The sequence below is a fragment of the Acinetobacter sp. VT 511 genome, assembly GCF_001077515.1.
GTDB classification, from domain to species: Bacteria; Pseudomonadota; Gammaproteobacteria; order Pseudomonadales; family Moraxellaceae; genus Acinetobacter; species Acinetobacter schindleri.
In genome coordinates this window covers 1-54,944 of sequence record NZ_LFRE01000037.1, presented here as the reverse complement: position 1 = coordinate 54,944, position 54,944 = coordinate 1, and the positions used below count along the sequence as shown (strand labels likewise).

The window sequence follows — 54,944 nt, the reverse complement described above, 5'->3', positions numbered from 1 at the left end:
AGAGCACTACTTCACTACCAATGTTCGTTTGAGGAAGTTCAGTCAGATCAACTGTCAGCATATCCATACTGACCCGGCCAATCGTCTGGGTTCTGACGCCATCTACCAGCACTGGTGTACCGGTCTGGCTAATACGCTGATAACCATCCGCGTAACCACAAGCCACAACACCAATTCGCATCGCCTGCTCCGCAACAAAGTTGGACCCATAACCGACACTTTGCCCAGCCTGAATATCTTGAATGGCAATGATTTCACTGCGTAAGCTCATACTTGGTTGGAGATTCCAGTCTTGAATACTATGGCTTGGATAATCTGGTGAACTGCCATAGAGCATGATGCCGCTACGTACAATATCGGAATGCAAGCTTTGATGATGGCGTAGAATGGCCGCACTATTACTGAGAGAGGTTTTAGCCTCAAGCCCCTGAATGGTCTGGCTAAAAATCAGGTTTTGATGCTCAATGCCATCCAATCCAAAACGCTGGCCATCCGCATCGGAAAAATGGGTCATATGCGTCATTGAGCGCACATTTTCAAATTGGCTTAACTGTTGCCAAACATCTGCATATTCATGCGACTGAAAACCTAAACGATTCATGCCGCTGTTCATTTTCAAGAACACATCAAACTGTGCATCCGGTGCTATTTCCGCAAACTGTTTCAGCCATTGCACTTGATGCCGGGAATGAATAGCAAAGCTCATGTCATGCTTTGCACATGCAAATAAATCCGCTAGCGTAAAAACACCCTCGAGCAACAGCAGCGGTTTTTTGCATCCCAGTGCACGTAGCCGCTTACCTTCTTCAATATCCAGAAAAGCAAAACCGTCTGCAGACTGAAATGCCGCATAAACCCGTTCAATGCCATGACCATAGGCATTGGCTTTGACCACAGCATACACTTCAGCATTTGGAGCAGAAGCTTTAGCAATATTCAGATTATGCTGCAATGCATCTAAATGCACTACAGCTTGAATTGGACGTGGCATAGATTCTTCCTTGAAACAGTAATTTAAGCCGCGTGTGAATAGCGTCCGAGTGACAGCCCTTCCGTGCTAATCTCGGTTTTATGATCCAGCACAATATCGCTGATTAACTTGCCCGAACCACAGGCCATGGTCCAACCCAAAGTGCCATGTCCGGTATTCAGGAACAGGTTTTTAAAACGGGTTTTTCCAATAATTGGCGTACTGTCTGGTGTCATTGGACGTAACCCCGTCCAGAAGCTGGCTTCAGCCAAATTACCACCCGGGAACAATTCCTGAGTGACCATTTCCAAAGTGGCACGTCGATTATCTTTTAAGTTGTGGTTAAAGCCACTTAGCTCAGCCATACCACCCACGCGGATGCGCTGGTCAAAGCGAGTGATGGCAATCTTATAGGTCTCATCCAGCACCGTAGATTGCGGCGCAAAATTGGCATCAACGATTGGAATCGTGAGTGAATAGCCTTTTACTGGATAAACTGGTAAATCCAGATGCAACGGTTTCAAGAAATCACGTGAATAACTACCAAATGCCAGCACGTATTTGTCCGCAGTGAATACCTGACCATTGACGACAACACCTTTAATTTCATTGCCCTCAGTTAGCAGATGTTCCACATTCTGGTTAAACTTGAACTGTACTCCCAATTCTTTGGCAACATTGGCTAAGGCGTTGGTAAATAGATAGCAATCACCGGTTTCATCATTGGGTAAATGTAAGCCACCGACCAGTTTATCTTGAGCGTGTGCCAAGGCAGGTTCAACTTTTGCCAAATCAGCTCCCAGTAATAATTCATGCGGCACACCACACTCTTGCAATACAGCGATATCACGTTGCACCATATCCAACTGGGCTTCATTACGAAATACCTGTAAAGTACCTTTGGAACGATGCTCATAGCTGATCCCGGTTTCTTTACGCAATTCACGTAAACAGTCACGGCTATATTCAGCCACACGGGTCATACGTTCTTTATTAATGGCATAGCTGGCTGGATTACAGTTTTTCAGCATTTGCGCCATCCAGTTCAACTGCCACATGCTGCCATCTAAATTAATCGCCAAGGGTGCGTGATGCTGAAACATCCATTTCACTGCTTTGAATGGAATGCCAGGTGCTGCCCACGGTGTCGAGTAACCTGGAGAGATTTGGCCTGCATTACCAAAACTGGTTTCTTCAGCAGGGCCAGTCTGACGGTCAAGTACAGTAACTTCTGCACCCTGCTGTGCCAGATAATAGGCACTTGCCACACCAATTACACCACTACCTAAGACCAAAACACGCATTGCCTTACCCTCAAAATCCTTCTAGTTGATTTAACTAGTATATTTTTGGATCAATAGTGAATTTCACTGTTTTAAAGTAATATATTCAGTGAATCCACTAGATTTCTCGCGTGATTTTAAAAAATTAAGGGAATAATGAATGCGCAAATTTGACCGTATTGATCGCATGATTCTAGACATCCTGCAACGCGATGGCCGGATTGCCATTAGCGAGCTGGCAGCTCGGGTGAACCTATCCACCACCCCGTGCTCTGAGCGTGTGAAGCGACTGGAACGCGATGGCATTATCATGGGCTATTACGCCCGACTCAATCCAGAAAAGCTGGAACGCAATTTACTGGTCTTTCTTGAAATCAAACTTTCAGCCAAATCCGGTGATGTATTTGAACAGGTCGCACGAGACCTGAGTGAAATTCCTGAAGTACTGGAATGCCATTTGATTTCTGGAGATTTTGATTATCTGGTCAAAGCGCGCCTGAAAGAGATGAGTGCTTATCGCCGCCTGCTGGGCGATCTATTAAAGAAACTACCCTCTTCCGCCTCTTCACACAGTTATGTGGTGATGGAGGAAGTAAAAGAGACGCTATATCTGGATGTCGGTATTTAATACTCTAGTTATCCACAATAACAACAAAGCTCCCAAAAGGAGCTTTGCCATTAATCTGAAAAATCTGAAAGTTTAAAAATATTAATCAGGAATACGTAGCACCTGACCCGGGAAAATATCATCAGCATCTTTTAATAATGGACGATTGGCTTCAAAAATCTTGTTGTATTGATTGGCATCGCCATAAAATTCTTTAGAAATTTTTGACAAACTGTCGCCTGATTTTACCGTGTAAAATTTACTTTCTGGTTCAGGGCTGCTCACCGTAAGCTGGTCATCCACTTTGGCCACATGATCAATATTTCCTACCGCGAGAATAATTTTTTCACGATCGGTCTGATTTTGTACCTGCCCACGCACAGTTGCCAGATCAGAAGTAGAGTTATAGCTAATTGACAAACCTTTAATTGGCAACCCTAAACTTTTAACATGACCCAATAACTTGTTGGCAATTTCTTGTGCCGATGGCTCTGCCGGAGCTGCTTTAGGCGCAGCCGCAGGTGCTTGTTGTGCAGCAGGTGTCTGTTGCGGTTCTGCCGCTGCGGTATTTTTCTTACCAATACCTTTTACAAAATCAAAAATACCCATGGAAGACTCCCTTATTGTTGTCTGGATTTTTATCTCCCTATTGTTTATAGCGGAATTCACCTAAGCAGAAGTTAATCATTGGTAAGCTTCCTGTTAATGAATGTAAGTTACCATTAAGAAAAACACAGGCACAAAAAAACCACCTTGCGGTGGTCTTTAGGCTTAGCAGAGCTAAGAATCAACGATTAACCAAGTTTTTTAGAAACGTAGTCGATCGCAGATTGAACAGTTGTGATTTCGTTAGAATCTTCATCAGGAATTGTGATGTCGAAGTCATTTTCGAAAGACATTACCAGTTCAACTAGGTCTAGAGAGTCAGCACCCAAGTCATCCATGAAAGATGCTTCGTTTTTAATCTCTTCGATTTTGATACCAAGTTGTTCTGCAACCGCTTGCTTAACGCGTTGTTCGATATCGCTCACAGGAATTCTCCTCATTGCTTGTGGCGTTTTTAATGCCGTTAGTTTAATTGAATCTAAAAAATTTGGAAAGTTTATACTTAAGCCCCTTAGCTCATGTATAAACCACCATTCACGTGAATTACAGTACCTGTAATGTAACTTGCCTTGTCAGAAGCTAAGAAACTTACGGCATTTGCGATATCTTGTGGATCACCGAGACGGTTCAATGCCACTTGATCACTCATTTTCTTGCGAATTTCTTCACTTAACTGTTCAGTCATCTCAGTGGCAATAAAGCCTGGTGCCACAGAGTTTACCGTAATTTGACGGCTACCCATTTCTTTTGCAAGACTGCGGCTAAACGCTTCGATCCCTGCTTTGGCAGCAGAATAGTTCGCCTGACCCGGGTTAGCAAAATGCGCCACTACAGAACTGATGTTAATGATACGACCGAAACGTGCCTTGGTCATGCCTTTCAGGACACGCTTGGAAAGTCGATAAACGGCTTTCAGATGAACGTTCAGGATATCATCCCAGTCATCTTCTGACATACGCAGCAACAGGTTATCTTTGGTAATACCAGCATTGTTCACTAACGCAAGAACTGGACCATAGTTCTGTTCAATTTCAGTCACCAGTGCATCAATGGCTGCGCCATCACGCACATCAAGGACTTTACCTGCGCCATTTTCAGCAAACTGTGCAGATAATTTCTCAGCACCAGCTTCAGAAGTGGCAGTTCCTACTACAAAGTAGCCATCCTGAATGAGTTGTTGTGCAATTGCAGCACCAATGCCACGGCTTGCACCTGTCACCAAGGCAACTTTACGTTCCTGTGTCATGCAATTTTCCCTTCTGCCACCAATACGGTGTTTAATGCATCTTCCAGACGGGATTGAGTATCCAGTGGAAGTGCTTTTTCGATATTTGGTAAACGTTTTGCCATATTGGCAAGTACATTCCCCGGACCGCATTCCACGATATATGCAATACCTTCGTCTTGAAGGAACTGCAGGGTTTTGGTCCACTGTACAGATTCATACAATTGCGCAGTCAGTGCCTGACGTAATGCATTCACATCTGTTGCAATTTCTGCGCCCACATTTTGTATTACAGGAATACGTGGTAGCTCAATGGCAGTTTGTTCCAAAGCCGTAGCAAACTGTTCAGCGGCAGGTTTCATCAGTGAACAGTGGGATGGAACAGATACGGGCAATGCGATCGCTTTAGCGCCATTTTCTTTTGCCAGCTCAATCACCGCATCAACACGATCTTTGTTCCCTGCAACAACAACTTGACCTTTGGCATTGTAGTTGGCTGCTTCAACCGAACCTTCACCGGCTGCTGTTGCCTGTGCACAAAGTTCAACCACCTGAGCATCTTCCAGCCCTAGAATTGCCGCCATTGCACCGACACCTTGTGGGACTGCATCTTGCATCAGCTTACCGCGCAGGTTGACCAGTTTCACTGCATCACCCAGGCTTAACGCACCAGATGCAACCAGCGCACTGTATTCACCTAAAGAATGGCCAGCCAGATACTTTGGTGCAACACCACCCAGTTCCAGCCATACACGCCATAATGCAATCGATGCAGTCAGAAGGACCGGTTGAGTAAATTCAGTCTGATTCAGACCTTCACCACTTTGTGCAATCTGCCACAGATCGAAGCCTACTGCTTCAGATGCCTCGGCAAATGTGTCACCTACACTACTAAACTGCTCAGCCAGTTCAGCGAGCATGCCCGCCTTCTGCGATCCCTGACCTGGGAATACAAATGCAGTTTTGGTTGCCTGAGCTGCTTGCTCGAGTTGTTTAGCAGACATAATAAAATCCTTTCAATTAAGAGGCGCTAATCTTCACAGAATTGATGAAAATTAACAGCTAAATACCACCTAACTCATTGTGGAGCGCAATTTAGCACGTAATTTTGGCTGGGGTAATTGCCAAATACAACAAAAAGCCCGACTTTATTAAAGCGCCTAAAAGTGACAGACAAAAAAAAGGGAGCTTAACGCTCCCATTTTTTCTATCAAGCTTGACGCTTAATACATCATTAATTATTCAGCAGATGCTTTAGCGAATAATTGACGACCACGGTAGATACCATCTTTAGATACGTGGTGACGACGATGAGTTTCACCAGTAGCTTGGTCTACAGTTAATGCATTCTCAGTTAAAGCGTCATGTGAACGGCGCATGTCACGGCGAGAGCGACTTTTACGGTTTTGCTGAACGGCCATGATGGCTCCTTACAAATATCGAAAAAATGGATCAGAACAAATTCGATTGTCTTATACGTATAAGTATAACACAAAAATTAGTTAAGTTTACCCTTCAAAGCTGCCAAAACTTCAAACGGATTGTCCCGTTTTTCTTCAACAACTTCTTCTTGAGCGGGTTGGTGCTTATGCTCACAAACATCATGCTTAGGAGACAACGGCATCAACAATAACAATTCATCTTCTATGAGTGCCAGTAAATCAGCGGTGGCAGGTGCATCATATGAACCTTTCGTCGTTGCTTCACTTTCACCTAAGACGATGAAATCAGCATCCTCATCCAAGCGCTCTATCAGTGATTCGTCATCCACAAGGGCAAGATGAAAATCTGAAACGAGTTCAATCTCAACGGTTTCCAGACAACGCTGGCATTCCATTGGAACTTTCGTTTCAACATGGCCATCTAGCCACACAATGCGATGATAAGCATCCATTGATAGCTTACAGTCTATGTTAATCAATTGATCATCAATTGATCCAACAGCTTCACGAGCAATACGAACAAAGCGGGATAAAGGCAGTTGACCTGACCATTTAAAGCCCTGTTCAGCCCATTTAAACGGCTCAATCTGTGCCGGAAAGGTATTTGCTGACATAATTAAGGCGGCAATTCTACAAATTCATCAGAACTCTGTCAAAGATTAAGATACAATTTTGTACTTATTTTTAGACAGACCAATTGGGTAATTTCAGTCATGCATCTGTTGCAGCCGCAAACAGAAGTGAATGTTTCATCACTCGTTAGCACACTTTCAACTCTGGATTCTGACAGCTCACTACAGCAAGTGCAACGCTTACCGTGGGCGAATGTATCGTCAGAAGCAGAACAGGTTGATTGGCTCATCTTACACTTTAATCACTGGTTTTCCCACCTAAATGTCACATTAGTCCGTGGTGATTTTGAACCAGAATATTTCCCGGCTACTGAAGATACCCCTGCCCGCATTCAATTTGCGCATGGTTTTTTCAATAGTGCCCTGCATGAGATCAGCCACTGGACCATTGCAGGTGACAAGCGTCGTCTATTGCCAGATCTGGGCTACTGGTATGCGCCAGATGGCCGCACCCAGGAACAGCAAGCTTTATTTGAACAGGTAGAAGTCAAGCCCCAGGCGATTGAATGGATGTTTGCCAAAGCCTTTGGGCGTAAATTTCGCGTGTCTTTAGACAACCTGACCGGTGAAGGCGGCAATGGAAGCAGCTTTAAAGATAATGTCTATGCACAGGTACAGCGTTATTTTAGCGGTGAAGCCAAACTACCGCGTGATGCAAAACGTTTTATTGATTGTATCTGTGCCTGTACACGGAATGGCAAAAGTTTACAATCCGACGAATTTATTCGTGAAATGCTTGATTAAATTATACAAATTTATCGTTATTGAGATTGCATGTCCGTCGCAGGCAATCTCATAATAAAGTCAGCACAGGATCGGAGACAGAGTTTATGTTGCATTTACGCGTACACCCAGATAATCCCCAACCACGTTTGATCAGTCAGGCCGTGGAACGTATCCGTGCCGGCGATGTAATTGTTTATCCGACTGATGCCGCTTATGCAATTGGTTGCCAGATCGGAAATAAAAATGCCATGGAGCGCATTGCCCAGATTCGTGGTCTAGGCCCTAAGCACCAATATGCCATTTTCTGCTGTGACTTGTCGGACATTGCGACCTATGCCAAAGTGGACAATGCCGTATATCGTTTACTGAAAAATAATACGCCTGCTGTCACTACTTTTATTCTGCCAGCCACCAGTGAAGTACCTAAACGTTTAATGCATCCGAAGAAAAAAACCATCGGTTTACGTATCCCCAGCAATCCCGTGTGTAAGATGCTGCTTCAAGAACTGGGTGAACCCCTATTAACCTCAACCCTGATCCTGCCAGATCAGACTGATCCAATGGATGATCCATACGAGATTGAAATGCAGCTCGGCAAACGCATCGATGTATTTATTGATAGTGGCCTAGGTACATTAAGCACAACTTCTATCGTGGATTTATCGGGTGATCAGCCTGAAGTGATTCGCCGTGGTATCGGTGATGTAAGTGCTTTTGAATAATTAAAACGTTTTAATTCAGTTTCAGGAGGAAATAAAGTGAATCTGTTTTATCTCCTGCTAAACTTGAATGAACTTCCTGCCAATCATCTGATCTATGTCAAACGGCCTTGGACATTAGAATCTAAGGCAATTTCTATCGAAAAGAATTCTAAGCCTGTCTTAAGTCTGAATATCGACAATATTGAGTACCAGTATTTTCTTGAAGTTGCGATGACAAGAAAACTGCTGAACATTTATTCAACAAATAATCTCTGTCTAGCAGACACCTGCCAGCGAATAATTGAATATGCGTTAAAGCAGTAGGACCACAACATATTTATAACTGACGCAAAGTCATAAAATTCGGGCAATCTGCTAGTATCTGTTTATGCTCAAACACAGCCTTGCCAAATTTATTTTGAATGGTATAGCTGGATGAAACCTGATCTTCTTCAAGAACCGCTATATAGGCTTTTACCAAATCTGGCTCTTGACCTTGTAACTGGTCAACCTGCATACAACCAAGTTGTCATACATGGCTTTGGATTTCTGTCGGTAATTGATTATCCGTGAAAGTGGTGAGTTTCATATAGGTAATAATATTCGGATACTGATTCAGTATATCTCCAGAGATGGGCAGACCACTATTTTCCAGTCGCTGTTGAGTCTGTGCATCCATGTGTACCTGTTTTAGATTATCTCGTGCCTGCTGTTGAAACTTATGCTCCCAATACTTTTCAGTTCCGAAAAATAGTCCGGCAATCACTAAAAGGCCAACAACAACAAATTTTATATTCATATTTTTATCCGTAGGATTTTAACTTAAAGGTTGCGCAGCCTCTTCCGAAACCGATGCAGCAAGTGCAACCATGTCTACTGGGGTATTTTTTTGAGGTGGTGGGATATATTCTTCCCCAGCTTTTAATGCTCTCACTTGTAAAAAAACTTGGACAATCCAACAGCTTTTGCTGATGTTGCATCATGTCTGTACCAAATTTATTTTTGACATTCATATGAAAAACAATTTGATCTTCTTCAATCACATTTAAGACTGCAGTTCGAGACTTGTAATCAAAGTTTTGAAAAGCCTCAACAGAATCACAGGCTATGTTTTTCACATTCTGTTCACTCTTTACAGAAAGTTTTTTATTTTCATTTTCAAGCCAGCATGTATAAAAGCGAATATTTGGATACTGATCCAGAATCGTAAGCTCTACCTTTTCTCTTTGAAGTATGGGTTGATACTTCGCTTCTAAATCGGCAAATCTACCTGATTGAAGCTGCTGACGTGTTTGGTCTTCAAGTTGCATCATTTCATATTTGGGATAACCCCAAAATACCCCAAGCCAATCACGGCAATAAGTACCAGCATAATAGGCATATTGATCACCCGTCCTGTTTTTAGTTGTTTTATTCATCAGTATATTTTTCTGAGATATTAGAATACTTTTTGAACGATAGATATCTGTTTTTAAGGTTTATTTTTAAAACTTTTACTTTTTAATTACTGCTAAAGAATGATTTTTCCTGATCTAATTTTTAATATTTGTCATTGCTCATGATCGATCTTAAGGGTTGCAAACTCAACTGGAGCTTAACCTTATTTCTCTGAACCCTTAATTCAGAAAGGCATCCCTGTATTTGAGATGATCAAAAACCGAAGAATAGCCGTAAAAGCTACTGTTTTTTTGTATCTAACTCCATATCCAATTTATTTAGAGGTATTTTTCGAGTACACTAAGATCAACTTTTTACATGCTTTTTCTTTCGATGTGAGATCGAAGAATCAGCCTTCATGCCTTTGAAAATTCGCGTGGCCAACAACTGTATATGAATCAAAGCATCCATAATATGATGGAACCTACTCCACACATCCGTGTACTGGATGAATGGCAGGAGACGATTCCTGAGGATCTTTACATTCCTCCTTCAGCGTTTGAAATCCTGTTAGAGCATTTCGAAGGCCCGCTCGACTTTTTAATTTACCTGATCCAAAAAAATGGCTTTGACTTGCTGCAAGTCGACATTGCGCCGATTGCTGCCCAATACTTGTCCTATATGGATGCGATGAAGTCACTCAATATTGAGCTGACCGCAGACTATATGGTAATGGCGGCATTATTAGCGGACCTCAAATCCCGCTTACTTCTTCCAAAACCCAAAAGTATTTCTGCGACGGAACAAGATCCGAAACAGGAATTGATCGATCGTCTGGAAAATTATTTACGCATTAAACAGGCCGCAGAACGTCTGAACCAAATGAGTGTGCTTGAACGTGATACGTTTGAGACCAATGTCAGTCTGGGCGAGTTCATTCAACCGAATGAAGGCCACAATATCGATCTGCTGCGTGATGCCCTGCTGTGTATCTTTAACCGTCCTGAGCCGGTGATTCATCAGGTGCAACAGGAACCGGTTCTACTTGAAGAACGCATTGCCTATATTGAAAGCTGCCTGGAAACTGGTGAAGTGCTTTCTTTTGCAGATTTACTCAAACCAAGCCAAGGCCGGATGGGCATGGTCGTCACCTTTATGGCGGTTCTGGAACTGACACGTCAACAAAAAATTCAGATTATTGCTACAGGCGTTGAAGCCCCGCTCGCAATTCAGGGAGCACCTTTATGACCATTGACCATAGCTCAATCCTTACAGCGGAAGATAATCTGCATGATGTTCTAATGCAGCTGGAAGCGATTATCTTTGCGAGTGATTCAGCGGTGTCTCTGGGACGTCTAAAAGAAGCTTTTCAGGATCGATATACCAAGCAGGAATTACGTCAGTACCTACAGCAACTATCTATGCTGATGCATGGCCGCTCAATTGAACTGATTGAAACTGCTCAAGGTTTCCGTTTTCAAGTACGTGCGAAGTATCGTAATATTATTGCTCAGACATGGCCCGAGCGACCAGCGCGCTTGTCTCCTTCATTACTTGAAACTTTGGCCGTAATTGCCTATCACCAGCCGGTGACTCGGGCAGATATAGAACAAATTCGTGGTGTCACAAATAACAGTCAGATTTTGCGTTCGCTGTTTGACTGGAACTGGATTAAAGAATCTGGTTTTCGTGAACTCCCTGGAAGACCTGCGTTGTTAGTGACAACGCCACAATTTTTAAATGCGTTTGGCTTAACCAGTTTAGGCCAATTGCCTCCCCTGCAGGATGCCAAGGAAGCTTTTATGACCCTCGATGCAAATGCACCGAAGTCATAAATAGGTGAACTGTTGATAATTATTTCTAAGGTTATGCTGTCATGAGTGAAAAATTGCAAAAGGTGCTTGCACGTGTTGGTTTGGGTTCTCGCCGTTATATGGAAGAAGTCATTGCCGCTGGTCGTGTAAGTGTGAATGGGCAAGTTGCCCAAGTGGGTGAGCGTATCGAACCAGGTGATGAGCTTCGCATCGATGGTCGTAAAGTGCAGTTCCAGATTGAAGACGAAATCCGTCGTCGTGTACTGATTTACTATAAGCCAGAAGGTGAAATCTGTTCACGTAACGATCCTGAACAGCGTCCAACAGTATTTGACAACCTGCCATCAATTCAAGGCGATCGCTGGGTCATGGTCGGCCGTCTCGATATTAACTCGACCGGTCTGTTACTGTTCACAAATGACGGTGAACTGGCGAATCGTTTAATGCACCCATCCAATGAAATCGAACGTGAATATGCGGTTCGTGTCATGGGTGAAGTGACTCCACAACTGAAAAACAACATGCTCAAAGGCGTGGTGCTAGATGATGGTCCTGCGAAGTTTGAATCATTCTCTGAACTGGGTGGTGACGGGATTAACCGTTGGTATCAAGTTGTCGTGAAAGAAGGTCGTAACCGTGAGGTTCGTCGTATCTTTGAATCACAAGGCCTGAAAGTCAGCCGTTTATTACGTACCCGTTACGGTACCGTGATTCTGCCACGTGAACTTCGTACAGGTCGCTGGATCGAGCTGGATAAACAGGATATCGACAACCTGACCAAATCAGTTGAGCTGAAACCGCGTCAAGGTACCGGCTTATTCGGCATGGCGAAACGTCGTAACGAACGTATGCAGGAAAAACCAATGGCAGCGCGCCGTGGTGGTTACCTGCGTCAGCAACGCCGTGATACCGATGAGCAGCAGCCACAATACAACAACCGTGAACGTCGCGATGATCAGGGCTTTGGTCGTCGTGAAAACCAGAATGGTACTCAGTTTGTACGCCGTGACAATCGTCCTGAATCAGGTTTTGGCCGACGTGAAGAACGTGATGAAAACACATCACGTCGTCCTTATGGCGTGAACAAAGGCTTTAACAAGTTCTAAGCCTTAGCTAAGATAAAAACCAGGCAGTTGCCTGGTTTTTTTAGCTCTAAAAATAACAATATGAAAAGATCCTTCTACTGTCAAAGCTCATTACATCCCTTTCTATTCTTAACTTATATCTTGATAAGTTATCTGCTTTTTCAATTCAGCTATTATCTGCGAATCACTGATCAGGACTGGAACTTTAAGCTTGCAATACTAAGTCAGTGGTTCTCGGCTGTTTTTTATCAACCTGCTCAATATACTGATCACTACATCAGTATTATCACCTTGATCATAATGATGGCCTATTTAGCACTTTATGGACTCAGCAAGTTCAAGAAACTGGAGATAGATGCAGATCAAATTTATTGGTCTTTGGGTTATATGAAAATCGGTCAAATCTTTCCACTGAATGCCCGTACTAAAATTCAGTATATTTTAATTCCACCACACAACCCCGACATTCATCTATTTAAACTTAAAACTGATCAGCAAGAATTTAATATTAACATGAGTGAGTTTTCAGCTGAGGATCAAAAAACCATACACATGTTATTAAAATCCTTGAAAATTCGATGTTAAAAAATCCCGCTCAACTGGCGGGATTTTGCAAATCTTACATCTGGGACTGAATATAATTTTGCAGACCAATCAGCTCAATTAAACGTAGTTGCTTTTCAAGCCAGTAAGTATGATCCTCTTCTGTATCTGACATTTGCTGACGTAACATGTCACGCGTCACGTAGTCACCCTTCTCTTCACACAGTTTCACGCCTGTTGCCAGTTTTTGACGAACTTCATATTCCAGTTTCAGGTCAGCTTTCAGACAGCTCACCACATCTTCACCGATTTCTACCTCATCGCGGGTCATGTTCGGTGTACCTTCCAGGAACAGAACACGGCGAATAATCGCATCCGCATGCTGTGCTTCTTCCTGCATTTCATGATCAATACGTTCAAAGATTTTGGTCAGGCCCCAATCTTCGTACATACGAGAGTGGATCAGGTATTGGTCGCGAGCAGCCAGTTCGCCACCGATCAACATATTCAAATAATCTACGACTTCTGGATTACCACGCATTTTTATAACTCCCTACCTTTATGGAGTTATTATGGAGAAAATCATCTGGATTTGCAAAATAAAATTTACGTAAATATATGATTTTTAAATAATTAAAATGAGAAGTACTTTCATTTACAGTTTTAGTTGAATAAATTCCCATTTATAAAACAATACCTTGCACTCAGTACTCAGCTTAGATGAACAAGATCAAAGTACTTTTATAATGTATTGGTTTTTTGTAACTAGATTCAAAATCATTGTGGCCTATATTCATTGAACTGCATGCGTATCAAATCAGAAACGCTGAGTGCATCGGCATCAGGTTATCATATAAGCAAAATTGAGCTTATTCATTGCTATAAACAAGCCAAATCTTCGTCATGCACCGACAAGCTCACTCATCCTCAGCGAAAATAAGCTTAAGCTGAAGTCCAACGTGCATTTCTCCATGCTTGTTGTTGCTTTGAATCTAAAAAAGTCCAAGCGACAAAACGACTTTCTTTTTGCCCCTGCGTCATTTTAATGGTTTTCACATCTACTGCTCCGCTCTTACGCAATGCATTTAAAAGCACAGGCAATGTGGTTTTCTTAGAAACGAGTGTGCTAAACCAAAGACATTGCTCAGCAAACTGCATGCTCTCTTGTACCATTTGGCAGACAAAGCGTTCTTCACCACCGTCACACCAGAGTTCATTTTTTTGACCACCAAAGTTTAACACCACCTTTGTCCCATCAGCCGGCTTGCCGAGTTTTCTTAATTTTTGTGTTGCTGTGGCATTTGCTTCATCTTGCGAGGCATGAAATGGTGGGTTACACATCGTCAAATCAAAACGGTCTGTAGGTTTAATCACACCGTTGAAAATATTGCTTGAGTTCTTCTGCAATCGAATCTGAATCCCTTTATGTAGATTTGGATTCGCCTCGACAATAAATTGAGCACTTTTAACGGATGCAGAATGAATGTCTGAGCCGACAAATTTCCAACCATAGCTACGATGACCAATGATTGGATAAATACAGTTCGCACCAACCCCAATATCTAAGACTTGAACTGCAGGTCCTGTTGGAATCTGACCTTGATGATTGGCACTTAACAAGTCAGCCAGATAGTGAATATAGTCGGCTCTACCCGGAATAGGCGGACAGAGAAAATCTTGAGGAATATCCCAATATTGAATGTCATAAAAGTGCTTGAGCAATGCTTTATTGAGCATTTTCACAGCGTGTGGATCAGAAAAATCGACTGAAAGATCATTATATTTATTTAGGCTAACAAAAGGCGTAAGTTCCGGACAAGTCTTCATTAACTGAGGGAAATCGTAACGACTGCGATGCAGATTTCGTACATGTAATTCCGATTTTTGTTGCGGAAAAGTTTTCTTTGCTTGCGCCATGTGTATGCCAATCATCAACGGGAGAACAGAATCATCTGATGAGACAGGCTCAATACCTGTCAATAGATCAATATTGTACGTGAATTCAGTTCATAATGACGAGCCCAACCCAATCAAGCCATTAAAAAAGACATCCGAGGATGTCTTTTTTAATTCATGCTTAAGATCGATTAAGCAGGAAGTTAACCATGCTCTTTCATTAAGGCAATAAACTGTTCTTCATTTAATACTGGCACGCCGAGCTTTTCTGCCTTATCCAGCTTCGAACCAGCTTTCTCACCTGCAACCACACATTTGGTTTTACTCGACACACTGCCACTCACACGTGCGCCTAAAGCTTGCAGCAATTGAGTTGCTTCATCACGCCCCATAGAGCTTAAAGTTCCAGTTACCACCCAGCTTTCGCCATTCAAAGGCTGACGTGTTGGCGCAATTGGTGCATCCCAGTGAATACCCGCTGCCAATAGACGATCCAGTACTTCCAGGTTATGCGGTGCCTGGAAGAAATCCAGAATCCATTCAGCCGTAATATCACCGACATCTGGGGTTTTCTTTAGCGCATCAAGATCAGCACGACGTAAAGCATCCAGCGTCTGGAAAGTATTGGCCAGCATACGTGCTGTGGTTTCACCGACACCACGAATACCTAATGCATAAATGAAAGCAGCCAATGTCGTTTTCTTACTGTTTTCGATAGAATCAATCAAGTTCTGAACAGATTTCTCGCCCATTTTTTCAATCTGTAGCAGCTGATCACGATGTTCATGCAGGTGATAGATATCGGCCACATCTTTCAGCAGGTTCAGGTGTAATAGAGATTCTACCCAACGATCGCCCAAGCCTTCGATATCCATCGCCTTACGTGACACAAAGTGACGGATGGTTTCAATACGCTGTGCTGCACAATACAACTCACCTGAACAGCGTGCCAGTGCTTCACCTTCTGGCATCACTACAGGGGAACCACACACCGGACAGTTTTCTGGCAGATGTACTTCAACTGCATCAATCGGACGGAATTCTGGCCAGACTTTTTCAACTTTAGGAATGACGTCCCCACTACGGTAAACGCTGACCGTATCCCCGATCCGGACATCCAGACGGTGAATTTCCCCAATGTTATGCAAGGTCACATTGGAAACTGTTACGCCACCAACTGCGACGGGATTCAAGCGTGCGACAGGAGTCAAAGTCCCGGTACGACCCACCTGCCAGTCAATATTTTCAACTGTCGTCAGTGCTGCAACCGCAGGAAATTTATAAGCCGTTGCCCAGCGTGGTTCACGACTTAAAAAGCCTAATTGCTGCTGCTGTTTCAGGTCATTGACCTTGATCACCATGCCATCAATCTCAACACTGAGGTTTGGACGTTCCTTATTGATCTGCTCATAGACTTGCTGTACGTCTTCAATGCTATCGCAGATGAAATGGCGTTCACCCACGGCGAAACCAAAGTGCTGTAACCATTCCAGACTGGCTGACATCGTGGTCTGTCCATGATGCGGCACACACTGCGCAATACCATAGGCATAGAATGCGAGTGGACGTGAAGCAGCAATATTTGGGTCCAGCTGACGTAAACTACCTGCGGCGGCATTGCGTGGATTGGCAAAAGTCTTTTCACCTTTGGCCAAGTTCGCCGCATTCAGCTTTTCAAAACCGGATTTCGGCATCAAGACTTCACCGCGTACTTCCAGCAGGTCAGGCACCTTGCAGTGACCTTCACATAATAATTTTGGCAGGTTGCGGATAGTTTTTACATTCTGGGTAATGTCTTCCCCAGTTTCACCATCACCACGGGTTACACCACGTACCAATACACCATGTTCATACCACAGGGAAATGGCCAGACCGTCAAATTTCAGCTCGACATCATATTCAATTTTCTGGTTCGGCAAGCGTTCTTCAATACGACGGGCAAAGGCAAATAAATCTTCTTTATTAAATACGTTGCCTAAAGACAGCATCGGTACGGCATGCGTTACAGTCACGAATTTTGCTAAAGGCTGACCACCGACACGGTTAGTCGGTGTATCCGGCTGCACCAATGCTGGATATTGTTCTTCAAGGGCTTTGAGCTGATGAAAAAGCTGATCATATTCACTGTCCTCAATCGTCGGCTGATCCATCACATAATAGGCATGATTATGCTTGGCAATCAGTTGAATCAGCTGGCGCATTTGCGCAACGACAGTGGTTTCCTGGGTCATAGTTTCACCATAAAAAAGGGCGGAAAACCCGCCCTGTATATTCTTCAGTTTTGGCTATTATAAAAATCGAAATGTCCAGTTTCAATACAGAAACTTAGACTTCTGCTGGCTGCCCTGCACGGTAATCGATGGCCTGATGACGCCAGAACTCACGCAGCTGCGGTGTAAACTCCTGCTGGTTCTGATCATAGACAATACCGTCTACTTCACGGGCAATCAGACGTGAAATACTGTCCATGGTATCAAAAGCATTTTGTACATCACTGTGCGGCAGTGCCAGGAAGAATGCCAGACCTTTTACTTCTTCAGTTGACAAAGTTTCCAGATCAAAACCTTCCATACCTGTATCCGTGATCTGCAATACCGAGAATAGCAGTTTAGAACCATCTTCGCTGTAGCGATGGAAACAAGCCAGCTCACCATAGCGTAGGCCGTACTTCAGCAGAACTTTTAGCGTTTTTTCACCAGACAATACACGACCTTGTGGAATGACGCTCAGCGAAATAATCATTTCTGCATTCGCCAATGCACACTCATCATCCACGACTTTCTGTTCATGCAGATGCGCATCGAGAATACTGCTTTCATCTTCAAAGTCTGAAATTTCAGCTTTTTCAATATTACTGTTCAGACTAAATTCAGCAGGTTTGGCTTCCTCTGTAGCAGCATTTTCAGCCTTAACTTCTTCAGCAGATGATTCTTTTACTTCAGCTTTTGCGACTTCTGTTTCAACCTCTTGAACGATTGGCGTATCCAGCGGGCTTGCAGATTGTGCTACAGGCTTGGCTGTTTCCGTCAATGTCGGCTCTACTTTTGCTGCTTCTTTTGGTTCTGTTGCAGGTGCTGTGCTTTCAACAGTTTCCGCATTCAGGCTCGGTTCAACACGTTGCGCCTCTGCCTCCTGTGCTGACAGCTGGGCACGCACATGACGCGGAATAACCGGTGTCTGACTGTCCGGATCAATATGTAATTCCGAATCCAATGATGGTGCTGCATCAGCAGGTTTTTTCATGATCATTCGAATGCCCAAGAGCATAATCACGACTGCTACAACAATCCCGAGAATAGTAGTGATTTCCATTTTATGCCTCCGCAGCTAAGCCGTATTCTTTTGCCTGTTCCAAATTCACTGTAACCAGTTTTGATGTGCCCGGTTCAGGCATGGTCACACCCAAGAGGTCTGTTGCCATCATCATTGCAAGCTTATTATGTGTGATGTAAATAAATTGCACTTGTTCTGAAAGCTCTTTGACTAAATTACAAAAACGCCCCACGTTCGCATCATCCAATGGTGCATCGACTTCATCGAGCACACAGAATGGCGCTGGATTGAGACGGAAAATCGCAAACACCAAAGCCAATGCTGTTAATGCTTTTTCGCCACCAGACAATAAAGCCAATGAACTGTTACGCTTACCCGGTGGTCGTGCCATCAGTTTTACACCTGATTGCCATCCGTCTTCAAGACTTAAGCTCGCTTCGCCGCCATTAAATACTTTCGGGAACAGGTTTTGCAATTCAGCATTGACCTGATCAAAAGTATGCATAAACAGCTTGCGCGTTTCCTGATCGATGCTCTTCATGGCCGCCTGCAGCTGCTCGACGGTATTTTCCAGATCCTGAATCTGATGGCTCAACTCATTATAGCGTTTTGAAACCTCTTCATATTCTTCAGATGCTGCAAGATTCACCGCTCCGAGCTTGTCGAACTGCGATTGGGCTTTTTCCAGCTTGACCTGATGTACTTTGACTTCGATATTCAGACCAGTAATGACTTCACTATTCAATTCTTTTAGCTGCTCAGAATAGTGTTGCAGATCAGATTTAGCTGCCTGCCAGGCCAGGCGTTTCTGTTCCAGTGTATTCCGCAACATTTCATCCTGCTGCTGGAACTGATGACGCTGTTCAGTGAGCCGCTGTTGTTTATTTTGTACCTGATTCAGCTCGACCTGCCATTCCGACCAGGTTTTTTGCAGTTTCCCTGTCAATTCCACCTGCTGGTTAAACTGGCTTTCCAGATGCGGCAGTTCTAACTGTACCGGATCAATAAATTTCTTGGCCTGTTCAATCTGGCTAATAATTTGCTGGTATTGCTCTTTCAGGAATACCCGGTCTTTTTCTAGCAATTCGACTTGCTGTTTGGACTGAACCGATTGACGACGAGTAATTTCCAGTTCCTGCTGAGCATTGTGGGTTTGCTGCTGGCAATCTTCCAGTTGCGTAGTCAGTTCATCCAGCTGGAATTGCAAGGTCTTATAATTCGGTAAAGCCTGTTCCAGTTTTAGGTTTAATGCATGCAGATCAATTTCTAGATCATCTTTTTGCATTGCATCTTCTTCAAGCTGTTCATCTAGCTGCTGGAGCTGGTTCTGCAACTGCTGTTTCTGCACAGCAAAAGCCTGAGCGGCGCTTTGCACTTTGGCAATATTTAAGTCCAGCTGTTGCAGCTGCTTCTGTGCCTGTTGCTGTTGACTGGTGATTTGCTGTAGCTGAATTTGCAGCGCTGTCAGCTGTTCTTTTGATTCAGCCAAATGCTGTTCAGCTTGGCGGGATTGCTCTTCCAGCTTAGCTAGTTGTAGTTCAATTTCATCCAGACGAATCCGGTGGCTCAGTGCGCCTTGACCTGCCTGGCTAGCTTCATCAAACTCTAGTCCAATCACCCAGTCTGGACCGACATGATAAGCATCTAAACTAAGGATGGATTGACCCGACTGCAATTGGTTTTGTAGTTGTAGCGCTTGCTGAAGGGTTTCCACTACGGCGACCTGCTGCCATAAAGAATACTGTGGTTTTTCAATCCAGTCCGCCAGCGATTGAACATTTACTAGCTGGATTTTAGCAGGCGATTGCTGTGCTTTCAGTTGACGTGCTGTATTTTCCAGAAAATGATCTGAATCCGAAAGTACCTGAGCAGACAGCCATTTTGCCAGAAATTTCTCGATCAGGCTGGCATGGGCTTTGCCCTGCTCATTCAGTTTTAGCACATGCATCAGTTGCACGGCATCCGCTTTAGCTGCCGGATTAGCTTTCGTCAGAAGTTGGGAAAGGTTTTTCTTTTCTGCATTCAATACTTGCAATTCAGATTTCAAATGCATCTGTCGTTGCTGTTGTTCGCTATGTGCCTGTTTAACCTGTTCCAGCTGCTGGCTCAGCTCAGCATAATGGCTTTCTAGGCGAATCAGCTGTTGTTCAGTATCAGCTTTCTCCCGCTGATACTGTTCCAGCTCATCTTGCTGTGCTTGATTCTGAATCTGAGCTGATTGTTGCTGCAAGGTTTCTTTTTGCTGCTCGATACGAACAATATTTTTAGCTAATTGCTCGCTTTGTGCCAGCATCTGCATCTTGCGCTGCTGTTGCTGTTCGACTTGAGTTTTAATCTGAGCAAATTGGGTCGCGACTGAAGCCTGTTGAGATTTCAGTTCCTGCAAACCTTGTTGCTGATCCTGACTTAAACCTTCCTGTTGCTGTAACTGTGTGGTTTGATCTTCTAGTTGCTCTTGTAGGGTATCCAGTTGTAATTCAATCAACTGCAAACGTTCTTTGGTTTGAGCTTTCTGTTGTTCTAGTTGTACCAGGCTGGTTGAGTTTTGCTCCAGCAGAGACTGTTTCTGCTTCAGGTTTATTTCCAGTTCAGCCAGCTTTTTCTCGGCCTGTTGCCATTCATTTTGCAATGGGGTGGACTGCTGAATCAGACGCTGAAACAGCTCACTGGTTGCTCCCAGATCGTGCTCAACCGTGGTCAGTTCAGAACGTACTAACTTGAAGCTGTCGCCTAGCGTGTTCATCTCAACGGTATATTCTTCCTGCAAGCGCTGGCTTTGCTCGCACTGGAATGACAGTATTTCAATTTTCAGGGTACGGATCTGCCCTTCGAGTTCTTTATATTGAATTGCAGTTTCGGACTGGCGTTTTAAGGTTTTGAGTTGGGACTTGAGTTCGGAAGCAATATCTTCTAAGCGAGACAGATTCTGGGTGGTATGTTCCAGATGCTGCATGGTTTCGCGACGGCGGGCCTGATAGCGCGATACGCCCGCTGCCTCTTCGATATAAACCCGCATTTCTTCAGGCTTGGCATCGACCAGACGGTTAATCATACCCTGTTCGATAATAGCGTAGGAACGTGGTCCCAGACCGGTACCCAGGAAAATATCAGTGATGTCACGACGGCGGCATTTGGTACCATTCAGGAAATATTCAGACTTGCCATCCCGGTTGACCTGACGGCGTACGGCCAGCTCGTTATAGGCATTATAGGCACCGCCAAGTTTTCCATAGGTATTTTCAAAGCGTAGTTCTACACTCGCCACACCCACCGGTTTACGCTTCGCAGTTCCGGTAAAAATGACGTCCTGCATGCTGCCGCCACGTAACTGGCGCGCACTCGATTCCCCCATCACCCAGCGAATTGCATCGATGACGTTAGACTTGCCACAACCATTGGGCCCCACAACGGCAGTCCGGTTATCTTTAAAGTGTAAAGTTGTACTATCGGCAAAAGATTTGAAGCCTGAAAGTTTTAAACTGCTTAAACGCATAATGTCCTGATTTAACGGCGCGAGCGTCTCGCCCACGCAAGTTCAATTTGTTTCATCCGTGTTAGTGATTCCAACACAAGGTTGCGCAAGTGTCGACAAAAATCTTCCATAAATAAAGTGGCCTGATGTGATTTTCGGCTCAGAATTGCATCAGTTACCAGCTTAAACAGATCAAAAGATTCCTGTAACTCGCGCTTGGAAATATTCAGGGTTAAAAAGTAACTGCGCCGCAGTGAAGGCAGTAGCTCATGGTAGTAACGCATCAGATAGGGATTGCCAACCATGTCTTGCTGCTGCGCCAGCCCCTGAAAGATCAAATCATAAAACTTTTCGGTGTGACCTTGGCGGGTTTCCGCTTCTAGTTGTTCTAATAATAGCTGAACACGCTCTACCTCATGCGGGCGCCAGGTTTCAGCCATACGGTGTACGATCTGACCTAGCAGAAGACAGCACATTTCAAACAGGGCACGAACTTGCAGTGCAGACATTTCCGAGACAATGGCACCGCGGCGCGGGTAGATTTCGATGAGCTGGGTGCGTTCCAGCAATAATAATGCTTCGCGTACAGAACCACGACTGACATCAAGTTCTGATGCAATTCTCAGTTCCTGGATCCGCTCACCTTCCACAAGCTCACCACGAATAATCTGTTCACTGATATGCCTGGCGATCTGCTCAGACAAGCTGTTTGCTTTTTCCTCGTGCATGGCCATCCTGTCTTTATTTTTATTGATGCAGTTCTTGTCATGCTGAATGACTTTTCATTTATTTAACCTATTTTATTAAAGGAATGCTTTGACATTGTCAGACAATATTTTGTCTATGCAGCCAACCAGCCTCTATATAAACCAGCTTAGCGGTTGTTTATTCTGTTTATCAGCATAAATATATTGATCAAATAAAAAAAGAGAGTACTTAAACTCTCTTTTCTGAAATCTGCATTAAATAAATTACCTTACAGAAAGGCTCTGACACCCTGATAAATAAAATAGCTACCGACAACGCTTAATAAAGCCGCAAAACATTTCTTCAACATGACTGGTGACAATAGATGTGCCACTTTTGCCCCCACTTTGGCAGTAAAGAAACTCATGATACTGATACCGATAAAAGCATATATATGAATATAGCCAATGGTATTCGGTACCGTAACATCCGACTGCTTACCAAACCACATAAATCCGAGTGCGCCAGCAATCGCTATGGGGAGTCCACATGCAGCTGAAGTCGCCACGGCTTTTTGCATCACTACGCCACACCGGTTTAAAAATGGCACTGTCAGACTGCCACCCCCAATTCCAAAGATTGCAGAGGCAATACCAATTCCAGCCCCAGTCGCCATTTGTTTTGGCGTAGAAGGTAGTGTGCTTGCTGGATCAATCTTGATATTGGCACGGCTAAACATTCGCAAAGCTACCCATACTGCAAAGAAACCGATCAGAAGCTGCAGGCCTTGACCCGGTAAATAGTCTGCAATGCCTGCACCGAGAAACGATCCAATGACCAAACCAGGTGCCAGATTGCGGAAAACAGGCCAAAGTACTGCACCTTTGAGATGATGTGCCATGACCGAACTAATTGAGGTCACAATAATCGTCGCCAAAGAGGTTCCCACTGCCATGTGAATGATGACACTTGGATCGTACTGGAGCTGGGTAAATACAATGTACAGAATTGGCACAATAATCAGGCCACCACCGACTCCAAACAGGCCTGCGGTGAAACCAGCAATTGCACCAATCAACAAATATATGATTAACTCCATAACGACATTTACCACGTTTAAATTCAGATGGATGTAGAAACTCGCGAACTGCAGCAACTGCTTAAAGATGCAGGACAACTGCCTGAAGTCCTGTTGCTGAAACCCGTCACCACTTCGACCAATGACGATGTTCGGGATCTCGCTCAAAAAGGCATTCGACAGGTATTGGTCAGCAGTCGTGCCCAAACTCAGGGCCGGGGCCAACGTCAACGCCAATGGATTTCTCCGGAAGGTAATATCTATTTAAGCACATTGCTGAATACAGAGATACCGATTGATGGTCGTCTCGCGCTTGAAGTTGCACTCAATATTCTGCAAATGCCTAGCTTGCAAAAGCTTGATCTGCAAGTGAAATGGCCAAATGATTTATATAGTCAGAATGCCAAATGGGGCGGCATTCTGGTAGAGCCGCTCTCTACCCATCAGGCAGTGGTCGGTGTTGGAATTAACCTGGCACCGATTGAAGCAGAAAAATTGGATCAGCCGATCACTTCCCTTTCTGAACTGGGCCTAGCTACAGTGACACGCAACCAGCTGATTGCTGAACTCTATCAGGCCATTCAACAGGCAGGTCAATGGTTTAATCATGGCAGCCATAATCTGGCAGCACGCTTTAACCATCATGCAGCTTTCATTCAACAACAGGTGGAATTTACTGACCTACAAGGACAATATGCAGGCATCTTTGCCGGCATTCAGGAAGATGGCGCGGTGCAGATTAAGACTGGATCTGGTATTCAGACCTTTTATCAAGGGCAATTACGTTTAAAGACTGGTAGCTAAGGCAAGATCAATGAAAAAATTATGGCTGGATATTGGCAATACACGTCTTAAATACTGGATCACAGAACAAGACCGTATCATTGAACATGCGGCTGAAATGCATCTACAGTCACCGGCGGATTTACTGCTCGGTCTGATTCAGCATTTTATGGGATCTGGCCTGCATCAGGTGGGAATCTCTTCTGTACTAGATAAGCAAAATAATGACCGTATCCTGAAAATTCTAAAACGCCTGAATATTCCAGTAATCTTTGCCAAAGTTCATGCTGAATATGCAGGCCTGATCTGTGGCTATGATGATCCGGCTCAACTCGGAATTGACCGTTGGTTACAGGTGTTGGCAGTTGCAACATCGAATACACAAAATTATTGCGTCATTAGCTGTGGTACCGCTCTCACCATTGACTTGGCTCAAGGGCAAAAACATCTAGGGGGGTTTATCCTGCCAAACTTACATCTACAGCGGGATGCCCTGATTCAGAATACTAAAGGCATTAAAATTCCAGATGCTGCGTTTGAAGAGCTGAGCCCGGGACGCAATACCATTGATGCCGTACATCACGGTATTCTGCTCGGTCTACTCAGCACCATTGAAAAGGTATTAAGTGACTTCCCTGCCCAGCTGATTCTTACAGGTGGTGATGCGCCACTATTTGCACAGCATTTACAATCCTTCCAGCCCGTGATTGAACCCGACCTGTTACTTAAAGGCCTGCAGCATTTTGCAGCTCATTTAGACCATACAACCGCTGGATGACTTCCAGTAGCTGTGGGAAATCTGCATAGCCATCAGTTTTTTCAAAATGTCCTGCCTGCAAGACTTCAAAAATCTGGGTATTGAGAAGTCGATGGGCCAGACTTAAAGACATGGCAGTGGGTACATGTGGATCATTGTTAGAAATGTACATAATCCCGTATTTATAGCTTTTGGAAAGTGTTTTGAAATCCAGTTTTACACTGCGCACCAGATCATTCAGTTCTGACCACATCACCAGCGGCTGATCAAAACCTGCCACCATCACTACTCCACGAATAGCTTTACGGTGAGTCAGATAGTGCTGTTCTACGAATTTCAGCACACTCAGGCAGCTCAACCCGTGTGCTACCAGAATGGTATCGGCATCCATTTGTGGGATCTGCACTGCCAGACTTTGTTGCCAATCTTGCATTTTCGGTTCTAATGGATTGGCTAACATGATGCGCTTGGCATCAATACCAAGTTTCTTGACCTGTCGACTTAACCACGGATACCAATGGTCATTAGAGGTCGACTGATAGTCATGAATGATATAAACGTTTCCTGATTTATTTGTCATCGCTGTATACTTATACTAATTGTTAAAATAATGATGCTACTGGCTCATTGTTTTAACATGTTTTACAAAGCTTTCAAGCAAATTTCCAGACCACTGGCACCCATTTTGTAAACTTTAATCTTTCAGCCTCGAAACGCTTATTGGCGTATAAGATTTGGTTCAATACTTTGCCAGACTTCAGGCAGTTCAGTGCAGCCTTGCGAGTCAATAAAATGACCAAAATGCTGAGCCTTAATCACTTGTGCATCCAGACTTTCTGCCTGTTCCAGACTAAATTTTGGTGCTACCCGATCATCACCTTCAGAATAGATGACCACTCGTTCCTGAATCTGCTGCTTCAATAAATCAAAGTCAATTTGGGCAGCATCAATAAATGGATTCACTTCTTCCAGACGTCCGAGTCGCCCATTAAAACCAGCAATGAGTACGAGTTGCTTGATTTTCTGCTGTTTCAATTTATGAGATAAATAATGCAAAGCCGCAATAGTGCCTAAGCTGTGAGCGATAAAGATACTGTTCTCATCGACGCTTTCTATCTGCTCCTGCATCTGCTTTTGCCAGGTTTCCAGCCGAGGTGTGGTAGAGGGATCAAGTCGTAAAACTTTTAGGCTTACATGTTCTTCCTTAGCTTTTTGCTGAATCCAGGGATACCAGTTTTCATCTGGACCAGCCGTATAGCCGTGTACCACAATCACTTGCGTCATTTTATTACTCCTGTGTTTGCATTTTTTAAAGAGTCTGCCTCAGCTAACGACAGGATTGGGTAAGTAAATGTATGCTTTGATTAAACTGTATATCTTAAAAAGCAAAAAAAGGCGCATGAAGCGCCTTTTTTTAAACAAAGAACTTATTTCTTGTCGTTGCCGCCGAACAGTGGACCCATGCCACCACCGCCGCCAAACTGTTTCTGCAAGCCGCCGAGTGACTTCATCATTTTTGCCATACCTGATGGATTGGCAAATTTCTTCATCATTTTCGCCATCTGGGCATGCTGCTTGATCAGTTTATTCACTTCAGCAACATCCATACCACAGCCTGCTGCAATACGCTTCTTACGGCTTGGGTTCATCAAGTCAGGGTTACGACGCTCTTTAACAGTCATAGACTGGATGATCGCTTCCATTTTCTTGATTTGTTTTTCAGGGTTGGCTTGAGCAATTGCATCCTGAAGGCCAGCACTGCTCATCCCTGGAAGTTTATCCAGGAAGCCCATCATGCCACCCATCTTGTTCATTTGCTCAAACTGCATCAGCATATCTTCAAAGTTGAAGCTGCCGCCTTTCTGCAGTTTTTTCGCCATTTTCTCGGCTTTTTCTTTATCGATTTTGCGTTCAACTTCTTCGACCAGAGAAAGCACGTCACCCATGCCAAGAATACGCTGTGCCACACGTTCCGGATGGAATGGCTCAAGCGCATCCAGCTTTTCACCCATCCCCAGGAACTTGATTGGCTTGCCGGTAATGGCACGAACAGAAAGTGCTGCACCACCACGAGCATCACCATCAGTCTTGGTCAGGATTACACCGGTCAAAGGTAGAGCATCGTTAAAAGCTTTTGCAGTATTTGCCGCATCCTGACCAGTCATGGCATCGACCACGAATAGGGTTTCAGTTGGGCTAATCGCAGCGTGCAACTCTTTGATCTCATCCATCATGTCATCATCGACATGCAGACGGCCTGCGGTATCGACAATCAGGACATCAGCAAACTGGATTTTTGCTTGTTCGATGGCACGGTTGGCAATATCAATTGGACGTTCATTGGCATTCGATTCAAAGAAAATCGCACCGACTTCACCCGCAACCGTTTGTAGCTGCTTGATTGCTGCTGGACGGTATACATCGGCAGACACCATCGCGACTTTTTTCTTTTGACGTTCTTGTAAGAAGCGTGCAAGTTTTGCAGCAGTCGTGGTTTTACCCGCGCCCTGCAAACCAGCAAGTAGCACAACCACAGGTGGTTTTGCTGCCAGGTCGAGGCTCTCGTTCGCCGCGCCCATCATCTTGGTTAATTCGTCATAGACAATCTTGACGAAGGCCTGGCCTGGAGATAACTGAGTCATCACTTCCTGGCCCAATGCTTCTTCCTTAACTTTCGCGATAAATTCACGAGTTACAGGTAACGCAACGTCGGCTTCAAGAAGTGCCATACGTACTTCACGTAACGTATCTTTAATATTGTCTTCGGTTAGCTGCCCTGAGCCAGTAACATTTCTTAAACTCTGCGTGAGTCGTTCTGTTAAGGTATCAAACATTGCAAAATCCGCTTAAAATAGCCGTGAGCAAAAAATTGTTTCTTAAAATAGAAAATTTATGCATAGAATGCTATAGGATACTGTAGTTCGCATCGAATTTATATAAATGAATATTCATCACCCTTAAAAAGGTTAGACATGGTTAGCCTCCCTCTGGTTTATACAATTTTGGCATTAGTCGCCTATACCGCATCTTTCTGGTATTTGTTTGTTCATTTAATGTCGAAACGTATTCCAAATCAGTGGTTTGTCGGTATCACGGCCGCTCTTGGTCTGGTGTTACATGGCATGGTTCTTTATGGTGACATGCACACCCCGATGGGGATAAATTATGATGTCTTTGTTCTGGTTTCGTTTACTTCCGGACTGATGCTTTTACTGAGTCTGGCTTATAGTACCTATCGCCCTATTCTGCCATTGAATCTGATTGGTATTCCGGTTGCAGCGACTGGCCTGATTTTAGGCTTTGCTTTTACCCCACAAGCCAAAATCATTGTGCAGAACTCGCTTGGTCTTGATATTCATATTATCCTGTCATTATCTGCCTATGCAGTGCTGCTGATGGCCACCATTCAGGCGGTGATTCTGCGTTTTCAGGACCGTGAACTCAAGAAAAAACAGAAACGCCGGGTCTGGGTCAATCTGTTACCATCGTATCAGGATATGGAATCATTGCTGTTTGATATGCTGATGACCGGTTTTGTCTTACTGACTATTGCCTTAGGTTTCGGCTTCTTTACCATTGATGATTTCTTCGCCCAACACCTTGCACATAAAACAGCATTTAGTATTATTTCCTGGCTGGTTTATGGCGCTTTACTGATTGGTCACTGGAAATTTGGCTGGCGTGGACAAAAGGCTGTTCGTTTTACTTTAATCGGTTTTGGTTTGCTGGCTTTAGGTTTTATCGGTTCCAAGTTTGTGCTGGAAATGTTGTTGAATAAGTAAGTTTAAGATTTTTTTAAAATTAATATTTTCATAAGCCCAACTACTGGGCTTTTTATTTGCCAAAACTTAATCTGGATTTACTCTGCCTACCCGTACCGACAGAGGCCAGCGGATGACTCTGGGCAATTCCGGATCTTCCCATTCGGATAACATGGTATCTGCCAGTATATTGAGTGGATTATGTCCTAAAGCTTTGGTGGCTGCTTTAACAGCTGACCATGTACTCATATAACCAATCAGCTGGTAAAAGTTCCATTCAACTTGCAGCACAGGGGGCGAAATTGAAATTTCTTCAAATGGGAATATCAGATTCTGATAACCTTCATCTACATGATGACGTTCTGGCGGCCAGTATGAAGCAAGTGTCACTTCATAAAAATGCCTGAAATAATGATTCAAATGCTCCTCATCAACATTAAAAACACCATAAGTAATCAAAGCCAGAATGGCATTTGGTTTCGCAATACGTTGGACTTCTGCATAAAACTTGTCCAGGTCCAGCCAATGTGCAGCTTGCGCTACCGAAATCAGATCAAGACTCTGCTCATCAAGAGGAATATTTTCTGCTGCAGCTTGAAGATACTGTATTTTTGGATGAGACTTGGCTTGGGCAAGCTGTTCAGCACTGCCATCAATTGCAATCACTTGATCGAAGTAATTTGCCAAGACCTCTGAAAACTGCCCTGAGCCACAACCAACGTCTAGAGCCAGTTGTATATCAGGTGACAGCTCTGACAATATCTTGCCCAACATGTCTGGATAATGTGGACGAAACAAGGCGTAGTCCTGTGACTGCTGGGAGAAATAATCCTTGAAATGAGGCTGTTCCATACTGCCATCCTGAAAATTTATTGTTCTTTTCAATATAGCCATCAATATTTAAAACTCTATTATTTTATTGTGCTGAAGACAGCTGATCTGTTGATATGTACTAAATCCATTCTCACGCTCCCTCCCTTTATAAGCATGAAATTTAAACTACCTGGACATTCAGGCGAAAAAGCCGTATAACACCGTTTTTCAAATTCACAGGTGTTGACTGTTGAAACTTGTTCTTGCACCCATGGAAGGCTTAACGGACCCGATTATGCGCGATGTACTGACATCCGTCGGAAGCTTTGACTGGTGTGTGACCGAGTTTATTCGTGTCACAGATTCGCTGTTGCCGGACCATGTTTACCATAATTATTGCCCTGAACTCCTAAATGAAGGTAAAACTGCAGCCGGTACACCGGTACATGTACAGTTCTTGGGGAATAATCCGGAAATGCTGGCAGCCAATGCAGTCAAAGTTGCTGCTATGGGGGCACCCGCAATTGATATGAATTTTGGCTGTCCGGCTAAAACCGTCAACCGTCATCGTGGCGGTTCAGTGCTGCTGGATGAGCCAGAAGTCGTGTATGAGTTAGTGAAAGCAGTGCGTGATGCGGTTCCTGCACATATTCCGGTATCCGCAAAAATGCGTCTCGGCTATATGGACCGTAACTTTATGCTGGAAAATGCCCATGCCATTGCAGATGCTGGTGCTGCCTGGGTAACAGTGCATGCGCGGACTAAAGCGGATGGCTATACCCCACCTGCATTCTGGGACCAGCTACAACCGATCCGTGAAGCCTTAAAAATTAATGTCATTGCCAATGGTGAAATCTGGACAAATGCCGATGCCAAGCAATGTCAGCTGGAATCTGGTTGTGAAGATCTGATGATTGGACGCGGTGCAGTAACGACGCCTGATTTGACTCAATGTATCCGTAGAAATAGTGATGATCCACTCATTAGCTGGAACGAACTGCTTGGTCTGCAAATTCGTTTTCTGAATGGTTCCTATAAAAAAGAAATGAATATGGTCGGTCGTTATAAGCAGTGGCTCGGCATGATGTCCAAGCATTATCCTGAAGCGAAGTCGCTGTGGGATGAAGTAAAACGGGTAAAATCGCTGGAAGAAATTACTGAAAAGCTCAGAGCCGCTCAGCATTCAGCTAAAAATCCCTGAACTTTTCAGGGATTTTTTATTTAACTTGCTTACGCTGCTTTAAGCCCGCTATATGTTGACGATTGGTCTGCCTGGATTTCTCCAGCATAGCCTTCTCCAGATGCAGCTGAATCCGATTGAGTTTGGTTTCAGAAATTACCGGCTCCCGAAAGCTTTTCACGTAATCCGTCCAGCTGGCATTACGAAAAACATTTGCTGGTATCGCGGTCTTAAACTCAGCTTCTGGCATAAACACCACCAGTGAATGGATATGTTCTGGACTTAAAACGTCTGTCAGAACCTGTTCCAGCACTTTGACGTGTTTATAGTTCTGATGCAGCGGATTCTGGAATTTATAACTCTGTTTATAAAGTTTTTGAGTCCACATTTTTTGACGTTCACCCCCAAAAATCCAGCCTTTATAATTTTTGGTTTCAATCACAAATAGCCCAAATGGGCTTAATAGTAGATGATCAATCTGGGTAGTAGCCCCTTGCCCATCCTCAAAAGTCAGGTCATTCATCAAGATATAATGCGGCTGTTTAAGATAGCGTTTAGCATGCACAATAACGGCAAACTCACCGAATTTCCCTTTGAGATATGGTTTAAATAGCTTGAATAAAGCTGCTAAGGAAAATAAAAGAAACAGCCACCAGAAATTTTCAATCACTGGGGCGAAAAATGGATTCATTTTGTTGGGTCAGATTTTTATTAGGATAGAATATATCTTACTTATTTTGTTCAATATTTAACAGGATTTCCTTGCGGTCCAGTCCACCTGCAAAACCCACCAAAGCGCCATTGGCTCCAATCACACGATGGCATGGAGCAATAATCGAAATCGGATTGCGACCGTTGGCAGCCCCCACGGCACGAACCGCTTTCGGATTGCCAATTTCCAGGGCAATATCACGATAGGTTCGAGTTTCTCCATAAGGAATATTCAGCAAGGCCTGCCAGACACTTTTCTGAAATGGTGTACCAGCAAAATCGAGTGGCACATCAAAACAGCTACGTTGACCAGCAAAATATTGTTCCAACTGCACTTTAGTCGCAACCAGAACAGGATGCTCAGGATCTTCCACTAAAGTTGCCAGCTTTACCCGGTTCGGCGTTTCACAATCCCAGAGCACCGCAACCAGTGCCTCAGTACTGGCGACCAATCGCAATTGCCCTACAGGTGAATCCATATAGATATAGCTTAAGTTCATGTCTTCACCCTGTTGGATTGCCATAGAAAGATTATTTTAACGCAATGATCAATATAAGGCTGATATAAATAAATACTGAAACATTTACATTAGGGTACACCCTATAAACTTTAAGAAGATGAGAGTTTCATCAAGACCAGACCGGAAATAATCAAGACAGCTGCCAGCATGCGCATGGCACTCGCAGGTTCTCCCAAAATAAAAATCCCAATCAGGAAAGAACCAACTGCACCAATTCCGGTCCAGATGGTATAGGCGGTACCTAAAGGTAGCGTACGCATAGCGTAAGCCAGCAGTGCAAAACTTAGAAACATGAAAAAGATAGTAATAATGCTGGGGGTCAGCTTGCTGAAGCCTTCCGATAGCTTCATTGAGTAGGCCCACACTACCTCAAAAAGACCTGCCAGCATGAGTAAAAACCAGGCCATATGCCCTCCTTCATGAATTAAGAAATCAGGCCGTCCTGACGATTTTTCCTGAGTAAAAGCAATATTTTACATCAAGGGAGGTCGTTCCTCCTAAAACTGTGAGATTGTATAAAATTACTTGCAAAAATATAGGGCAGATTACAAAAAATGACTGTATGAGATGCAACTTAACTCAGCTTAACTCAAGCACCCAAGACAGCTCTCAAAAAAATCGCTACTTTAGACACACAGTTGAGAACAAAACAGAGTTCTCAGTCACTTTAAAAATGACAACAAAGTGCTCAGCACTGCTCCAAAACAAAAAGTTTATCCCCATCAAACAATTAAGTTATACACATGAATTAAATTTAAAATTGTTCGGAGAAATTACACAATGAAACACGAATTTAAAATAAGTTGATCACTTTTTATAAAGCTTGATTTGTAAGCATTGGTGAATAAAACACCAGAATTTGTAAGTCTTTCAAAATAGAAAAAGAACCCAAATTGAGTTCTTTTTATACATATTTTGTATAATGCTTAAACAACCAAGCTACAATTGATTACAATTTATGCTGGATATCCATAGGGTTACCCACATAGATATCCATATACTTATCCATAAAGTTATCCACAGCTTGCTGTGAATAACATAAAATTCCGATCAGACAGTGACTTGTCCTACTTTCTCCAGTTCTGCACGCATTTCATCAATCACAGCTTTATAATCCGGTTTACCGAAGATCGCTGAACCTGCCACAAACATATCCGCACCCGCTTCTGCAATTTCGCGGATATTGGCTGGTCCTACACCACCATCTACTTCTAGACGGATATCACGACCAGAAGCATCAATGATCTTGCGTGCCTGACGTAATTTATCCAAAGTCATCGGAATAAATTTCTGACCACCAAAGCCCGGGTTTACACTCATCAACAGGATCTGATCCACTTTATCCAGTACATAATCAAGGTAATGCAAAGGTGTTGCCGGATTAAATACCAGACCTGCCTGAGCACCGCCAGATTTAATCAGCTGCAAAGAACGGTCAACGTGATCAGAAGCTTCCGGATGAAAAGTAATAATGTCCGCACCAGCTTCAAGGAAATCACCAATCATGCGATCGACCGGTTTGACCATCAGATGCACATCAATCGGTGCCTTAATACCATATTTTTTTAATGCCTTACACACACCTGCCCCAAAAGTCAGGTTTGGCACATAGTGGTTGTCCATAACATCAAAATGAACAACATCAGCACCCGCTGCCAGTACATTTTCAACTTCTTCACCTAAGCGGGCAAAGTCAGCAGACAAAATAGAAGGTGCAATTAAATACGGCTTGGACATGGAAGAACCTGGCTGAATATGAGATGAATACCGCATTATAACAAATTGTATTTGCGCCTGCGTCTGTTCGCCTGAATAATCGCATCCGCTTAACAAATTGTTATAGGACAAGACTTGCCGGTTATGGATGCTCCCGCCTATGATGAATACCTCTCAACAAGATCATTCAAACCATGCAAGAAAGTTATGCTGATATTCCGACCTTACAAGCTCAACGTATTGCCTTACGGTTAATGAAACATTGGCAACACAAATTTGAAGTGGCCTCGACTGAACAGAATATTCAAATTCACATGCCAAATGCGACGGTGGAAATGATACCTATGGATCAGCATTTACGGGTACAGATTCGGGTACAGCAGGAAGATGTCGACCTGCCGCGACTACAGCAGGTGGTCATTGAGCATCTCGAACGGATGGGTCAGGAGCCTTTACAGGCAGAATGGCAAATTCAGCAACTCTAAGCCTCAGGGCTGTCGTAGTGTATGTTCTGCCTCAAATGCTTTTACCGCCTTAATCCGCTCTTGTGTTGCAGGATGGCTACTAAAGAAATCCCATACTGAGCTTTCGGCCTCCTTATCTTCCCCACTGTCTTTAGCCAAGCGTTCCAGAAAGTTGGCAAAATGAATGGTGGGAATATGCTGGGCCTGCATCGCATTTAAAGCATAGTCATCTGCTTCAGCCTCAAAATTACGCGAATAGCTGGCGCCGACCATGGCCACCGGTAAATTGGTCAGCAAGTCTGAACCATCACCGGTAATCATGATTAAAATTACGCTAAACCCTAAACTGGAAAGTGCCTGTTGCAGGCTATGCCGCTGTACCAGATGGCCCTGTTCATGCGCCAACACCCCCATAATTTCCCGATCATCCTGAGCCAGTGCGACCAGTTCATCAGTCAGGATAATGGTATTGTTTGGAATCGCCAGTGCATTGGCACCGATTGCTCCGCCTTGACGGAACACCACTTTCGCCGGCTGATCTCCTGCAACCAGTTGCTGATATTGCGTAACAATCTTCTGCTGACGTGCCTTAGGCAATTTAGTATCTTCAGTCATCTTCAAGACATAGCTTTCTGCTTCATCGCCCATACGCGTCAAAGTGTTGGCAGGCAGATGATGAGCCACATGATAGGAAGCTGCTGGAATGCCCCATTTAATTGTCGCAAAACCCAGTGCCAGTACAAATATCACACTAAACAGAATCAAAGCCGGAGTGCGTTCCAGTTTCCAGATCGAGTGCTGTAATCCCTTACGCTGTAAATTAAACCATTCTGGCAGCTCAGAAGAAAACTCCAGGCGGGCATCATCTTTGAGTTCAATCACTGGCTGAATTTTTCCAAGTGCTCCAATCAGCTGCATGTCTGCATACAGATAACGCCGCTGCTGTGCATAAGCTTCGCCGTAACGAATCAGTACCGACTGATCATCAATCCGGGACACCTGCGCCGGTTGCGGTTTTGAGACAATGCCATCATAGAAAATGACGTCAGTGACCTGAGCAGACATACTTTTCTCCTGTTATAACGACACATCAATATCGAAGATGTCACTGATCTCTTCTGCCAGCGCACTATGATCCTGCTGTGCTCTGTTCATCATCATGTCCGGATCATTACGTAAATTCAGGGTTAATGATTCCACCTGATAACGATATAGACGAATCGCTGCCCATGGTGTAAGCAAACCTAAACTCAGAATACGTGCAATCCAGTTAGTCACCAGAATCCAGGTATAGTGCCATTGGGTACACTCGGTCTTGAACTGGCTACGACTGATAGAGGTATTGTTCCAGGTGGTAATAAAAATCCGGGCCTGCATCAGGGGGAAAATGATGAAAAAACCAAAGAAATAAATCGCTACAATCCAGCCGACTAGCGAGCTTAAAACTCCAGGATTGCCAAGATTGGTAAAACTGGAACCTATGCCAAAGATCATCACCGCAACCAGAAAACCCATGAAAATAAATAGTGGAACATACATGGCCTTCATGTAATCGCCCCATGTGGCATTCAGCCTGAAGTTCAACTGGCCTGCATAGAGATGATCAAAGCAATAACGTTTATATAGCCAGACCAATACTGGGAAAAAGATCCCTAGGGTCAGGATATAAATCAGAATGGCTTTGATAAAGGTCCAGTAAGCTTCCTTATTGGTGCCGCCAAAATAAAACCGGGCATTGCCAAATTTACTGTTGCGGGCATTAAATCGTAGTGTCGCCCGAATCAGCCAGGGCACTGCCAGATAAAGAATCAGCAACCCGACCAGTGTCGCTGTAGTAGACAGGTTTGAAGCAATCGAAATCGCAAAATATAGTCCCAGCGCAATCAGACGCCCCATCAAAATTTTGACTGGCACCCCGGTAAAGTCGAAACGGCGTTGTACAAATTCAGTATTACCATAAAAATAACGTAAACGGCGTACCTTGGCCCAAGGTGAATACAATCCTAAAGTGACGATTGTCAGCAGGATATTCACAATCCAGATACCGAAATATTCACTGGCAGTCCCATGAAAACGAAAATGCTGCAATCCGCCTACCCGTACAGGTCTTACTTCCGACGTGGCTGGAATATCAGGTGGAAATGGTGGAATGACTGGAGGAATTGTAGATGCGTCTATATCACTGGTATTTTGCATAAACTGCCTTGTTTTTATTGTATAAATCTTTGCAAGCATAGCGCATGACCAGACATGGATGCCAGTATATTTGCATCCACGCCATGAGTCATTTGCTTTGGGTTATAGCTAAAAATCAGTTTTCGAGCTGTACCGCATGGAACTGTAGATGGTCATCAACAAAGCTTTGGATAAAGTAATAACCGTGATCATAGCCCTGATGTTCACGCAAGGTGAGCTTTTGTCCCACGGCATCACAAGCTTGCTGGAATAAGGCAGGATTCAGCTGGTTATAGAACTGATCATTAAAGCCTTGGTCAATCAGGATATCCGGATAAAGTGCACCTTTGGCTTTGACCAGTTCAGTCGCATCATGTTTGGCCCATTCTGCACGATCTTCACCTAAATAATTGCTAAAGGCCTTTTCACCCCAAGGGCATTGGCTTGGTGCACAGATCGGAGCGAGGGCAGAAACAGAGACAAATTTTTCTGGATATTTAAATGCCAAGGTTAATGCGCCATGCCCCCCCATCGAATGTCCAAAGATACCGATTTTGCCTGGCTGAATTTCAAATTCTTCATTCACTAATGGATAAAGCTCATTCATGATGAAGCTTTCCATCTGGAAGTGTTCAGCCCAAGGAGACTGCGTTGCATTGATATAGAAACCGGCACCCTGTCCGATGTCCCAGTTATCCCCTTCAGCTACCCCTTCACCACGTGGCGAGGTATCTGGCGTAATCAGAATCAGGCCCAGCTGTGCTGCCAGACGCTGCGCATGCGCTTTAATCGCAAAGGTTTCTTCAGTACAGGTCAGACCTGCCAAATAGAATAACGCTGGACAGCTTTGTCCTGCCAAGGCTTGAGGCGGCAGAAATATACCAAAGCGCGCTGAATTTTTTAACACTTTAGAATTAAAGCGATAGATTCGCTGTTCACCTTCAAAACTTCTATTATTCTGTAGCAGTTCCATCATGATTCCTTTTCTATTTTCTAAAGTCATTGATCAGTTTAGGGCGCCAAAGCGACTGACTGGGAAGCTGAAGCTGTTGTCGCTGGCGGGAAAAGACGTTGTTCAAGCTGAGGTAACATCAACTCCATATTCTTACCGATGACCCACTGCGGCTCAGAAGGTTCAAAACCTTGTGCACTTTCCCACTTCGCTACCGTCTGGCTGGCTTGTGTAAAAGCTTCCTTTAAGCTGTCCTGCTCACGCATGGCTTCATCAAAGAAGGCACGGCCAAAGTAGGTATAGTCGGCTTCATTCGAGCAGCCAAAGGACTGGCGATCTGCTGCTGAAGCGGTGATGATCAAGGTATTTTCATTTTGCAGTGCAGAAACAAAACTGCCGGAATAACAGGCAGAAATCACAATGACTCGCCAGCGGATGCCGGATGCATCCAGCGTGTCACGCAGCCACTTTGGATCGACCTGTGCCAGATCTAGCGGTGCATTTTCCATTTCAAATACGTTTGGCAAACCATGCGAGGTCATGTACAGGAAGAGCACATCACTTTCGCGATTCATCTGCTGGCCAATACGGCGTAAAGCCAGTTCCATACTGGTTTTAGAAGCAATTGGCATCTCGGTGCGAACTGCTGGGTGATTTACCAAGGCAATCGAACGACCAAAGGTTCCAAAGCGGGTATCAAACTGTTCCTTGATCCGTTCAATCTCTGAATAGAATACATCTTGATAGCTGGCACCTGCCACACCCACAAAATACCAGTGTGACTGCGCAAACTCGCCATATTCAATAGAATCCAGCGCTTTGTTTAGTAAATTAGGTTGTGCATAGAAGGCATCTTCAGCAAAGCTGGGCGGGACTTCTTCCACTTTCCAGATCGGCTGATCTTTGACAGAAATCTGCCAAACGACCAAGGTAAACAGGGTTGCCAGCATAATTAGTGCCCGTTCCCACCACGGCCATTTCAGTTCACGTGAGAATACCCAGACCACAGCCAGACTTTGCCAGACAAACAGCATCACAAATAAGGTCGGGATATAGTCATACAGGATGTACGGCAGATAGTCGAGATCGCCCAGATACTGAATCAGACACTGGAACAGCATGATGTGCGTATCCAGTACCAGCCAGAGCAGGGCCGGCACCAGCATCAAACGCGGATTATTGATCCGCTGTGACAGAAAAATCCCGACAATCAGGGCAATAAAAGGCCAGAGTGCGTAGCTAACCAGACCTTGGGAGTTAAATTCCCCAATCCGGCCTGAACTGAGCCAGCTGAACAGGCTGTTGGCACAACCGCCCAGAATGCCCCAGAACACCAGTTGAAGAATGGAGGGACGTACCATTTGCAGGGAACGCCTCGACCCCAGAAACAACCATATTCCGGCAATTTGATTGCTCTTAAAATCGTGCCAAAAATTAATGGATGGTTTGAAGTCGATCATAGGATTTCGGGGAGATCAAGTGGCTCGCTAATTCGCAGAATAAGTTTATGCTTGATAGGACTTTTATCAATGCTATTTTTAACTATATAACAAATCCTTGGCGAATTTTGAAGCAATTATCTTATTCAGCTACAAGATCATGCTGAAAATACGCATCAAAGCGACAAGCATCCCCTTGCCATTGATGATCGGGTGCTTTATCAGCCAGAAAAACGGCAAGACGCGGACGCTTCACCACCACCCGTTTAGCAATTTTCTGTGCCAGTTCCAGCAGGTTATCGCCAAGGTCCATTTCACCATCTTCAGGCAAAAGCATATGCAATAGCTGCATCTGTTTTTTCACCTGTGCCTGTTTCTTGGGTGCCTGCTGATTCTGGTCACGCTGCGGGAACATCGGATCCAGATAAACGACATCCACCATGGCGCTTTCTGCTGCCTGCTGGGTTAAATAGTCAGCAGAATCAGAGAAGACCAGATGAATACGCGATACAATCGGATTCAGGAAAGCATCATTCTGCGCACGCGCGTGAGTATCTTCCAGTAAGGTAAACAGAATCGGATGACGTTCAACCAGAGTGACATACGCACCAAGATATGCCATCAACAGGCTGTCATGACCAAGACCGGCAGTCGCATCAATCAGGGTCGGCTTTTCACCCAGGTTGCAAGCACGTGCAATCATTTCCGACTTCAGTGAAGCACGTTTTAAACGCCCCACTTCCGCTTTCCAGTCCGGTTGCATTTTCATGCCATTGGCACATAGCCATAAACCGTCCGCATCAACACACAGCGCCAGCTCGGGAGTCAGGCGAAAGAAACGCGCATTGAGTTTTTCCACGGTTTCAATCTGAACCTGTACACCACGAGAAGAAAGCACAACCTCAAAGTGCTGTGCTTTCTCGATATATGCAGCTTCGGTGTATAAGCGAATCTCGCTTACCATAATGTCCAGCCTGTGTATGCAAACAATAAAATGAGCAGGCCCGATACAATACGGTACCAGGCAAAAATCATGAAATCACGCTTCGCGACATAAGCGACTAACGCACGGATCAATAACAATGCTGAAATAAAGGAGACTAAAAGACCAACAGTGAGTACCACCCAGTCCTGCGTCCCGCTAAACACGTCATAGCTCTGGTACAGGTCTAACAGGCCTGCACCGACAATTACCGGGATACCCAGAAAGAAGGAAAACTCAGTCGCTGCCTTACGTGATACACCGAGGAACATCGCACCGATAATAGTAGCACCAGAACGTGAAGTACCTGGAATCAGCGATAACACCTGAATCAGACCAATCCAGATAGCATCTTTAATGGTCAGGTCTTCAACTTCTTGGGCACGGACTTGAGGTGGATTCTTTTCAATCCAGATAATGATCAGACCACCGACAATCAAGCCAATCGCAATTGCAATATTGTTGAATAACAATTCTTTTACAGTCTGACCAAAAGTCAGCCCGATAAGTATGATTGGAATTGAAGCCAGAATCAGACCAATACCGAGACGGCGTCCTTGTGGCTCACCACTGACAATCCCGGTGGCGGCTCCCCACAGACGTATCCAGTATTCATAAATCACTGCTGCGATTGCCCCCATCTGGATGGCAATCACGAAAACATCACTCTTTTCCTTGGTCCAGAAATTCATTAATTCTGAAGCCAGAATCAAATGCCCTGTACTGGAAATCGGTAAGAACTCAGTAATACCCTCAACAATACCCATGATTGCCGCTTTCAGCAGCAGTAATAGATCCATGCTTAATCCTGATTAATTATGCTTTGCCTTGTTCTGGAATTTTTTTCCATGCGTTATCGCGTAAATAGACCGGCAGTGCCAATTCAGCACTGACCCAGTTTTCTGATGCTGCTGCCACACGCGCTATCGTGGCAATATCCTGTGCAGTCGCACTGACATCTTTGTATTCAGTGGCTTCTGTTTGAACCAGATGAGCGCCTGAGCCGACTACAGCAAATTTTACTGTGGCGCTACCCTGTTCATAACCAAGCAACTGTTCTTCATCTACTGGCTGCATAATGCCTTGAGCATCCAGCTGATAGCTGGCGATATAAACTTCATTCATACGTGCATCGAGTACCGCAGTCACTTCCGTCAGGCCATGCAAACGGTATGCTGCCTGTGCCAAGGCCTGTAAGGTCGAAACGGGTACCACAGGCAGGTCATTCGACCAAGCCAAGGCTTGTGTTACCGCGGCATTAATACGCACACCGCTAAATGAACCCGGTCCACGACTAAATGCAATCGCAGTCAAATCAGAAACCGCTAGGCTTAAATCTTTTAAAGCCTGCTCGATCATTGGGAGAATTGTTTGCGTTTGTGCCTTTGCGCGCGCATCAAGTTGGAAAAATAATTCTTGAGTGTCATCAATCACAGAAACGGAACACTGCTCATTGGCAGTTTCCAATGCCAGCACTTTCATGCACAACCTTAATTCAGAGAATATAAAAAACGCGGATATGATACTCCACTCATATCCGCTACGCGAGATTTTCCCGAAACAGATACAAAAAAACCTGGCCATCGCCAGGTTAATAAATACAGGTAGATGAGTTGCTTAAAGCTCAACCTGTTCCAGTTGCTGGAACTTCTGAAAATGGTTGGCATAATGCAGTGCGCTCATTTTCAGCTTTTGTACAGTATCTTCATCTAGGATTTTTATCACCTTGCCCGGCGATCCCATCACCACAGAATTGTCCGGAATTACTTTTCCTTCCGGAATTAGCGCATTCGCGCCAATGATGCAGTTTTTACCAATCACGGCATTATTGAGAATTACAGCCTGAATCCCGATCAGGCTATTATCACCAATGGTACAGCCATGTAGCATGGCTTGATGACCAATCGTCACATAATCACCAATATGCATTTCAATCCCTGCATCAGTATGCAGTACAGCATTTTCCTGCACATTGGTATAGTCCCCAAGATGGATTTTGCAGTTATCACCACGCACCACGGCGCCAAACCAGATACTGACCTGTTTGCCCAATTCAACCTGACCAATCACGGTCGCTGTGGGTGCGACCCAACCATCCCATGGTTGTTGCAGCGCTTTTGGAGAATGTCCCTGAAATTTGTACAACATGCCTGAATATCCTCTTCAGTCCTGAAAGAATTTTGATCGTTTAAAAGCTGGTGAATTAAGTAAGAATGGCCAGTCTTTTTTATAGTCGAGGCCATACTGGAATAAAGAAATCAGCATACGCGCAGTCAGCCCCCAGACCACTTCATTTTCCACGCGCATACTCGGGAAATATAAGGACTGCTGGGCAAAGCGTACTTCATAAGGTGTGGGTTTGGCTTCAAGTAAATGCCGTAGTGAGGCAAAGAAAATCCGGTCAATTTCAGTGGGTTGTGGAATCAGCTGAACTTTTGGTGGAATCAGTCCAACAATCGGTTTTACCAACATGCCATTTCGTGCCTTTTGCATGGGCAGATCACCAATGAGCTGCACATCGAAAGGGTTCAGTGCGGTTTCCTCATAGGCTTCGCGTAGCGCTACGACGATATTGCTGGTGTCCTGCGGATCACGCTTACCGCCCGGAAAAGAAACCTCACCGGCATGATTAGACAGATAAGCCGAACGGCGGGTGAGTAAGACCTTGGGATCCGACTCATCCGTAATCGCAATTAACACGGCAGCATGCGCTGGCTGAATCCGCCTGGAAAAGCGCAAACGTTGCTGTAATCTGTGTGTTAAATTGCGTTCATCCATCCACGCTTTCCTCATTCTCATTATGATTTCATCATAGCTGATTTTTGATTCCTGAGGATAGAATTGATGCCAAATTTCAATTTTTCAGTTATCCTGAGTCTACTTTTTGTCATTGATGATGAATATGAACTTCTGTACGGCCTGTGGACATAAGACAACTGAAAAAATACCTTTAGGTGATCAAAAACTTCGTCATGTCTGCAGCTCCTGTGGTTTTATTCATTATATTAATCCAAAGATTATTTGCGGATCCCTAGTGGTCTGGGAAGACAAAGTACTGCTATGCCGACGTGCGATTGAACCTCGTTATGGCCTGTGGACTTTACCTGCCGGCTATATGGAACTGTTTGAAACCATGGAACAAGGCGCAGCACGTGAAACCCGTGAAGAAGCCGAAGCTGAAGTGGAAATCGAACAGCTGTACTGTATGTACAATATTCCACGTATCGGTCAGATTTATGTGCTGTTTAAAACTCAACTGGTGGAAGGCAAATTTGGTGCTGGTGAAGAAACCATTGAATCACGCCTGTTTGACGAAGTGGATATTCCTTGGGCAGAACTAGCATTCCCGAGTGTAGAAAGGACCTTACGTCATTATTTTGAAGACCGTAAAAATAATGTTTTCCCGATGCATCTCGAAACCCTAGGTTCACGTCTGGATCACACTGGTTAAAACAACAAACTACTGAATGCTACATATAAAAAAATGAGCGCCAATAAACGCTCATTTTAGTTTTTTGGAAAATAATTCTGTTTGTTTTACCTACGAAACTGATGCAGTAACTTCCAAGGGTGTTTTCAGGACCTTATTCTGTAAATACTTCAGACCTTCATTCATCTTTTCCTGCACCAACGGCGTCAGCGTATCCACCGTATGACCTTCTGTAGAAATCCCGGGTAATGCCATTAAATGTGCCGTGACATTTGGCATCTCTAACACTTTACGTACATGCTCAGCGAAACCGACCTGACCAATAAAAGGCGCAACTGTATCCAGTTCCCCCTGCTGATTGACATAACAAATCAGGCAAATCTGTACCGGGCGCTTTGCTTCAATTGCTGCACCCAGAATCCGGCCATGGACCTTCTTGATTGCACGTCCATCTGAAGTGGTGGCTTCAGGGAAAAACAGCACTGGAATGTCCTGTTTTAAAAATCCGGTAATCTGCTCACGGATCCGGAGTGAATCTCCCGACCCTCGCTTGATAAATAAAGTTCCCCCGCCCTTCGCCAGTTTGCCAAGCAGCGGCCACTGTTCAATCTCGGCTTTAGCCAGGAAAAACACCCGTGCACTAGAACCGAGTACTGCAATATCCAGCCAGGACACATGATTACTCACCCAAAGTGCGGGTTCTCGTGGAATGGTGCCATGTACCTGCACTTCAATATTAAATACCTTGCATAGCTGACGACAGAAATACTGCACATATCGCGTGTTATGTGGATTATTCGGATTCTTGTATAAACCGTGTCGGTAAACCAGATAGAACCCTTCACTCACTGCTGCGACAGAGGCAAACATTTTTCTGCTATAGAGCAAGAATTTTGCTAAACCACGAATTTCAGATGTTTCATTATTTATAGTCGAGTGCATACAAGGATCACTATTTCCAGGTCGATTCAGGTCATCATCTTCACGTATCTTTACCATTCTATACTGTTCATTCTGAACATGCATTGATTATAAAAACCGTTCAGACGGATTAAATTTTGCAATTTTTATTCAATTATACGATGAATTATTATATTTCCATTGAAAGAACAAATTATGGAGTTTTAGCATGCAGCAAGATCCAAAGGTTACGGTTGAAACTCTTCAACCCACACAAGCACTGAAATACATTTTTGTGACAACCGCATTCTACGCGGCTGTTTTAGTCGGCCTGGCTCAACTTTTTGTTGCTGCACTCTAACCCAAAACTCACAGAGCAATGCTATCTGTCCCTGTCTTTTTCCACTAAAATGAATTCTATTAAAAAAAAGTTTTTAAGTAGAGTGTGGACTGAGTGGAATATTTTGAACAGCATCGTGCCAAAGATCGTGTCATTCTGGTCAGTGTGACCGTGCAGATGCTGGAGGATCTGGATACAGAAGAATTTCACCTGTTGGCCAGTTCAGCAGGGGCAGAAATTCTTGAGCATATGCATGCTCAGCGTTTAAGACCCGATCCTAAATATTTTATCGGCTCCGGCAAGGCTGAGGAAATTGCAGAAAAAGTTGAAGCTCTTGAAGCTGATCTGGTGATTTTTGATCATACCCTGACCCCTGCGCAGGCACGTAACCTTGAGCGCGTTGTTAAATGTCGGGTGGTGGACCGTACAGAACTCATTCTGGATATTTTCGCGCTGCGTGCCCGTACTTATGAAGGTAAATTACAGGTCGAACTGGCCCAGTTACAGCATCTTTCTTCTCGCCTGATTCGTAGTCGTGGCAATCTGGATAGCCAGAAAGGGGGTATTGGTTTACGTGGCCCTGGTGAAACTTTACTGGAAACTGACCGACGTTTGCTGCGTGTACGGATGGGGCAACTGAAAGCCCGACTGGATAAAGTCCGTCAAACCCGGATGCAAGGTCGTGTAGCCCGTCAGAAAGCTGCTGTACCTACCATTTCTCTGGTTGGTTATACCAATGCCGGTAAATCTACCCTGTTTAATATTCTTGCAGATAGCGATGTCTATGCCGCTGACCAGCTGTTTGCCACTCTGGATCCGACCTTGCGCCGTCTGGACTGGGAAGGCATTGGCACTGTAGTACTGGCAGATACGGTAGGATTCGTGCGTAACCTGTCTCACTCACTGGTAGAATCTTTTAAAGCGACTTTGGAAGAAACCTTAGAAGCCACCCTGTTGCTGCACGTGATTGATTCCAGCAGTCCGGAAATTCTGGAACAGATTGATGCAGTAGAAAGTGTGCTCAAGGAAATTGGGGCTAATGTTCCAGTACTTCGTGTCTATAATAAAATTGACCAAAGCGGTGAAGACGCCAAGATTATCTATCACAAACCCAATCAGCCAGAACGGGTCTATGTGTCTGCTCACACGGGAGAAGGGATTGACCTGCTACGTAAGGCGGTACATGAAGCGTTGATGGGAGAACTACAAAAGTTTGAACTTAAGTTACAGCCTGCACATGGCAAACTGCGTAATCAGCTTTATGAGCTGAATGTGATTCAGTCCGAGCATTATGATGAGCAAGGTCAGCTGCATTTGCAGGTCAGTATTGCCCCACAGAAACTGGCACAGATCATCCGCCAGGCACATCTATCCCTAGAAGATATTTTGGGTGAGCAAGCAGTTCAGTTTCAACGGCCACTTGAAGAATTTGAAATACCGCGTAAGATCGACTAAAACTCGACAAATCAAATTAAATAGACTCTAAAATGAACTGGATTAAGCATATAGATTGGCCAGCATGGATCGGCACGCTGCTTCTAATTATTGTTTTTCGGGAAACAGCAGTATGGATCATGACCCAGCTAGAGCACCCTGAGTTAGGCAATCTGGTCGGTTTGATCAGCCTGCTCATCGTCCTGTTTAGCTGGCGTCGCTGGAGCAAAATTCCTGCCCGACTGGTAGATACCAATAACAAGATTATGAAAGAAAGTGCCTTTGCATTTTTACCTGTCAGCGCCGGCTCATTGATGATGCTGGTGCATATGGGACATAAAATTCCAGCCTTTCTGCTGATTCTGTTTGTTAGTACGCTCATTCCATTATGGGTCTATGCAAAAATGGCCAAGCGCTGGCTTTAGGAGATCATTATGTTATCTGTACTCTATGGTTTCCTGATCACGCTAGTGGCCTATCTTGCGGCAAAACCATGTAACCGTGTGATTCCTAAAATTCCGGTCATTGTCTTTGGCATGTTCTTCGTGCTGGCTATTCTGTTTGTACTGGGTGTTCCTTATGAACATTATACAGAAGACACTAATCCCCTGTTTAACCGTCTTTTAGGCTATGTTACGGTGGCCTTGGCAATTCCTCTGGCAGCGATGCGCTATGATGACCTACCATTAAAAGGTGTGATTGGAATTCTGATCTTCGCCAGTATCAGTGCAGTTGCCCTACCCATGGGACTCGCTTATCTGTTACATATGGCAGCCGGTGACATCATGGCCTTTGCCACTCGTGCAGTTACTACCCCAATTGCGATTAATATCGCAACTTTACTGGATGCACCAATTAGCCTGGTGATTCTGATTGTAATTCTGTCTGGTGTCATTGGGGCTGCGTTTTCCCCCCTCATTCTGCGTCATATCAATGACGAACGTGCTTCTGGTCTTGCACTAGGCCTTGCCGCCCATGCGATTGGTACAGCGCAAGCCTGGCAGCGTGGTAGTGTTGCGGGTCGATACGCAGCATTTGGTATGGCAGTGAATGCAGTCTTTACGGCCCTCTGGCTACCGACTTTTATTCTATATCTTCAGAATCTTTAATCTGACCACATCGTCATTTCTGGATGACTATATCTATTTTATATAGTCATTTTATTCTTATATCGATTTAGATAAAAATATGAACTATTAAATTCTAATGACAAATTAGTCACTTCATAAATTCATTTGAGTTTCATACCAGTAATTAAATTGACCTAAATGACAGATTTTAACTTAGTAATTTTATATATTTATAATCTTTTCAAGCGTTTTAATATTACTAAATTCCCCTATTTTTAACTTGGCTACACGCTGTCTCTTTGGTCAGTTATTTTAAATATTTCTTTCTCACTTTCCTATACATCATTCAATATGGGTTAAAAATCACGTTTCCCCTAACAAGAATATTGTTATAATCTTTAAGACTTAAGTATGAATCTCTGCCTATATTCAACTTGCATTTTTTTATATAAGGTTGTATGAATAATAAACATATAGATTTTTTAGTCTTTGTGTATTAAAACTTCATATACAGCAAGAGTGAAGCAAATCAAATGGATATTTGATTTTGAAATACAAGGAAATTGAATGAAAACAATGAGTGTTTTCAGGACATCTGGTGTTGCTTTAAACCCAATTTCTTGTGGAGAGAATTGGATAAGCAGCTGGCAGCAGATGCATGACAAGACAGATCCGGCCATGGTCCTGATTAAATCGGCGAAGTATAATAGAGGTGGCTTATCTAGAAATTTAGGCACCTCGTTATCCCACCCACTTTTTGGTAATAAGCCAATAAAACAAGGCGCTGATCATTTGCCCTCCACTCAGTACTCATTTGAAATACTGGAGCCAGAAGCCTTCAATAAATTGAAATTCACTGCATTACATCATGCTGGAAACGCTACGCTGCAATCAGCATCCGATATACATATTCATGACCTGATTAATCAGGTCGCTGTCAATGGTAATCCCTTAAATTTATATGACCATACTCAAGTTTCGGTCATGGGACTTAAACACAACTGAATTCTTAGTGCAGACTGATCAAAAAATAACTAGTGACTGTCTGTAACAAACCACATGGGGATGATTAATATGAAAAAATCTAAAATCGCAATGATGCTAATGGGTGCATGTATGACTGTGTCAGCTTTTGCACAGGATTTAACCGGCACTTGGCAACAAATTGATGATAAAACTGGCTCCCCTAAAGCCATTATTGAAATTCGTCAAGAAAATAACGGTACTTACGTAGGTAAAATCGTTAAAGTAACGCCTCGCCCTGGTTATACCCCACAAAAAAGCTGTAACAACTGCCCGGCTCCGTATACCAATCAACCGATCTTAGGCATGGACTTACTTACCGGCTTAAAACAAGTAGGTAAAGCCAATAACTATGATAAGGGTCGGATCATCGATCCGCTGACCGGAAAAATTTATGATGCCAAAGCTCGCCTGAATGCCACTGGTAAACGTCTGACCTTACGTGGCTATATGGGAGTATCCGCATTAGGTCGCAGCCAAACCTGGATCAGACTGGATTAAGGCCCTGTAAATAAAAAAGCCACATCATGTGGCTTTTTTATTATGGCTTAGCTTGAGGATGACATGACCGGATTATCAACCTTAAATAATTCTTTATCTTCCAATCGATACGCAATCAGCTGATTTCCCCAAACACACCCGCCATCTACATTCTGAATCTGTGGCGTAATGGTTTTCCCTTGTAATCCAGCCCAGTGTCCAAAGATAATTTGATGGGTTTTGGCAGCTTTCGACTCAAACTCAAACCAGGGTCTGAAGCCTTCCGGCATTGGATCATTCAGAGAGTCTTTAAAACTGTATTCTAAACGTCCTTCTGTATCGGTTAAACGCATCCGCGTCAGGTAATTCACGATACAACGTATACGCTCATGACCCTGTAACTCATCTGACCAGAGTGCTGGCTCTTTACCAAACATATCGCTCAGGAACGCATCCATGACTTCAAAATCATCATGACCTATGACTGCTTCTACTTCTTTGGCTAACTCAGCAGTCTTGGCAACATCCCAAAGTTTAGGAATACCAGCATGCGTGAGCACTGTCTGTTCATTCGGGAACAGACACATAGGCTGTTTCCGCAGCCAGTCAATCAGATCATCACTGTCGATGGCATCAATCACATCACGGACATTGTCCTTGTCTTTAATCGGCTTAATGCCGCGTGCATAAGCCAATAAAGTCAAATCATGGTTGCCCAGCACTGTTGCAGCGACACCATTATCGACCAACTTTTTAATGAAGCGCAGCGCACCCAGCGAGTTTTCACCCCGAGCGACCAGGTCACCCGCAAACCAGATAAAATCCTGATCCGGATCAAAGCGGATTTCTTTCAGTAATGCCTTCAAGGCCTCAAAACAGCCTTGCACATCACCAATCACATAATTGTATCGAACAGTGCGAGTCATTCTTTTTAAGCTACCATTTGATCAGATAAAGCCACAAATTGAGCAAGTGTCAGGGTCTCTGGACGCGCCATTGGATCTACACCTGCCTTTCCAAAACCATCTTCAACCAGCATGCCTTTTAAGCTATTACGCAAAGTTTTACGACGCTGGGTAAATACGTGGGATACCAGACGTGCCAAAGCTTTTTCATTCTTCGCCACGATCGGTTTTACGTCATAGGGTTCTAGACGGAATACCGCAGAAGTCACTTTTGGCGGTGGATTAAACGAACCTGGTGGCACTTCAAACAAGAATGTCGGTTTGCAGTAATACTGGATCATCACCGACAAACGACCATATTCTTTGGTGTTTGGCGAGGCGGTAATACGATCCACCACTTCCTTTTGCAACATGAAATGCATGTCTTTAACTTTGTCGCCGAATTCCAAAAGATGGAATAACAGTGGCGTCGAAATGTTATATGGCAAGTTCCCCACGACACGTAATGGACGGTCAGGTTGGAATAATTGCGTGAAGTCGTATTTCAATGCGTCTGTTTCAATAATCGTTAGACGTTCAGGATGCGGCACACGACCCGGCAAACCTGCAGCCAAGTCACGGTCAAGCTCTAGAACGGTTAAAGCATCACATTCACCAATTAAAGGTGAAGTTAAAGCCGCAAGACCGGGACCAATTTCAACAATATTTTCACCCGCACGTGGATTCACGGAACGGACAATTTTTGCAATGACACGTTGGTCATGTAAGAAGTTTTGACCAAAACGCTTACGCGTGTGATGCCCTTCATCTTTTGGGTTTAAGGCATTAATTTGATACATAAAAACATTTCCAACGTGAGTAATGAACAGTCATCAGTGGCGCGCTAAATCCAGCGCCAGATCGACAGCGACATGTAAGCTTGAGCTTTTCGCAAGTCCTGTACCTGCGAGGGAGAGTGCTGTGCCATGATCGACAGAAGTTCGGATAAACGGTAAGCCCAAAGTAATATTGATGGCTTCACCAAAGCCTTGCGATTTTAACACAGGTAAGCCCTGATCGTGATACATCGCCAGAACAGCATCGGCATCTTTTAAATTTTCCGGGGTAAATAAGGTATCAGCAGGTAAGCTCAAGCTCATATTGATGCCTTGAGCACGATAAGTTTCCAGCACTGGATTGATCACGTCAATCTCTTCCATACCGAGATACCCTCCCTCACCGGCATGAGGATTCAGACCACAGACTAAAATATGCGGATGCTCAATTTTAAATTTTGATTTCAAATCATGAATCAGGATATCAATCACCTGATGCAAACGCTCAGGCGTAATTGCATCTGCGACTGCCCGTAACGGAAGATGCGTTGTTGCTAAAGCGACACGTAAGGTTTTAGTTGCCAGCATCATCACCACACGAGGCACACCAGCAAATTCCTGATAATATTCAGTATGCCCACTGAAATGAATTCCGGCATCATTAATGACTGACTTTTGCACTGGTGCTGTTGCCACACCAACACTTTTCCCGGTCATGGCATAGTCAGCTGAACGACGTAATTGTTCCAATACATAAGCAGCGTTATGGCTATTGAGCTCACCCAATATCACTTGTTGTTTTAAAGGTACATGCTCTACATAGAGCTGACCTTCTTCAGAAGAAGACTCTTGTCCCTTATATTCAATCAGCTCTATTGCCAGATTTAACTGCTGGGCACGCTGACCCAACATTTCCAGATCCGCAAGTACCACAATCGGACGCTCATCAACCCGATTTGCCAGACTCAAGCAGATATCAGGACCAATTCCGGCAGGTTCACCACTGGTGACATATAAAGGCAGCATCTTCTTCTCTATTCACTAAGGCCTTCAATAGTATAGCCTGTTTCAAACAGGCTTGCGTGCAGCGATCTGTACAGTGTTTTGGACTGTGGTGATTCTCAGAGAAATCTGCGTTACAAATCTCGCCAGTTATTTTTATGCATTCTGCTTAATTTTTCTTCCCTTATGCTCGTAGATTATATAAAATACAGCGCTTGAAATTTTTAATTTTCATTTGTGATTCTTCACGTATTCGTTTAGAATCTCGTCTCCTTTTGTTTGGACAGATTCCACCGTCCAAACCAACTATAATAGGTAGTGGTTTAATGAAAACTCTCAGCGCTAAGCCAGCTGAAGTTCAACACGACTGGTACGTTGTTGATGCTTCTGGCAAAACTCTAGGCCGTCTTGCGACGGAAATCGCTCGTCGTTTACGCGGTAAGCACAAAACTTCTTATACTCCTCACGTTGACACTGGCGATTACATCGTTGTTATTAATGCTGAGCAAGTTCAAGTGACTGGTAAAAAATCACTTGATAAGAAATACTATCGCCATACTGGTTTCCCTGGTGGTATCCGTGAAACTAACTTCGAAAAATTAGTTGCACACAAACCAGAAGAGATCTTCCAACGCGCTGTTAAAGGCATGTTGCCAAAAGGTCCTCTTGGTTATGCAATGATCAAGAAAATGAAAGTGTACGCTGGTACTGAGCATCCTCACACAGCTCAACAGCCACAAGTTTTGGACATCTAAGGGATACAGCACATGGCTACAAACTATGGTACAGGTCGCCGTAAGACCGCAACTGCACGTGTTTTCCTATCTGCTGGTACTGGTAAACTCGTAATTAACAACCGTTCTTTAGAACAATACTTCGGTCGTGAGACTGCTCGTATGGTTGTTAACCAACCGTTAGAACTTCTTGAAGCAACTAACAAATATGACCTTTACATCACTGTTGCTGGTGGTGGTATCGGTGGTCAAGCAGGCGCTATCCGTCACGGTATTACTCGTGCATTGATCGCTGCTGACGAAACACTTAAACCTGCTCTTCGTCAAGCTGGTTTCGTTACTCGTGATGCTCGTGAAGTTGAACGTAAGAAACTTGGTTTACGTAAAGCTCGTAAACGTCCTCAATTCTCTAAACGTTAATTCGTTTACCGAATCGGAAAAAAAACCCTGGTTTATTCCAGGGTTTTTTATGACTTTAAATTTACCACTGAATAGAATTGTATATATTATTGTTCATGAACATCTTTACCCCACACCCCTTCATGACACCAGAAGGACTTGGTCAGATAATAGTTGGCTATACCTATAATCACAAACACTATGATTAAACCTAAATTCATGATCATCTTGTTCTGCTCCTTTCATTTTTTCTTATAATCTACCCTGTCAAAAGCCAATTGGTCTTTTATGCTTCGTGCTTTTTAGGTTGATTTTTAGTATCCTATTCTACTCACTAAAATTTGCTCAGGATTTATGTCAGTCGAAAGCGCGCCACTTCAAGGAATCACCTTATATAGCCATGCCGATGACTTTCGTTCCCATTGGATTCGCTACGTTCTTACCGAAAAACAAATTAAATATCATTTAATCTTGATCGATAGTGACGATGAGGACTTGGCCAGTCTGAATCCTTATAATCAGCTACCGATGCTGATTGAAAATGATCTGAAATTATTTATTAGCCAGATTATTTCTGAATATATTGATGATCGCTATCGCCAGAACAAGCTCTATGCCGATGCACCGATGCCGCGAGCTGAGCAACGCCAATATCTATGGCGCTTTGAACATGACTGGCTTAAACTGGCCGATATCATGCTCAAACACCCGGATTCTTTAGATCCCGCTGCGAAAGCTCAGGCGCAAAAACAGCTTCGCGATATTCTGGTATCCCTGATGCCCCTATTTCAGCACTTTCCCTATTTCATGTCAGAGCAGTTCAGTATCTTGGACTGCATGCTTGCGCCGATGTTTATCCGTTTGCACAGTATGGGTGTAGAATTACCTAAACAGCAATGCCGCCCATTCTATCTGTATTGCCAGCGAATCTTCAGCCGTCCTGCTTTTATCAAATCAATGACGTTGCAGGAAAAGAACCGCTACGCTGCCCAGTTATCAAATTAATCGAGTACTCATTATGTCTGAACAGGAATTCAACCTTACGCCTACACGTCCTTATATGTCTCGTGCGATTTATGAATGGATCTGTGATAACAATATGACACCATACCTATTGGTTGATGCTACGCGTCCAAATACCATGGTTCCAGAACAGTTTATTAAAGATGGCCAGATCATTCTAAATATCGTACCACACGCCGTACATGCGCTACATATGAGCAATGACGCGATTACATTCTCGGCACGTTTCGGTGGTGTATCACGTGATATTTATGTACCAATGGCTGCGGTACTTGGCATCTATGCACGTGAAAATGGTCAGGGACTATTCTTTGATCCAAATGAATATGAGCATACACAAACTGAAGAAGATGCTTTAAAATCAAACATTGAAGAAGAACCTGAAACACCAAAGAAAAAACCAAGCCTCAGGTTATTAGATTAAATAAGAACGGAGTAAGTGAATGGCTTTTGATTTAGTACAATATTTTGTTGAACAGATAGAAACTCAAAAGCCTGAGCTTCTAAGTCAGTATCCAAAGCAGGAACGTCGTGCATACATTGCCGAAATCAGTGCGCTGACTTTAGGTAAGCTGGTTAGTGAATGGAAGCTTAATCCGAATAAGATCTATAATGAAATTAATCATCCTGATGAACTATATATCCAGGAAATTGCCCGTCATCTGAGTACACTTAAATCTAATCAGTCTACTCTTTCTCGTGAAGTACAAGAAGCCAATATTTATGAGATTTTCAAACTTCAGCTAATAGAGCTTAAACAGCTACATGATACCGGCAATCATAATCTGAACAGTATTCAGGAACTGTTATATGGTCAGATCGAGCATCTTTCTGGTCAAGCAGATGATTGGGTTTGGACAACAAATAATCTGTTAGAACTGAAAGGCTCTAAACCAATGCCACAAGAAGAGCTATCATTGGAGGCAACGATGAAGGAGTTTAATCAGATGGTCAGCCAAAACAATCAGTCCCTAGAACATGACGTTGAAGATGTGGTTGTAGTCAATGCGCCAACTTGGGCAAAAATTGCAGAGCCTGTAGTGGCGATTGTGATCCTATGGGTACTTCTAGATCAGGTTATGAAAGTGTTTGCTTAAATTATCCATCTAATAAAAAACCAGCTTTGAGCTGGTTTTTTATTTCTATGTAAACATACAGCATATAACTAAAAATAATACTTATAGGTAAATCTTTCATCCTTTATGAAATATACACCGTAGATATCAATACCCTTCATATAAGGCATTTGAGTCCATCTAGCTATAAGTCTATCTACCGATAGCTCGCAAAACGTTTTATTACCACCATGGTGGTAGGTAAACAAAGTTATTCACCTTTCACCCGCCCTCCTAGGCACTGTAGCGAAGTATTTAATAGCGATACTGCACTTAAGCATCAGCTAAAAAACACTACTAAAATCGATTACAGGGAATTCATCCTAGAAGATAACACTATGACTTTATATAATGAGCAAATTTTCTGCTGTAGCTTTATATAAAACTTAATATTTAGATGCTTTCTTAAATCTTGACCATAAAAAAAACACCCCCTTCTATTGAAGGGGGTGTTTAGAATAATGAGCTGGCGATGACTTACTCTCACATGGGAAACCCCACACTACCATCAGCGCTAAGAGGTTTCACTTCTGAGTTCGGGAAGGGATCAGGTGGTTCACTCTTGCTATGGTCGCCAGCACAACTGGTATGACTTTGCGTTTG

Annotated in this window: 63 protein-coding genes and 1 rRNA gene (1 of these 64 running past the window's edge); 24 read left to right on the top strand and 40 right to left on the bottom strand. The window is 43.9% G+C overall.

Features of this window, described 5'->3' with window-relative positions; all coding sequences use genetic code 11:
- Both alr and ACS72_RS02710 read right to left on the bottom strand, forming a co-directional pair.
- A protein-coding gene (gene alr, locus ACS72_RS02715) for an alanine racemase (RefSeq protein WP_008304437.1) crosses the window boundary here: on the bottom strand, positions 1 to 991 show its 5' portion. The gene continues 143 nt to the left of window position 1, outside the view; only the first 991 of its 1,134 coding nucleotides appear in the window; its start codon is at positions 989 to 991; its stop codon lies off the left edge, out of view.
- A 23-nt stretch (positions 992 to 1,014) separates the two neighbouring features.
- A complete protein-coding gene (locus ACS72_RS02710) occupies positions 1,015 to 2,274 on the bottom strand; it encodes a D-amino acid dehydrogenase (protein WP_008304434.1) in 1,260 nt (419 codons plus the stop codon).
- A gap of 139 nt (positions 2,275 to 2,413) precedes the next feature.
- Here ACS72_RS02710 and ACS72_RS02705 point away from each other — a divergent pair, with 139 nt between their 5' ends.
- On the top strand, positions 2,414 to 2,881 hold the full coding sequence (locus ACS72_RS02705) for an Lrp/AsnC ligand binding domain-containing protein (RefSeq protein ID WP_008304432.1): 468 nt from the start codon (positions 2,414 to 2,416) through the stop codon (positions 2,879 to 2,881).
- 81 nt (positions 2,882 to 2,962) lie between these two features.
- Here the strand turns inward: ACS72_RS02705 and lysM are convergent, their stop codons facing one another.
- The 6 genes from lysM to ACS72_RS02675 all read right to left on the bottom strand — a co-directional run bounded on the left by lysM (position 2,963) and on the right by ACS72_RS02675 (position 6,747).
- Positions 2,963 to 3,469 carry a peptidoglycan-binding protein LysM gene (lysM, locus tag ACS72_RS02700; RefSeq protein WP_048881151.1) on the bottom strand — a complete coding sequence of 169 codons (507 nt, stop codon included), beginning with the start codon at positions 3,467 to 3,469 and terminating at the stop codon, positions 2,963 to 2,965.
- 185 nt (positions 3,470 to 3,654) lie between these two features.
- Entirely contained in the window at positions 3,655 to 3,891 is a 237-nt protein-coding gene (acpP, locus tag ACS72_RS02695; protein ID WP_004646101.1) for an acyl carrier protein, read from the bottom strand.
- Between the two features lie 86 nt (positions 3,892 to 3,977).
- Positions 3,978 to 4,712, bottom strand: a complete 735-nt coding sequence (gene fabG / locus ACS72_RS02690) for a 3-oxoacyl-ACP reductase FabG (protein WP_048881150.1) — start codon at positions 4,710 to 4,712, stop codon at positions 3,978 to 3,980.
- Entirely contained in the window at positions 4,709 to 5,695 is a 987-nt protein-coding gene (gene fabD, locus ACS72_RS02685) for an ACP S-malonyltransferase (RefSeq protein ID WP_048881149.1), read from the bottom strand. Before fabD ends, fabG begins: the two co-directional genes overlap by 4 nt.
- Positions 5,696 to 5,929: 234 nt before the next feature.
- Entirely contained in the window at positions 5,930 to 6,112 is a 183-nt protein-coding gene (rpmF, locus tag ACS72_RS02680) for a 50S ribosomal protein L32 (protein ID WP_004279227.1), read from the bottom strand.
- Positions 6,113 to 6,189: 77 nt separating this feature from the next.
- A complete protein-coding gene (locus ACS72_RS02675; protein ID WP_004811191.1) occupies positions 6,190 to 6,747 on the bottom strand; it encodes a DUF177 domain-containing protein in 558 nt (185 codons plus the stop codon).
- 99 nt (positions 6,748 to 6,846) lie between these two features.
- Between ACS72_RS02675 and ACS72_RS02670 the strand changes: the two genes are divergently transcribed.
- From ACS72_RS02670 to ACS72_RS18970, 3 genes are all read left to right on the top strand, one after another.
- Complete coding sequence (locus tag ACS72_RS02670) at positions 6,847 to 7,509, top strand: elongation factor P hydroxylase (RefSeq protein ID WP_008304414.1); 663 nt, start codon at positions 6,847 to 6,849, stop codon at positions 7,507 to 7,509.
- A gap of 86 nt (positions 7,510 to 7,595) precedes the next feature.
- Entirely contained in the window at positions 7,596 to 8,213 is a 618-nt protein-coding gene (locus tag ACS72_RS02665; RefSeq protein ID WP_048881148.1) for an L-threonylcarbamoyladenylate synthase, read from the top strand.
- A 36-nt stretch (positions 8,214 to 8,249) separates the two neighbouring features.
- Positions 8,250 to 8,516, top strand: coding sequence for a hypothetical protein (locus ACS72_RS18970; protein WP_005221073.1), 267 nt, complete (start codon positions 8,250 to 8,252; stop codon positions 8,514 to 8,516).
- Positions 8,517 to 8,529: 13 nt separating this feature from the next.
- Here ACS72_RS18970 and ACS72_RS18605 read toward each other — a convergent pair whose 3' ends face one another.
- From ACS72_RS18605 to ACS72_RS02650, 3 genes are read right to left on the bottom strand one after another with little or no spacing between them, the layout of a single operon-like run.
- The gene (locus ACS72_RS18605; protein ID WP_228156217.1) at positions 8,530 to 8,709 is read right to left on the bottom strand and encodes a hypothetical protein; all 180 of its coding nucleotides are present in this window, start codon (positions 8,707 to 8,709) and stop codon (positions 8,530 to 8,532) included.
- A 12-nt stretch (positions 8,710 to 8,721) separates the two neighbouring features.
- Positions 8,722 to 8,991, bottom strand: coding sequence for a hypothetical protein (locus ACS72_RS18600; RefSeq protein WP_228156216.1), 270 nt, complete (start codon positions 8,989 to 8,991; stop codon positions 8,722 to 8,724).
- 4 nt (positions 8,992 to 8,995) lie between these two features.
- Positions 8,996 to 9,610: a hypothetical protein gene (locus ACS72_RS02650; RefSeq protein WP_228156215.1), complete on the bottom strand. Its 615-nt coding sequence runs from the start codon at positions 9,608 to 9,610 to the stop codon at positions 8,996 to 8,998.
- A 412-nt stretch (positions 9,611 to 10,022) separates the two neighbouring features.
- Between ACS72_RS02650 and ACS72_RS02645 the strand changes: the two genes are divergently transcribed.
- The 3 genes from ACS72_RS02645 to rluB are packed head-to-tail and all read left to right on the top strand — an operon-like array spanning position 10,023 to position 12,489.
- Positions 10,023 to 10,817, top strand: coding sequence for a ScpA family protein (locus ACS72_RS02645; RefSeq protein ID WP_048881147.1), 795 nt, complete (start codon positions 10,023 to 10,025; stop codon positions 10,815 to 10,817).
- The gene (gene scpB / locus ACS72_RS02640; RefSeq protein WP_048881146.1) at positions 10,814 to 11,404 is read left to right on the top strand and encodes an SMC-Scp complex subunit ScpB; all 591 of its coding nucleotides are present in this window, start codon (positions 10,814 to 10,816) and stop codon (positions 11,402 to 11,404) included. Before ACS72_RS02645 ends, scpB begins: the two co-directional genes overlap by 4 nt.
- A 41-nt stretch (positions 11,405 to 11,445) precedes the next feature.
- The gene (rluB, locus tag ACS72_RS02635) at positions 11,446 to 12,489 is read left to right on the top strand and encodes a 23S rRNA pseudouridine(2605) synthase RluB (protein ID WP_081405817.1); all 1,044 of its coding nucleotides are present in this window, start codon (positions 11,446 to 11,448) and stop codon (positions 12,487 to 12,489) included.
- 598 nt (positions 12,490 to 13,087) lie between these two features.
- Here rluB and bfr read toward each other — a convergent pair.
- From bfr to ACS72_RS02595, 7 genes are all read right to left on the bottom strand, one after another.
- Positions 13,088 to 13,552 carry a bacterioferritin gene (bfr, locus tag ACS72_RS02625; RefSeq protein ID WP_048881145.1) on the bottom strand — a complete coding sequence of 155 codons (465 nt, stop codon included), beginning with the start codon at positions 13,550 to 13,552 and terminating at the stop codon, positions 13,088 to 13,090.
- Between the two features lie 401 nt (positions 13,553 to 13,953).
- Positions 13,954 to 14,928, bottom strand: a complete 975-nt coding sequence (gene rlmF / locus ACS72_RS02620; protein ID WP_048881144.1) for a 23S rRNA (adenine(1618)-N(6))-methyltransferase RlmF — start codon at positions 14,926 to 14,928, stop codon at positions 13,954 to 13,956.
- 182 nt (positions 14,929 to 15,110) lie between these two features.
- Positions 15,111 to 17,138, bottom strand: coding sequence for an NAD-dependent DNA ligase LigA (gene ligA, locus ACS72_RS02615; RefSeq protein WP_048881143.1), 2,028 nt, complete (start codon positions 17,136 to 17,138; stop codon positions 15,111 to 15,113).
- 94 nt (positions 17,139 to 17,232) lie between these two features.
- Positions 17,233 to 18,219 (bottom strand): cell division protein ZipA C-terminal FtsZ-binding domain-containing protein, encoded by a 987-nt coding sequence (locus ACS72_RS02610; RefSeq protein WP_048881142.1) that lies wholly within the window; start codon positions 18,217 to 18,219, stop codon positions 17,233 to 17,235.
- A gap of 1 nt (position 18,220) precedes the next feature.
- Entirely contained in the window at positions 18,221 to 21,673 is a 3,453-nt protein-coding gene (gene smc / locus ACS72_RS02605) for a chromosome segregation protein SMC (protein WP_048881141.1), read from the bottom strand.
- A gap of 11 nt (positions 21,674 to 21,684) precedes the next feature.
- On the bottom strand, positions 21,685 to 22,380 hold the full coding sequence (locus tag ACS72_RS02600; protein ID WP_048881140.1) for a GntR family transcriptional regulator: 696 nt from the start codon (positions 22,378 to 22,380) through the stop codon (positions 21,685 to 21,687).
- A 248-nt stretch (positions 22,381 to 22,628) separates the two neighbouring features.
- Positions 22,629 to 23,438 carry a sulfite exporter TauE/SafE family protein gene (locus ACS72_RS02595; RefSeq protein WP_048881139.1) on the bottom strand — a complete coding sequence of 270 codons (810 nt, stop codon included), beginning with the start codon at positions 23,436 to 23,438 and terminating at the stop codon, positions 22,629 to 22,631.
- A 27-nt stretch (positions 23,439 to 23,465) separates the two neighbouring features.
- Here ACS72_RS02595 and ACS72_RS02590 point away from each other — a divergent pair, with 27 nt between their 5' ends.
- Together ACS72_RS02590 and ACS72_RS02585 are read left to right on the top strand one after the other, a co-directional pair.
- A complete protein-coding gene (locus ACS72_RS02590) occupies positions 23,466 to 24,221 on the top strand; it encodes a biotin--[acetyl-CoA-carboxylase] ligase (protein ID WP_048881138.1) in 756 nt (251 codons plus the stop codon).
- A 10-nt stretch (positions 24,222 to 24,231) separates the two neighbouring features.
- Positions 24,232 to 24,978, top strand: coding sequence for a type III pantothenate kinase (locus ACS72_RS02585; RefSeq protein WP_048881137.1), 747 nt, complete (start codon positions 24,232 to 24,234; stop codon positions 24,976 to 24,978).
- Here the strand turns inward: ACS72_RS02585 and ACS72_RS02580 are convergent.
- From ACS72_RS02580 to ffh, 3 genes are all read right to left on the bottom strand, one after another.
- Complete coding sequence (locus ACS72_RS02580) at positions 24,926 to 25,537, bottom strand: alpha/beta hydrolase (RefSeq protein ID WP_004811232.1); 612 nt, start codon at positions 25,535 to 25,537, stop codon at positions 24,926 to 24,928. The genes ACS72_RS02585 and ACS72_RS02580 overlap by 53 nt on opposite strands.
- 137 nt (positions 25,538 to 25,674) lie before the next feature.
- On the bottom strand, positions 25,675 to 26,241 hold the full coding sequence (locus ACS72_RS02575; RefSeq protein WP_004893278.1) for an alpha/beta hydrolase: 567 nt from the start codon (positions 26,239 to 26,241) through the stop codon (positions 25,675 to 25,677).
- A gap of 143 nt (positions 26,242 to 26,384) precedes the next feature.
- Positions 26,385 to 27,791, bottom strand: coding sequence for a signal recognition particle protein (gene ffh / locus ACS72_RS02570; protein WP_004811236.1), 1,407 nt, complete (start codon positions 27,789 to 27,791; stop codon positions 26,385 to 26,387).
- 138 nt (positions 27,792 to 27,929) lie between these two features.
- On the opposite strand from ffh, the gene ACS72_RS02565 reads away from it, so the two are divergent.
- Entirely contained in the window at positions 27,930 to 28,739 is an 810-nt protein-coding gene (locus ACS72_RS02565) for an inner membrane protein YpjD (RefSeq protein ID WP_008304402.1), read from the top strand.
- Between the two features lie 66 nt (positions 28,740 to 28,805).
- On the opposite strand, the gene ACS72_RS02560 is transcribed toward ACS72_RS02565, so the two are convergent.
- Entirely contained in the window at positions 28,806 to 29,570 is a 765-nt protein-coding gene (locus ACS72_RS02560; protein WP_048881136.1) for a class I SAM-dependent methyltransferase, read from the bottom strand.
- A 211-nt stretch (positions 29,571 to 29,781) separates the two neighbouring features.
- On the opposite strand from ACS72_RS02560, the gene ACS72_RS02555 reads away from it, so the two are divergent.
- Positions 29,782 to 30,732, top strand: a complete 951-nt coding sequence (locus tag ACS72_RS02555) for a tRNA-dihydrouridine synthase (RefSeq protein WP_081405816.1) — start codon at positions 29,782 to 29,784, stop codon at positions 30,730 to 30,732.
- 16 nt (positions 30,733 to 30,748) lie between these two features.
- Here ACS72_RS02555 and ACS72_RS02550 read toward each other — a convergent pair whose 3' ends face one another.
- The 4 genes from ACS72_RS02550 to rpe form a co-directional block, all read right to left on the bottom strand.
- A complete protein-coding gene (locus ACS72_RS02550) occupies positions 30,749 to 31,402 on the bottom strand; it encodes a nuclease-related domain-containing protein (protein ID WP_048881134.1) in 654 nt (217 codons plus the stop codon).
- 37 nt (positions 31,403 to 31,439) lie between these two features.
- Complete coding sequence (locus ACS72_RS02545; protein WP_048881157.1) at positions 31,440 to 31,922, bottom strand: methylated-DNA--[protein]-cysteine S-methyltransferase; 483 nt, start codon at positions 31,920 to 31,922, stop codon at positions 31,440 to 31,442.
- Positions 31,923 to 32,032: 110 nt separating this feature from the next.
- Entirely contained in the window at positions 32,033 to 32,350 is a 318-nt protein-coding gene (gene sugE, locus ACS72_RS02540; protein WP_048881133.1) for a quaternary ammonium compound efflux SMR transporter SugE, read from the bottom strand.
- A gap of 643 nt (positions 32,351 to 32,993) precedes the next feature.
- Complete coding sequence (rpe, locus tag ACS72_RS02535; protein ID WP_048881156.1) at positions 32,994 to 33,680, bottom strand: ribulose-phosphate 3-epimerase; 687 nt, start codon at positions 33,678 to 33,680, stop codon at positions 32,994 to 32,996.
- A 173-nt stretch (positions 33,681 to 33,853) separates the two neighbouring features.
- Here rpe and ACS72_RS02530 point away from each other — a divergent pair, with 173 nt between their 5' ends.
- A complete protein-coding gene (locus ACS72_RS02530; protein WP_048881132.1) occupies positions 33,854 to 34,144 on the top strand; it encodes a DUF2218 domain-containing protein in 291 nt (96 codons plus the stop codon).
- Positions 34,145 to 34,147: 3 nt separating this feature from the next.
- Here the strand turns inward: ACS72_RS02530 and ACS72_RS02525 are convergent, their stop codons facing one another.
- The 9 genes from ACS72_RS02525 to ACS72_RS02485 all read right to left on the bottom strand — a co-directional run bounded on the left by ACS72_RS02525 (position 34,148) and on the right by ACS72_RS02485 (position 42,449).
- Positions 34,148 to 35,188 (bottom strand): M48 family metallopeptidase, encoded by a 1,041-nt coding sequence (locus tag ACS72_RS02525; protein ID WP_048881131.1) that lies wholly within the window; start codon positions 35,186 to 35,188, stop codon positions 34,148 to 34,150.
- A gap of 12 nt (positions 35,189 to 35,200) precedes the next feature.
- Positions 35,201 to 36,319, bottom strand: a complete 1,119-nt coding sequence (locus ACS72_RS02520) for a YjgN family protein (protein WP_048881130.1) — start codon at positions 36,317 to 36,319, stop codon at positions 35,201 to 35,203.
- 115 nt (positions 36,320 to 36,434) lie between these two features.
- A complete protein-coding gene (gene fghA / locus ACS72_RS02515) occupies positions 36,435 to 37,271 on the bottom strand; it encodes an S-formylglutathione hydrolase (protein ID WP_048881129.1) in 837 nt (278 codons plus the stop codon).
- A 38-nt stretch (positions 37,272 to 37,309) separates the two neighbouring features.
- On the bottom strand, positions 37,310 to 38,710 hold the full coding sequence (locus ACS72_RS02510) for a C13 family peptidase (protein ID WP_048881128.1): 1,401 nt from the start codon (positions 38,708 to 38,710) through the stop codon (positions 37,310 to 37,312).
- A gap of 121 nt (positions 38,711 to 38,831) precedes the next feature.
- Entirely contained in the window at positions 38,832 to 39,653 is an 822-nt protein-coding gene (locus tag ACS72_RS02505) for a class I SAM-dependent methyltransferase (RefSeq protein WP_048881127.1), read from the bottom strand.
- A complete protein-coding gene (locus tag ACS72_RS02500; protein ID WP_008304389.1) occupies positions 39,647 to 40,471 on the bottom strand; it encodes an undecaprenyl-diphosphate phosphatase in 825 nt (274 codons plus the stop codon). The genes ACS72_RS02505 and ACS72_RS02500 overlap by 7 nt, the downstream gene beginning before the upstream one ends.
- A 16-nt stretch (positions 40,472 to 40,487) precedes the next feature.
- The gene (gene tsaB / locus ACS72_RS02495) at positions 40,488 to 41,153 is read right to left on the bottom strand and encodes a tRNA (adenosine(37)-N6)-threonylcarbamoyltransferase complex dimerization subunit type 1 TsaB (protein WP_008304387.1); all 666 of its coding nucleotides are present in this window, start codon (positions 41,151 to 41,153) and stop codon (positions 40,488 to 40,490) included.
- A 135-nt stretch (positions 41,154 to 41,288) separates the two neighbouring features.
- Positions 41,289 to 41,819, bottom strand: coding sequence for a gamma carbonic anhydrase family protein (locus tag ACS72_RS02490; RefSeq protein WP_048881126.1), 531 nt, complete (start codon positions 41,817 to 41,819; stop codon positions 41,289 to 41,291).
- Between the two features lie 15 nt (positions 41,820 to 41,834).
- Positions 41,835 to 42,449, bottom strand: coding sequence for a CoA pyrophosphatase (locus ACS72_RS02485; protein ID WP_004811271.1), 615 nt, complete (start codon positions 42,447 to 42,449; stop codon positions 41,835 to 41,837).
- A 124-nt stretch (positions 42,450 to 42,573) separates the two neighbouring features.
- Between ACS72_RS02485 and ACS72_RS02480 the strand changes: the two genes are divergently transcribed.
- Positions 42,574 to 43,122 (top strand): NUDIX hydrolase, encoded by a 549-nt coding sequence (locus ACS72_RS02480; RefSeq protein WP_008304383.1) that lies wholly within the window; start codon positions 42,574 to 42,576, stop codon positions 43,120 to 43,122.
- 90 nt (positions 43,123 to 43,212) lie between these two features.
- Here the strand turns inward: ACS72_RS02480 and ACS72_RS02475 are convergent, their stop codons facing one another.
- On the bottom strand, positions 43,213 to 44,043 hold the full coding sequence (locus tag ACS72_RS02475; protein WP_048881155.1) for a 1-acyl-sn-glycerol-3-phosphate acyltransferase: 831 nt from the start codon (positions 44,041 to 44,043) through the stop codon (positions 43,213 to 43,215).
- Positions 44,044 to 44,230: 187 nt separating this feature from the next.
- On the opposite strand from ACS72_RS02475, the gene ACS72_RS18865 reads away from it, so the two are divergent.
- From ACS72_RS18865 to ACS72_RS02450, 6 genes are all read left to right on the top strand, one after another.
- Positions 44,231 to 44,362 (top strand): hypothetical protein, encoded by a 132-nt coding sequence (locus ACS72_RS18865; RefSeq protein WP_265735834.1) that lies wholly within the window; start codon positions 44,231 to 44,233, stop codon positions 44,360 to 44,362.
- A 93-nt stretch (positions 44,363 to 44,455) separates the two neighbouring features.
- The gene (gene hflX / locus ACS72_RS02470) at positions 44,456 to 45,796 is read left to right on the top strand and encodes a ribosome rescue GTPase HflX (RefSeq protein ID WP_048881125.1); all 1,341 of its coding nucleotides are present in this window, start codon (positions 44,456 to 44,458) and stop codon (positions 45,794 to 45,796) included.
- Between the two features lie 32 nt (positions 45,797 to 45,828).
- Complete coding sequence (locus ACS72_RS02465; protein ID WP_048881124.1) at positions 45,829 to 46,200, top strand: hypothetical protein; 372 nt, start codon at positions 45,829 to 45,831, stop codon at positions 46,198 to 46,200.
- 9 nt (positions 46,201 to 46,209) lie between these two features.
- Positions 46,210 to 46,884: an LrgB family protein gene (locus ACS72_RS02460; RefSeq protein WP_004811286.1), complete on the top strand. Its 675-nt coding sequence runs from the start codon at positions 46,210 to 46,212 to the stop codon at positions 46,882 to 46,884.
- A gap of 528 nt (positions 46,885 to 47,412) precedes the next feature.
- Positions 47,413 to 47,850, top strand: a complete 438-nt coding sequence (locus ACS72_RS02455; RefSeq protein WP_048881123.1) for a hypothetical protein — start codon at positions 47,413 to 47,415, stop codon at positions 47,848 to 47,850.
- A gap of 69 nt (positions 47,851 to 47,919) precedes the next feature.
- A complete protein-coding gene (locus ACS72_RS02450; protein ID WP_048881122.1) occupies positions 47,920 to 48,369 on the top strand; it encodes a DUF2147 domain-containing protein in 450 nt (149 codons plus the stop codon).
- 47 nt (positions 48,370 to 48,416) lie between these two features.
- Here ACS72_RS02450 and ACS72_RS02445 read toward each other — a convergent pair whose 3' ends face one another.
- The 3 genes from ACS72_RS02445 to pdxA are packed head-to-tail and all read right to left on the bottom strand — an operon-like array spanning position 48,417 to position 51,094.
- Positions 48,417 to 49,274 carry a symmetrical bis(5'-nucleosyl)-tetraphosphatase gene (locus ACS72_RS02445; protein ID WP_048881121.1) on the bottom strand — a complete coding sequence of 286 codons (858 nt, stop codon included), beginning with the start codon at positions 49,272 to 49,274 and terminating at the stop codon, positions 48,417 to 48,419.
- Between the two features lie 5 nt (positions 49,275 to 49,279).
- On the bottom strand, positions 49,280 to 50,092 hold the full coding sequence (rsmA, locus tag ACS72_RS02440; RefSeq protein WP_048881120.1) for a 16S rRNA (adenine(1518)-N(6)/adenine(1519)-N(6))-dimethyltransferase RsmA: 813 nt from the start codon (positions 50,090 to 50,092) through the stop codon (positions 49,280 to 49,282).
- Positions 50,093 to 50,125: 33 nt separating this feature from the next.
- A complete protein-coding gene (gene pdxA, locus ACS72_RS02435; protein ID WP_048881119.1) occupies positions 50,126 to 51,094 on the bottom strand; it encodes a 4-hydroxythreonine-4-phosphate dehydrogenase PdxA in 969 nt (322 codons plus the stop codon).
- A 302-nt stretch (positions 51,095 to 51,396) separates the two neighbouring features.
- Here pdxA and rplM point away from each other — a divergent pair, with 302 nt between their 5' ends.
- From rplM to ACS72_RS02410, 5 genes are all read left to right on the top strand, one after another.
- Positions 51,397 to 51,825: a 50S ribosomal protein L13 gene (rplM, locus tag ACS72_RS02430; RefSeq protein WP_004811299.1), complete on the top strand. Its 429-nt coding sequence runs from the start codon at positions 51,397 to 51,399 to the stop codon at positions 51,823 to 51,825.
- Between the two features lie 12 nt (positions 51,826 to 51,837).
- Entirely contained in the window at positions 51,838 to 52,224 is a 387-nt protein-coding gene (rpsI, locus tag ACS72_RS02425) for a 30S ribosomal protein S9 (RefSeq protein WP_004811301.1), read from the top strand.
- 333 nt (positions 52,225 to 52,557) lie between these two features.
- Positions 52,558 to 53,208 (top strand): glutathione S-transferase N-terminal domain-containing protein, encoded by a 651-nt coding sequence (locus tag ACS72_RS02420; RefSeq protein ID WP_048881118.1) that lies wholly within the window; start codon positions 52,558 to 52,560, stop codon positions 53,206 to 53,208.
- A gap of 13 nt (positions 53,209 to 53,221) precedes the next feature.
- On the top strand, positions 53,222 to 53,650 hold the full coding sequence (locus tag ACS72_RS02415) for a ClpXP protease specificity-enhancing factor (RefSeq protein WP_004811307.1): 429 nt from the start codon (positions 53,222 to 53,224) through the stop codon (positions 53,648 to 53,650).
- Positions 53,651 to 53,669: 19 nt separating this feature from the next.
- Entirely contained in the window at positions 53,670 to 54,323 is a 654-nt protein-coding gene (locus ACS72_RS02410) for a hypothetical protein (protein WP_004811309.1), read from the top strand.
- Positions 54,324 to 54,805: 482 nt separating this feature from the next.
- Here ACS72_RS02410 and rrf read toward each other — a convergent pair.
- A 5S ribosomal RNA gene (rrf, locus tag ACS72_RS02405) occupies positions 54,806 to 54,920 on the bottom strand.
- Positions 54,921 to 54,944 lie beyond the last annotated feature (24 nt).

What these genes read in the sequence shown, in the direction of transcription:
- ACS72_RS02710 (WP_008304434.1), bottom strand. Translation starts at nt 2,274, where the DNA reads ATGCGTGTTTTGGTCTTAGGTAGTGGTGTAATTGGTGTGGCAAGTGCC.
- ACS72_RS02705 (WP_008304432.1), top strand. Translation starts at nt 2,414, where the DNA reads ATGCGCAAATTTGACCGTATTGATCGCATGATTCTAGACATCCTGCAA.
- lysM (WP_048881151.1), bottom strand. Translation starts at nt 3,469, where the DNA reads ATGGGTATTTTTGATTTTGTAAAAGGTATTGGTAAGAAAAATACCGCA.
- fabG (WP_048881150.1), bottom strand. Translation starts at nt 4,712, where the DNA reads ATGACACAGGAACGTAAAGTTGCCTTGGTGACAGGTGCAAGCCGTGGC.
- fabD (WP_048881149.1), bottom strand. Translation starts at nt 5,695, where the DNA reads ATGTCTGCTAAACAACTCGAGCAAGCAGCTCAGGCAACCAAAACTGCA.
- rpmF (WP_004279227.1), bottom strand. Translation starts at nt 6,112, where the DNA reads ATGGCCGTTCAGCAAAACCGTAAAAGTCGCTCTCGCCGTGACATGCGC.
- ACS72_RS02675 (WP_004811191.1), bottom strand. Translation starts at nt 6,747, where the DNA reads ATGTCAGCAAATACCTTTCCGGCACAGATTGAGCCGTTTAAATGGGCT.
- ACS72_RS02670 (WP_008304414.1), top strand. Translation starts at nt 6,847, where the DNA reads ATGCATCTGTTGCAGCCGCAAACAGAAGTGAATGTTTCATCACTCGTT.
- ACS72_RS02665 (WP_048881148.1), top strand. Translation starts at nt 7,596, where the DNA reads ATGTTGCATTTACGCGTACACCCAGATAATCCCCAACCACGTTTGATC.
- ACS72_RS18605 (WP_228156217.1), bottom strand. Translation starts at nt 8,709, where the DNA reads ATGCAGGTTGACCAGTTACAAGGTCAAGAGCCAGATTTGGTAAAAGCC.
- ACS72_RS18600 (WP_228156216.1), bottom strand. Translation starts at nt 8,991, where the DNA reads ATGAATATAAAATTTGTTGTTGTTGGCCTTTTAGTGATTGCCGGACTA.
- ACS72_RS02650 (WP_228156215.1), bottom strand. Translation starts at nt 9,610, where the DNA reads ATGAATAAAACAACTAAAAACAGGACGGGTGATCAATATGCCTATTAT.
- ACS72_RS02645 (WP_048881147.1), top strand. Translation starts at nt 10,023, where the DNA reads ATGAATCAAAGCATCCATAATATGATGGAACCTACTCCACACATCCGT.
- scpB (WP_048881146.1), top strand. Translation starts at nt 10,814, where the DNA reads ATGACCATTGACCATAGCTCAATCCTTACAGCGGAAGATAATCTGCAT.
- rluB (WP_081405817.1), top strand. Translation starts at nt 11,446, where the DNA reads ATGAGTGAAAAATTGCAAAAGGTGCTTGCACGTGTTGGTTTGGGTTCT.
- bfr (WP_048881145.1), bottom strand. Translation starts at nt 13,552, where the DNA reads ATGCGTGGTAATCCAGAAGTCGTAGATTATTTGAATATGTTGATCGGT.
- rlmF (WP_048881144.1), bottom strand. Translation starts at nt 14,928, where the DNA reads ATGGCGCAAGCAAAGAAAACTTTTCCGCAACAAAAATCGGAATTACAT.
- ligA (WP_048881143.1), bottom strand. Translation starts at nt 17,138, where the DNA reads ATGACCCAGGAAACCACTGTCGTTGCGCAAATGCGCCAGCTGATTCAA.
- ACS72_RS02610 (WP_048881142.1), bottom strand. Translation starts at nt 18,219, where the DNA reads ATGGAAATCACTACTATTCTCGGGATTGTTGTAGCAGTCGTGATTATG.
- smc (WP_048881141.1), bottom strand. Translation starts at nt 21,673, where the DNA reads ATGCGTTTAAGCAGTTTAAAACTTTCAGGCTTCAAATCTTTTGCCGAT.
- ACS72_RS02600 (WP_048881140.1), bottom strand. Translation starts at nt 22,380, where the DNA reads ATGCACGAGGAAAAAGCAAACAGCTTGTCTGAGCAGATCGCCAGGCAT.
- ACS72_RS02595 (WP_048881139.1), bottom strand. Translation starts at nt 23,438, where the DNA reads ATGGAGTTAATCATATATTTGTTGATTGGTGCAATTGCTGGTTTCACC.
- ACS72_RS02590 (WP_048881138.1), top strand. Translation starts at nt 23,466, where the DNA reads ATGGATGTAGAAACTCGCGAACTGCAGCAACTGCTTAAAGATGCAGGA.
- ACS72_RS02585 (WP_048881137.1), top strand. Translation starts at nt 24,232, where the DNA reads ATGAAAAAATTATGGCTGGATATTGGCAATACACGTCTTAAATACTGG.
- ACS72_RS02580 (WP_004811232.1), bottom strand. Translation starts at nt 25,537, where the DNA reads ATGACAAATAAATCAGGAAACGTTTATATCATTCATGACTATCAGTCG.
- ACS72_RS02575 (WP_004893278.1), bottom strand. Translation starts at nt 26,241, where the DNA reads ATGACGCAAGTGATTGTGGTACACGGCTATACGGCTGGTCCAGATGAA.
- ffh (WP_004811236.1), bottom strand. Translation starts at nt 27,791, where the DNA reads ATGTTTGATACCTTAACAGAACGACTCACGCAGAGTTTAAGAAATGTT.
- ACS72_RS02565 (WP_008304402.1), top strand. Translation starts at nt 27,930, where the DNA reads ATGGTTAGCCTCCCTCTGGTTTATACAATTTTGGCATTAGTCGCCTAT.
- ACS72_RS02560 (WP_048881136.1), bottom strand. Translation starts at nt 29,570, where the DNA reads ATGGAACAGCCTCATTTCAAGGATTATTTCTCCCAGCAGTCACAGGAC.
- ACS72_RS02550 (WP_048881134.1), bottom strand. Translation starts at nt 31,402, where the DNA reads ATGAATCCATTTTTCGCCCCAGTGATTGAAAATTTCTGGTGGCTGTTT.
- ACS72_RS02545 (WP_048881157.1), bottom strand. Translation starts at nt 31,922, where the DNA reads ATGAACTTAAGCTATATCTATATGGATTCACCTGTAGGGCAATTGCGA.
- sugE (WP_048881133.1), bottom strand. Translation starts at nt 32,350, where the DNA reads ATGGCCTGGTTTTTACTCATGCTGGCAGGTCTTTTTGAGGTAGTGTGG.
- rpe (WP_048881156.1), bottom strand. Translation starts at nt 33,680, where the DNA reads ATGTCCAAGCCGTATTTAATTGCACCTTCTATTTTGTCTGCTGACTTT.
- ACS72_RS02530 (WP_048881132.1), top strand. Translation starts at nt 33,854, where the DNA reads ATGCAAGAAAGTTATGCTGATATTCCGACCTTACAAGCTCAACGTATT.
- ACS72_RS02525 (WP_048881131.1), bottom strand. Translation starts at nt 35,188, where the DNA reads ATGTCTGCTCAGGTCACTGACGTCATTTTCTATGATGGCATTGTCTCA.
- ACS72_RS02520 (WP_048881130.1), bottom strand. Translation starts at nt 36,319, where the DNA reads ATGCAAAATACCAGTGATATAGACGCATCTACAATTCCTCCAGTCATT.
- fghA (WP_048881129.1), bottom strand. Translation starts at nt 37,271, where the DNA reads ATGGAACTGCTACAGAATAATAGAAGTTTTGAAGGTGAACAGCGAATC.
- ACS72_RS02510 (WP_048881128.1), bottom strand. Translation starts at nt 38,710, where the DNA reads ATGATCGACTTCAAACCATCCATTAATTTTTGGCACGATTTTAAGAGC.
- ACS72_RS02505 (WP_048881127.1), bottom strand. Translation starts at nt 39,653, where the DNA reads ATGGTAAGCGAGATTCGCTTATACACCGAAGCTGCATATATCGAGAAA.
- ACS72_RS02500 (WP_008304389.1), bottom strand. Translation starts at nt 40,471, where the DNA reads ATGGATCTATTACTGCTGCTGAAAGCGGCAATCATGGGTATTGTTGAG.
- tsaB (WP_008304387.1), bottom strand. Translation starts at nt 41,153, where the DNA reads ATGAAAGTGCTGGCATTGGAAACTGCCAATGAGCAGTGTTCCGTTTCT.
- ACS72_RS02490 (WP_048881126.1), bottom strand. Translation starts at nt 41,819, where the DNA reads ATGTTGTACAAATTTCAGGGACATTCTCCAAAAGCGCTGCAACAACCA.
- ACS72_RS02485 (WP_004811271.1), bottom strand. Translation starts at nt 42,449, where the DNA reads ATGGATGAACGCAATTTAACACACAGATTACAGCAACGTTTGCGCTTT.
- ACS72_RS02480 (WP_008304383.1), top strand. Translation starts at nt 42,574, where the DNA reads ATGAACTTCTGTACGGCCTGTGGACATAAGACAACTGAAAAAATACCT.
- ACS72_RS02475 (WP_048881155.1), bottom strand. Translation starts at nt 44,043, where the DNA reads ATGCACTCGACTATAAATAATGAAACATCTGAAATTCGTGGTTTAGCA.
- ACS72_RS18865 (WP_265735834.1), top strand. Translation starts at nt 44,231, where the DNA reads ATGCAGCAAGATCCAAAGGTTACGGTTGAAACTCTTCAACCCACACAA.
- ACS72_RS02465 (WP_048881124.1), top strand. Translation starts at nt 45,829, where the DNA reads ATGAACTGGATTAAGCATATAGATTGGCCAGCATGGATCGGCACGCTG.
- ACS72_RS02460 (WP_004811286.1), top strand. Translation starts at nt 46,210, where the DNA reads ATGTTATCTGTACTCTATGGTTTCCTGATCACGCTAGTGGCCTATCTT.
- ACS72_RS02455 (WP_048881123.1), top strand. Translation starts at nt 47,413, where the DNA reads ATGAAAACAATGAGTGTTTTCAGGACATCTGGTGTTGCTTTAAACCCA.
- ACS72_RS02450 (WP_048881122.1), top strand. Translation starts at nt 47,920, where the DNA reads ATGAAAAAATCTAAAATCGCAATGATGCTAATGGGTGCATGTATGACT.
- ACS72_RS02445 (WP_048881121.1), bottom strand. Translation starts at nt 49,274, where the DNA reads ATGACTCGCACTGTTCGATACAATTATGTGATTGGTGATGTGCAAGGC.
- rsmA (WP_048881120.1), bottom strand. Translation starts at nt 50,092, where the DNA reads ATGTATCAAATTAATGCCTTAAACCCAAAAGATGAAGGGCATCACACG.
- pdxA (WP_048881119.1), bottom strand. Translation starts at nt 51,094, where the DNA reads ATGCTGCCTTTATATGTCACCAGTGGTGAACCTGCCGGAATTGGTCCT.
- rplM (WP_004811299.1), top strand. Translation starts at nt 51,397, where the DNA reads ATGAAAACTCTCAGCGCTAAGCCAGCTGAAGTTCAACACGACTGGTAC.
- rpsI (WP_004811301.1), top strand. Translation starts at nt 51,838, where the DNA reads ATGGCTACAAACTATGGTACAGGTCGCCGTAAGACCGCAACTGCACGT.
- ACS72_RS02420 (WP_048881118.1), top strand. Translation starts at nt 52,558, where the DNA reads ATGTCAGTCGAAAGCGCGCCACTTCAAGGAATCACCTTATATAGCCAT.
- ACS72_RS02415 (WP_004811307.1), top strand. Translation starts at nt 53,222, where the DNA reads ATGTCTGAACAGGAATTCAACCTTACGCCTACACGTCCTTATATGTCT.
- ACS72_RS02410 (WP_004811309.1), top strand. Translation starts at nt 53,670, where the DNA reads ATGGCTTTTGATTTAGTACAATATTTTGTTGAACAGATAGAAACTCAA.